This window comes from Pseudomonadota bacterium, assembly GCA_016711215.1.
In the GTDB taxonomy this organism is placed as follows: Bacteria; Myxococcota_A; Polyangia.
In genome coordinates, this window is record JADJTL010000001.1 from 430,001 (window position 1) to 487,671 (window position 57,671).

At 70.3% G+C, this 57,671-nt stretch carries 42 protein-coding genes and 2 rRNA genes (2 of these 44 running past the window's edge); 24 read left to right on the plus strand and 20 right to left on the minus strand.

What is annotated here, in order from left to right; translation table 11 throughout:
• The 4 genes from IPL40_01725 to IPL40_01740 all read left to right on the plus strand — a co-directional run.
• A 23S ribosomal RNA gene (locus IPL40_01725) occupies nt 1-1,124 on the plus strand; it begins 1,913 nt to the left of the window's first position.
• Between the two features lie 175 nt (nt 1,125-1,299).
• Nucleotides 1,300-1,417 (plus strand): 5S ribosomal RNA (rrf, locus tag IPL40_01730).
• Nucleotides 1,418-1,610: 193 nt separating this feature from the next.
• Complete coding sequence (locus IPL40_01735; protein ID MBK8479886.1) at nt 1,611-2,342, plus strand: acyltransferase; 732 nt, start codon at nt 1,611-1,613, stop codon at nt 2,340-2,342.
• A gap of 159 nt (nt 2,343-2,501) precedes the next feature.
• Nucleotides 2,502-4,280, plus strand: a complete 1,779-nt coding sequence (locus IPL40_01740; protein MBK8479887.1) for a DUF1565 domain-containing protein — start codon at nt 2,502-2,504, stop codon at nt 4,278-4,280.
• Here IPL40_01740 and IPL40_01745 read toward each other — a convergent pair.
• From IPL40_01745 to IPL40_01755, 3 genes are read right to left on the minus strand one after another with little or no spacing between them, the layout of a single operon-like run.
• Entirely contained in the window at nt 4,232-5,236 is a 1,005-nt protein-coding gene (locus tag IPL40_01745) for a glycosyltransferase (protein MBK8479888.1), read from the minus strand. The genes IPL40_01740 and IPL40_01745 overlap by 49 nt on opposite strands.
• A gap of 4 nt (nt 5,237-5,240) precedes the next feature.
• Entirely contained in the window at nt 5,241-6,482 is a 1,242-nt protein-coding gene (locus IPL40_01750; protein MBK8479889.1) for a glycosyltransferase, read from the minus strand.
• A 7-nt stretch (nt 6,483-6,489) separates the two neighbouring features.
• Nucleotides 6,490-7,641: a glycosyltransferase gene (locus IPL40_01755; GenBank protein ID MBK8479890.1), complete on the minus strand. Its 1,152-nt coding sequence runs from the start codon at nt 7,639-7,641 to the stop codon at nt 6,490-6,492.
• A gap of 144 nt (nt 7,642-7,785) precedes the next feature.
• Between IPL40_01755 and IPL40_01760 the strand changes: the two genes are divergently transcribed.
• Both IPL40_01760 and IPL40_01765 read left to right on the plus strand, forming a co-directional pair.
• Nucleotides 7,786-8,979 carry a glycosyltransferase family 4 protein gene (locus tag IPL40_01760; protein ID MBK8479891.1) on the plus strand — a complete coding sequence of 398 codons (1,194 nt, stop codon included), beginning with the start codon at nt 7,786-7,788 and terminating at the stop codon, nt 8,977-8,979.
• Entirely contained in the window at nt 8,972-10,114 is a 1,143-nt protein-coding gene (locus IPL40_01765) for a glycosyltransferase (protein ID MBK8479892.1), read from the plus strand. Before IPL40_01760 ends, IPL40_01765 begins: the two co-directional genes overlap by 8 nt.
• Nucleotides 10,115-10,123: 9 nt before the next feature.
• Here IPL40_01765 and IPL40_01770 read toward each other — a convergent pair whose 3' ends face one another.
• On the minus strand, nt 10,124-11,179 hold the full coding sequence (locus IPL40_01770; protein MBK8479893.1) for a hypothetical protein: 1,056 nt from the start codon (nt 11,177-11,179) through the stop codon (nt 10,124-10,126).
• A gap of 189 nt (nt 11,180-11,368) precedes the next feature.
• Between IPL40_01770 and IPL40_01775 the strand changes: the two genes are divergently transcribed.
• Nucleotides 11,369-12,010, plus strand: a complete 642-nt coding sequence (locus tag IPL40_01775) for a polysaccharide biosynthesis/export family protein (protein MBK8479894.1) — start codon at nt 11,369-11,371, stop codon at nt 12,008-12,010.
• A gap of 57 nt (nt 12,011-12,067) precedes the next feature.
• Here IPL40_01775 and IPL40_01780 read toward each other — a convergent pair whose 3' ends face one another.
• Nucleotides 12,068-13,663 (minus strand): acyl--CoA ligase, encoded by a 1,596-nt coding sequence (locus IPL40_01780; GenBank protein MBK8479895.1) that lies wholly within the window; start codon nt 13,661-13,663, stop codon nt 12,068-12,070.
• 45 nt (nt 13,664-13,708) lie between these two features.
• The gene (locus IPL40_01785; protein ID MBK8479896.1) at nt 13,709-13,963 is read right to left on the minus strand and encodes an acyl carrier protein; all 255 of its coding nucleotides are present in this window, start codon (nt 13,961-13,963) and stop codon (nt 13,709-13,711) included.
• 234 nt (nt 13,964-14,197) lie between these two features.
• Between IPL40_01785 and IPL40_01790 the strand changes: the two genes are divergently transcribed.
• Genes IPL40_01790 through IPL40_01800 form a run of 3 tightly spaced genes read left to right on the plus strand, consistent with a single transcriptional unit; the run spans nt 14,198 to nt 18,264 of the window.
• Entirely contained in the window at nt 14,198-15,235 is a 1,038-nt protein-coding gene (locus tag IPL40_01790) for a MoxR family ATPase (protein MBK8479897.1), read from the plus strand.
• Complete coding sequence (locus tag IPL40_01795) at nt 15,232-16,182, plus strand: DUF58 domain-containing protein (GenBank protein MBK8479898.1); 951 nt, start codon at nt 15,232-15,234, stop codon at nt 16,180-16,182. The genes IPL40_01790 and IPL40_01795 overlap by 4 nt, the downstream gene beginning before the upstream one ends.
• Before the next feature lie 18 nt (nt 16,183-16,200).
• On the plus strand, nt 16,201-18,264 hold the full coding sequence (locus tag IPL40_01800; protein ID MBK8479899.1) for a VWA domain-containing protein: 2,064 nt from the start codon (nt 16,201-16,203) through the stop codon (nt 18,262-18,264).
• Here the strand turns inward: IPL40_01800 and IPL40_01805 are convergent.
• Nucleotides 18,248-19,906: a hypothetical protein gene (locus IPL40_01805; GenBank protein MBK8479900.1), complete on the minus strand. Its 1,659-nt coding sequence runs from the start codon at nt 19,904-19,906 to the stop codon at nt 18,248-18,250. The genes IPL40_01800 and IPL40_01805 overlap by 17 nt on opposite strands.
• Nucleotides 19,903-22,899 carry a DUF4175 family protein gene (locus IPL40_01810; protein MBK8479901.1) on the minus strand — a complete coding sequence of 999 codons (2,997 nt, stop codon included), beginning with the start codon at nt 22,897-22,899 and terminating at the stop codon, nt 19,903-19,905. Before IPL40_01810 ends, IPL40_01805 begins: the two co-directional genes overlap by 4 nt.
• A gap of 181 nt (nt 22,900-23,080) precedes the next feature.
• Between IPL40_01810 and IPL40_01815 the strand changes: the two genes are divergently transcribed.
• From IPL40_01815 to IPL40_01830, 4 genes are all read left to right on the plus strand, one after another.
• Nucleotides 23,081-25,267 (plus strand): transglycosylase domain-containing protein, encoded by a 2,187-nt coding sequence (locus IPL40_01815; protein MBK8479902.1) that lies wholly within the window; start codon nt 23,081-23,083, stop codon nt 25,265-25,267.
• A gap of 80 nt (nt 25,268-25,347) precedes the next feature.
• Nucleotides 25,348-26,727, plus strand: a complete 1,380-nt coding sequence (locus tag IPL40_01820; protein MBK8479903.1) for a hypothetical protein — start codon at nt 25,348-25,350, stop codon at nt 26,725-26,727.
• Between the two features lie 13 nt (nt 26,728-26,740).
• Entirely contained in the window at nt 26,741-27,487 is a 747-nt protein-coding gene (locus IPL40_01825) for an RNA methyltransferase (protein MBK8479904.1), read from the plus strand.
• Complete coding sequence (locus IPL40_01830; protein ID MBK8479905.1) at nt 27,484-29,823, plus strand: PBP1A family penicillin-binding protein; 2,340 nt, start codon at nt 27,484-27,486, stop codon at nt 29,821-29,823. The genes IPL40_01825 and IPL40_01830 overlap by 4 nt, the downstream gene beginning before the upstream one ends.
• A 22-nt stretch (nt 29,824-29,845) precedes the next feature.
• Here the strand turns inward: IPL40_01830 and IPL40_01835 are convergent, their stop codons facing one another.
• The gene (locus IPL40_01835) at nt 29,846-30,661 is read right to left on the minus strand and encodes a symmetrical bis(5'-nucleosyl)-tetraphosphatase (GenBank protein MBK8479906.1); all 816 of its coding nucleotides are present in this window, start codon (nt 30,659-30,661) and stop codon (nt 29,846-29,848) included.
• Nucleotides 30,658-31,536 carry an RluA family pseudouridine synthase gene (locus IPL40_01840; protein ID MBK8479907.1) on the minus strand — a complete coding sequence of 293 codons (879 nt, stop codon included), beginning with the start codon at nt 31,534-31,536 and terminating at the stop codon, nt 30,658-30,660. The genes IPL40_01835 and IPL40_01840 overlap by 4 nt, the downstream gene beginning before the upstream one ends.
• Nucleotides 31,537-31,871: 335 nt before the next feature.
• Here IPL40_01840 and IPL40_01845 point away from each other — a divergent pair, with 335 nt between their 5' ends.
• Nucleotides 31,872-32,153, plus strand: a complete 282-nt coding sequence (locus IPL40_01845; GenBank protein ID MBK8479908.1) for a hypothetical protein — start codon at nt 31,872-31,874, stop codon at nt 32,151-32,153.
• A gap of 150 nt (nt 32,154-32,303) precedes the next feature.
• Nucleotides 32,304-33,041, plus strand: a complete 738-nt coding sequence (locus IPL40_01850; GenBank protein MBK8479909.1) for an SDR family oxidoreductase — start codon at nt 32,304-32,306, stop codon at nt 33,039-33,041.
• Between the two features lie 99 nt (nt 33,042-33,140).
• Here the strand turns inward: IPL40_01850 and IPL40_01855 are convergent, their stop codons facing one another.
• Complete coding sequence (locus IPL40_01855) at nt 33,141-34,511, minus strand: GTPase (protein MBK8479910.1); 1,371 nt, start codon at nt 34,509-34,511, stop codon at nt 33,141-33,143.
• 221 nt (nt 34,512-34,732) lie between these two features.
• Here IPL40_01855 and IPL40_01860 point away from each other — a divergent pair, with 221 nt between their 5' ends.
• Nucleotides 34,733-35,353: a hypothetical protein gene (locus IPL40_01860; protein ID MBK8479911.1), complete on the plus strand. Its 621-nt coding sequence runs from the start codon at nt 34,733-34,735 to the stop codon at nt 35,351-35,353.
• A gap of 33 nt (nt 35,354-35,386) precedes the next feature.
• Here the strand turns inward: IPL40_01860 and recA are convergent, their stop codons facing one another.
• A complete protein-coding gene (gene recA, locus IPL40_01865; protein ID MBK8479912.1) occupies nt 35,387-36,433 on the minus strand; it encodes a recombinase RecA in 1,047 nt (348 codons plus the stop codon).
• A gap of 59 nt (nt 36,434-36,492) precedes the next feature.
• Nucleotides 36,493-38,007, minus strand: a complete 1,515-nt coding sequence (locus IPL40_01870) for a YifB family Mg chelatase-like AAA ATPase (GenBank protein ID MBK8479913.1) — start codon at nt 38,005-38,007, stop codon at nt 36,493-36,495.
• Between the two features lie 199 nt (nt 38,008-38,206).
• Here IPL40_01870 and IPL40_01875 point away from each other — a divergent pair, with 199 nt between their 5' ends.
• On the plus strand, nt 38,207-39,394 hold the full coding sequence (locus IPL40_01875; protein ID MBK8479914.1) for a metallophosphoesterase: 1,188 nt from the start codon (nt 38,207-38,209) through the stop codon (nt 39,392-39,394).
• Here the strand turns inward: IPL40_01875 and IPL40_01880 are convergent.
• Entirely contained in the window at nt 39,384-41,753 is a 2,370-nt protein-coding gene (locus IPL40_01880) for a serine/threonine protein kinase (GenBank protein MBK8479915.1), read from the minus strand. The genes IPL40_01875 and IPL40_01880 overlap by 11 nt on opposite strands.
• 139 nt (nt 41,754-41,892) lie before the next feature.
• Here IPL40_01880 and IPL40_01885 point away from each other — a divergent pair, with 139 nt between their 5' ends.
• Both IPL40_01885 and IPL40_01890 read left to right on the plus strand, forming a co-directional pair.
• Nucleotides 41,893-42,861, plus strand: coding sequence for a tetratricopeptide repeat protein (locus tag IPL40_01885; protein ID MBK8479916.1), 969 nt, complete (start codon nt 41,893-41,895; stop codon nt 42,859-42,861).
• Nucleotides 42,833-43,669, plus strand: a complete 837-nt coding sequence (locus IPL40_01890; GenBank protein MBK8479917.1) for a hypothetical protein — start codon at nt 42,833-42,835, stop codon at nt 43,667-43,669. The genes IPL40_01885 and IPL40_01890 overlap by 29 nt, the downstream gene beginning before the upstream one ends.
• A 60-nt stretch (nt 43,670-43,729) precedes the next feature.
• Here the strand turns inward: IPL40_01890 and IPL40_01895 are convergent, their stop codons facing one another.
• Both IPL40_01895 and IPL40_01900 read right to left on the minus strand, forming a co-directional pair.
• Nucleotides 43,730-45,652: a TonB-dependent receptor gene (locus tag IPL40_01895; protein MBK8479918.1), complete on the minus strand. Its 1,923-nt coding sequence runs from the start codon at nt 45,650-45,652 to the stop codon at nt 43,730-43,732.
• A 160-nt stretch (nt 45,653-45,812) separates the two neighbouring features.
• Nucleotides 45,813-47,792: a TIGR04551 family protein gene (locus IPL40_01900; GenBank protein ID MBK8479919.1), complete on the minus strand. Its 1,980-nt coding sequence runs from the start codon at nt 47,790-47,792 to the stop codon at nt 45,813-45,815.
• Nucleotides 47,793-47,915: 123 nt separating this feature from the next.
• Here IPL40_01900 and IPL40_01905 point away from each other — a divergent pair, with 123 nt between their 5' ends.
• From IPL40_01905 to IPL40_01915, 3 genes are all read left to right on the plus strand, one after another.
• Nucleotides 47,916-49,109 carry a putative metal-binding motif-containing protein gene (locus IPL40_01905; GenBank protein MBK8479920.1) on the plus strand — a complete coding sequence of 398 codons (1,194 nt, stop codon included), beginning with the start codon at nt 47,916-47,918 and terminating at the stop codon, nt 49,107-49,109.
• Nucleotides 49,110-49,187: 78 nt separating this feature from the next.
• Nucleotides 49,188-50,054, plus strand: a complete 867-nt coding sequence (locus IPL40_01910; GenBank protein MBK8479921.1) for a site-specific DNA-methyltransferase — start codon at nt 49,188-49,190, stop codon at nt 50,052-50,054.
• A gap of 74 nt (nt 50,055-50,128) precedes the next feature.
• Nucleotides 50,129-51,415: a pyridoxal-dependent decarboxylase, exosortase A system-associated gene (locus IPL40_01915; GenBank protein ID MBK8479922.1), complete on the plus strand. Its 1,287-nt coding sequence runs from the start codon at nt 50,129-50,131 to the stop codon at nt 51,413-51,415.
• Between the two features lie 329 nt (nt 51,416-51,744).
• On the opposite strand, the gene IPL40_01920 is transcribed toward IPL40_01915, so the two are convergent.
• Nucleotides 51,745-52,137 carry a hypothetical protein gene (locus IPL40_01920; GenBank protein MBK8479923.1) on the minus strand — a complete coding sequence of 131 codons (393 nt, stop codon included), beginning with the start codon at nt 52,135-52,137 and terminating at the stop codon, nt 51,745-51,747.
• Nucleotides 52,138-52,490: 353 nt separating this feature from the next.
• A complete protein-coding gene (locus IPL40_01925; GenBank protein ID MBK8479924.1) occupies nt 52,491-53,990 on the minus strand; it encodes an oligosaccharide flippase family protein in 1,500 nt (499 codons plus the stop codon).
• 363 nt (nt 53,991-54,353) lie between these two features.
• Here IPL40_01925 and IPL40_01930 point away from each other — a divergent pair, with 363 nt between their 5' ends.
• Nucleotides 54,354-55,502, plus strand: a complete 1,149-nt coding sequence (locus tag IPL40_01930; GenBank protein MBK8479925.1) for a pyridoxal 5'-phosphate synthase — start codon at nt 54,354-54,356, stop codon at nt 55,500-55,502.
• Nucleotides 55,503-55,540: 38 nt separating this feature from the next.
• Here the strand turns inward: IPL40_01930 and IPL40_01935 are convergent, their stop codons facing one another.
• Both IPL40_01935 and IPL40_01940 read right to left on the minus strand, forming a co-directional pair.
• Nucleotides 55,541-57,169, minus strand: a complete 1,629-nt coding sequence (locus tag IPL40_01935) for a peptide chain release factor 3 (GenBank protein ID MBK8479926.1) — start codon at nt 57,167-57,169, stop codon at nt 55,541-55,543.
• A 193-nt stretch (nt 57,170-57,362) separates the two neighbouring features.
• Nucleotides 57,363-57,671, minus strand: the end of a protein-coding gene (locus tag IPL40_01940; GenBank protein MBK8479927.1) for a hypothetical protein. The gene runs 2,244 nt beyond the window's last position; only the last 309 of its 2,553 coding nucleotides appear in the window; the start codon falls outside the window, past its right edge; its stop codon occupies nt 57,363-57,365.

The window sequence follows — 57,671 nt, forward strand, 5'->3', positions numbered from 1 at the left end:
AACACAGGACTCTGCTAAGCCGCAAGGCGATGTATAGGGTCTGACGCCTGCCCGGTGCTGGAAGGTTAAGGGGAGCTGTTAGTTCCTTCGGGAACGAAGCTGCGAACCGAAGCCCCAGTAAACGGCGGCCGTAACTATAACGGTCCTAAGGTAGCGAAATTCCTTGTCGGGTAAGTTCCGACCTGCACGAATGGCGTAACGACTTCCCCGCTGTCTCAGCCAGAGACTCAGCGAAATTGACATGGGGGTGAAGATGCCCTCTACCCGCGGCAGGACGGAAAGACCCCGTGAACCTTTACTACAACTTGGCACTGATTTTCGGGTTAATCTGTGTAGGATAGGTGGGAGGCTTTGAGACCGGGACGCTAGTTTCGGTGGAGCCAACGTTGAAATACCACCCTGATTGATCTGGACATCTAACCCAGGCCCGTTATCCGGGTCGGGAACAATGCCTGGTGGGTAGTTTGACTGGGGCGGTCACCTCCGAAACAGTAACGGAGGTGCGCGAAGGTCCTCTCAGCCTGATTGGAAACCAGGCGCAGAGTGCAATGGCATAAGAGGGCTTGACTGCGAGACTTACTAGTCGAGCAGGTGGGAAACCAGGTCATAGTGATCCGGTGGTTCCGTATGGAAGGGCCATCGCTCAACGGATAAAAGGTACTCCGGGGATAACAGGCTGATCTCGCCCAAGAGTTCACATCGACGGCGAGGTTTGGCACCTCGATGTCGGCTCATCGCATCCTGGGGCTGAAGTAGGTCCCAAGGGTTTGGCTGTTCGCCAATTAAAGCGGTACGCGAGCTGGGTTCAGAACGTCGCAAGACAGTTCGGTCCCTATCTGCCGTGGGCGCAGGATTGTTGAGGAGATCTGTCCTTAGTACGAGAGGACCGGGATGGACCGACCTCTAGTGTTCCGGTTGTTCTGCCAAGAGCATTGCCGGGTAGCTATGTCGGGAAGGGATAACCGCTGAAAGCATCTAAGCGGGAAGCCCACTCCAAGATAAGCAATCCCTTGACCTTCGGGTCGCTAAAGGCCACTGGAAGACCACCAGTTTGATAGGCTGGGTGTGGAAGTGCAGTAATGCATGGAGCTAACCAGTACTAATCGGCCGTGAGGCTTGACCATTATCTCTTCATCGTAGGCAACGACACGTTGGCTACGGGATGGAGGTCAGACCCGTGCCCATTACTCGATTCGTGCCTGTTCGAAGGGTCACATGTCGCAGTCGATAGGGGCGCCCGCGCTGGGCGTCGCGAGACTGGGGGAGAGTGACCGATAGGAGTGCTTGGGCTTCAGGTTTTCCGGTGGCTTTAGCGGAGGGGTCACACCCGATTTCCATCTCGAACTCGGTAGTTAAGCCCTCCAGCGCCGATGGTACTGCACGGGCGACTGTGTGGGAGAGTAGGTCGCTGCCGGAGATTAATCGGGACCCCGATCCAGAAGTGGATCGGGGTCTTTTTTTTGGTCTATCGTCCGAGGTCGTCGCGATTCCGAGGGCTTGACAGGCGTGGGAGACGGACGGCATCGTTGACCTTGCTCACTGGGGTGGTTTGCGTGACGCGACGAGGCGGGCCGGCGCGTGAAGCCTAGACTGCCGGAGCAGAACGTACGATGAGCACGGGGTCGGAAGAGTCGACGCGGGTTGGAGCGGGCTGGCTGAAGGCGCTGCTGCGGCCTGTTGCGAAGGGCCTAATCTATCGCGCCCTGACGCCGGCGGGGCCGCTGCGCATCGCCTACAACGGCCTGTACCACGCTGGGTTCCTCGGTCGCGAGCTGCACGAGTGGGCACGGCGTTCGCTTTTGGCGACGCCGATGTTTCTCAGCCAGTGTGCGGCCTACGGCAGCGACATCGCCGTGGAGCGGATGCCCTACCTCAGCGGGCCCTGCCGGATTGAGCTCGGTAGTCGGATCCGCTTCGGGGGGCAGGTCGATATACTTGCGGCGCCGACCGGAGCGCCGCTGCTCAAGATCCACGACGGCGTCTATTTGGGGCACATTGTGAGCTTCGCCCTGGCGCGGCGGATCGAGATCGGGCGCTACGTGAGTATCGGCGGCCATTCGCATATCTCGGATACCGAGGGGCACGCGCAGTACAACCCCGGACGCCCGATCTGGGAGGTCGGTGCCGGCGATGAAGACGTCGCCGAGGTGGTGATCGAGGACAACGTTCAGATTGGACACGGCTGTCAGATCCTCAAGGGGGTGCGCATTGGCGCACGATCGGTGATCGGCGCTGGCAGCGTGGTGAGGACGAGTATTCCGCCCGATAGTGTCGTGATGGGAAACCCGGCGCGGGTGGTCAGGCGTCTGCAGCCGGCGCCGTCAGCGGGCGACTCCCCCTAGGTGTCCCGGTTCCAGCACTAGCGCCGGTCGCGGTCGCGCGCCATGCTCAGAGGGCGCGATCGCTGGGGCGTCCCCGGAGGCGGGACGGCCGGGGCTTCCGGGGCGGGGTTCGGTCAAGGGCCCGAGGCGCGGGGCAGACCGCCCCCAAGGCGGAGAATGATGCGAGGGCAATCCGGGTGGGCGTCATTGCCATTGGTGCTGGTGCTCGCGAGCCATGGGGCGGCGGCGCGGGCGGCGGAACGGGCGGCGCCGCGCGTGCTCTACGTCGATGACGACAACGGCACCGGCCAAGAGACCGGCACGGCGGCACGGCCCTACAGGCGGATTGGCGCGGCCGTCGCTGCGGCGACGACTGGCGATACGGTTCGGGTAGCTGCAGGCGTCTACAGGGAGAATGTCGCGGTCGCTGGGAAGGTGGTGTTGCTGCTCGGCGGCTTCGCCGGCGGCACCGCGGCCAGCTACAAGTCAGGGAGCGCCGGGGACTTCTCGGCGCGCAACGCCCAGGTCAACGTCACGCGCATCGACGGGTCGGGTGCGGCGAGGGCGGCGGTGACGCTCAGCGAGGCGGGGGCGAGCGTGCTCGAGGGGTTCGTGATCTCGGGCGGGCGCGGCTGGACCTCGGGGGAGTATTCCTACGGGGGAGGCGTCTACGTCGACGGCGGCGCGCCGACGCTGCGCGACAACCTCGTCGAGCGTAATGGGGCAAGAACCGCCGGCGGTGGCATCCATCTGACGAATACGCGCGCGGTCGTGTCGGATAACGTTGTTCGCAACAATCAGTCGGCCGAGACGGGCGGCGGCGTCTCGATCGATGGTGGCAACGTGACCCTGCGGGGCAACGTGATTCGCGAGAACGTGGGTCTGGGCGACCACGGTGGCGGGCTGATCGCCTCGGGCCCCAACCTCGAGATCATCGGCAACCACTTCCTCAAGAATGAGGTCGGGCGCAGCGCCGGTTACGGCTGGGGTGGGGGGGTGATCGTTCATTCCGCGGGGACGACGGCGCATCTCGCCGGCAACGTCGTCAGCGAGAACTACGCGCCATCCGCGGGCAGCGGCGAATTCATCGACGACGGGGCCGAGGCGCTGATCGAGAACGAGCTGATCTATCGCAACCGTTGCCCGACGGACGGTGGCGCGGCGATCTATGTCGATGGCCTGGACGAGGCGTCGAAGGGATCGCGCGTCACGATCGTCCACGTGACGGTCGCGGACCACCGCTGCAACCTCAAGCTCGGTGATGGCCTGTACGTCGAGCATCGCTCTAGCGTCGTCGTCCGCGACTCGATCTTCGCCGGCCAGGGAAAGGACTTCTTCGTCGACGCGTCGTCGACGCTGGAGATCAGCAGCACCCGGAGCTCTGCGCCGCAGAGGGGTAGCGGCAATACCAGCGCGGATTGCGCCTTCGCTGACGCCGCTGGCGGTGATTACCATCTGCGATCGAAGCGCGGACGCTGGCAGCAGGCAGCAGGCAAGGCCGGAGCCTGGGTGCGGGACGCGCAGCAGAGCGCGTGCATCGACGCCGCGGCGGCAGCCTCGCCCTTTGGGCGCGAGCCGGCGCCGAACGGCGGGCGCGCCAATCTGGGCGCGATGGGCAACACCGAGCAGGCGAGCCTGAGCGACGACGGCTCAACGGCCGACGCCGACGGCTCCGTGGGGGCGCTGCGCGACGGCGGCAGCGGGCCGGGCGGTTTATGGGGTGATGCCCGTGAGGATGCCCGTGTGACGCACGACGCCGGGGAAGCTCCCAGATCCGACGAGCCGAGGGCGTCGCGCCGAGGCTGCGCGATCGGCCCCGGCGGCGGCTCGGCTGGTGCTGGGGCCGGCGACGACGCGACGATCGATAGCGCGTGGATCGCGGTCGCAGGCTTGGCGCTGGCGGGACGACGTCAGCAGCGCCGCGGTCTGCAACCCACTCGCCCGAGCACCTCACGATAGATGCTCTCGGCCAGGCGCCGTTCGTCGCCGAGGGCCAGCGCATAGCGCTGACCGGCGGCGGCGATCGCCTCGCGGTAGGCGTCGTCGGTCGCGACCCGCACGATCGCTCGTCGCAGCGCTGTCGGGTCGACTGGTGGCACGATCACTGCCGTCTTTGCGTTGAGCAGGCCGCGGGTCGCGGGGCTCTCGGTGATCACCACACACTTCCCGAGCGCCATCGCCACGAGGTAGGTGCCGATCCCCGAGGGCGAGAGCATGCCGCGCTCGATCGGCAGCACGACCGCCCGGGCGTTGGCGATCCAGCGCAGCCATGAGGCCGAGCTCCCGTCATCGTGGATCGCCTCGACGTTCGCGGGAAGGCGCACCGAATCGGGCGCGAAGGTGGTGCCGTGGCGCAGCGCGGTGGGACCGAGGGGCGCCAGAATGACCGTGCGGAAGGGCAGGCCGTCGACCGCTTGGCAGAGCGTCGCGTAGTCGCGGTTCGATCGGCCGCAGGCGAGGAAGTAGCCCTCATCGCCCGTCGCTGTGCGGCGCAGGGCCTCGAGGTCGTTGACCTTGAAGGGCACGTAGCAGACGCGCTCCGGCGGGATGCCGAAGAGCGCGCAGAGCTCGGCGGTCTCCTTGAAGTAGAAGATGAAGAGATCGACCGCGGCGAGCAGGCTGCGAATCGCTGGATGGCGCAGCCGGGCCTTGAGGTTGAGGGGGCGTCGCAAGATCAGGTCCACGGCGACGAGGTAGGGGTTTACGCCCGGAAGGCTGCGCTTGGCGGCGGCGGCGAGCAGGAGCTGCCGCGGGGCGACATTGACGACGACCACGTCTGCCTGTCGCAGGGCGGCGAGATCACGGAGCAGCCCGCCGGGTCGACCGTCCGAGAGCGACTGCGTGACGATGGGCCGCCCCTGATCGAGCCTGCCGTGGAACCAGCTCGTGTTGCTCAGTAGGCGAAGCGCTGGCATCGCATCAACCCCGGGGCGCCGTCTCGACCGAGCGCTCGTTAGGGGGCTCGATGGGGGCGTCGATGGGGGCGTCGATGGGGGCGTCGATGGGTGGCGTTGTCGCACCGCGGTGTGTGGTCCAGTCGAGCTGACTCGTCAAGAAGCGCCAGAGTCCCGCGATGGCCGCGGCGTTGAGCACGACAAAGGTGTGGCAGAGGCGGGTGAGCCGTCCGCCGCTGGAGCGGCGCCACTGCGCCCACGTCGCCAGAGCGTAGATCGCGAGCTGCGCGAGCAGCGTCAGCGCATACCATGCGCGACCTCCGCCGCTCGAGCCGAGCATCGCCGTGTTGGTGAGCAGGAGCAGCAGCAGGGCGAAGGGGCAGACCAGGCGCAAGAGCTTGTGGGAGAGCAACTGAAAGAGCAGACGATTGCGTCGCGGGTTGAGCAGCCCCGGGAGCTGCCACAGCAACTGGTAGTTTCCGGCGAGCGTGCGCGCCTTGCGCGCGAACTCCCCGGCCAGGGGCGCCTCGTCATCGCTGACCTGGGCCGCTGGCTCGAGCACGACGCGATAGCCGCGAAGGGCGATCTGCAGCGGCGTGAAGACATCATCGAGCAGGCAGCTCGCGGGCAGTCGGCGAAAGAGCGCACGGCGGATGCCGTAGAAGGCCCCGGTGGCGCCGACCGTCGAGTCCACTGCGCTTTCCGCGCGCCGCAAGGCGCGTTCATAGCGCCAGTAGAGCCCCGGGCCCTGCGTGCTGGGCAGGGCGAGGTCGCCGCTGACCGCCCCGACGCGCGGATCGGCAAAAGCCAACAGGAGCGCACGCAGCGCGGGTGCGGCGAGGCGCTGGCGGACATCGCAGAAGACGACGATCTCGCCCCGCGCGCGGGCGACGCCCTGGTTGAGCGCCGACGGCTTTCCCTCCCGTGCGGCGAGCGCGGTCAGCAGCACACCGCGGTCAGCGTAAGCGGCGGCGATTGCGGCGGTCGCGTCAGTCGAGCCGTCGCTGACCACGATCAGCTCGCGCTTGTCGACCGGATAGTCGAGGGCCAGCAGGTTCTCGAGCTTGGTGGCGAGCTGGCGCTCTTCGTTATAGGCGGCGAGCACGATCGAGACCGAGGGCTGGTAGGGACCTCTGCGTGGCGGTCGTGGTCGCAGTCGCGCCCAAAGGAGCAGGAGCGCGGGGTAGCCAACGTAGGTGTAGCCGACCAGCAGCAGCGCTGCCCAGTAGACCAGACCGCAGACGATGAAGGGGAGGTCGGGAAACACCTGCCTGTCACACGCCCTCAGCGCCGAGCGACCGCCACAGGCGCTGATAGATCGCCAGCAGCTTGCCTGACTCCAGCTCCCAGTTGTAGCGCTCTTGGACGAAGCGCTGGCCATTGACGCCGAGACTGCAGGCCTCGACCGGATGCTCGGCGATCCAGGCCAAGGCCTCGGCGATGGCCTCGGGCCGCTGCGGATCGACGAAGAGCGCGCAGTCGACGCCCTCGACGTACGAGCGCCAGATCGGGAAGTCGCTGGCGACGACAGGTTTCGCGAAGAGCCCGGCCTCGAAGAACTTGTTGATGTTGACGCGCTCGTTGTCGCCCCAGGGAAGGAAGGTCGCGAGACAAGCGTCGGCCGCGAGGATGTGCGCGTAGGCCTGGGCCTGGCTCGGCAAGAAGCCGAGGTAGTCGACGTAGCGCCAGCCAGCGAGGGCCCGGGCGCGCGGGATCAGATCGTCGCTCGCCGCGCGGCCGATCAGCCAGAGGCGCGCGGCATGGCGCTGGTTCAAGCGCTCCATCGCCTCGACCATCTGAAACAGGCCGCGGTCCTCCTTGATCAAGCCGACGTAGCAGACCCGCAGGAACGCCTCCTTGGTGGCAGCCTCCGCCAGCCGCCGCGCCTCCGCGACCAAGGGTCCCGTCGTGATCGGGGGATTCTCGATCAGCGTGGTGCGTGGTCCGAAATGCACGACCTGGGCTGCCTGCGTCACGATGAAGTCATCGAAGACGCGGGCCGCGAGCCGCTCCAAGGCGTCCACCGCGAGCGCCAGCGGGCGGCGTGCAAGACGCGGCAGCCACTCCTTGTCGAGGAGCAGCAGCCGGTAGTTCTCGTGGGTATCGTAAACGACGCGCCGCCCCAGCAGCTTGAGCGCGAAGCCGATCGGTAGCGTGTCGGGGTTGTGCAGGTGGACGATCGGCGCGCCCGTTTGCAGCACGCGCCAGAGGATCCATGGCTGCAGGGGAAAGCGCTGCCAGCGATGGCGGTATTGGAGCGGCAGGACCTCCACGCCATCCTCGGTGAGAGCCTCGTCCGCGCGCGCGATGAGCTGCACGCGAAACCCAGCGCGTGCCAGCGACTTGGCCTCTTTGCGGAAGACGCGGATGTCATCGTAGGGATGAACGGGAGCGAGGACGCAGACGCTCTTCGGTGGATTGCGCACGCTGGCCTCCCGCCAGCAAGAGTATGCCTTGTGGCTGGCGGCGGCGACAAGGCGAGCCCCAAGCATCGAGGCCCAAGCGGCGAAGCTTCGCGCGGGCCTGGCCGTCGCCTACCTTCGCTGGCGAAATGCGCCTATGCTGGCCGCGTGAGCGATTGCAGCCTCAGCGTGGCTCAGGTGCTTTGTTCCGCCTCGTTCGCGGGGGCCGAGGCCGTCGCGTGCTCGTTGGCGCGGGCGCTGCGCGGGCGCGTCGGGCGATCGCTGATCTACCTGATCTTGGAGCTGCGGGCGGGGGCCGCCGCTTGTGCGGCGCTCGAGGCCCGGGTGCGCGGCTTCGGCGTCGAAGTGCGTTGCTTCACGACCGCAAGCCGGTGGTCCTGGCGCCTGTTGCGCCAGCTCGCCGCGGCGCTCGCCGCCGATCGCATCGATGTGGTGCACAGCCATTCCTACAAGGCTGCGGTCTTGATGCCCCTCTTGCGCTCGGTGCAGCGCGACCGGCCGCGGGCGCTCGTCTTTACGCTCCACGGCGTCGATCTCCCGCCCTCCGTAGGGCGCCTCTTCGTCGGTAGCCTGACCGCGGGCGGAGCGTTGTTCGCCGATAGGGTGCTCGCTTGCAGCCGCCCGCTCGAACGAAGTTACCGGCGCTGGCCCCTGCTCCAGGGCAAGACGCTGCTCGTGCCCAACGGGCTGCGCCCCGAGTGGCCGATGCCGCTGGAAACGCTGAGCCGCAACCGAGCGGCCTGGCGCGCAGCGCTGGCCGCCCGCTTTGGTCTCGACGAGCGCGCCTGCTGGATCGCGATCGTCGGTCGCTTGGTGGCCGTCAAGAACCACGCTTTGCTGCTACGGGCGCTGGCTGCGCTCGAGGGGCGCCTCGATTGGGCGACGCCGGTGGCGCTGCTCGTGGTGGGGGCTGGCCCGCTGCGTGACGAGCTTGCCGCGGAGGCGCGTCGCCTCGGGATCGATCGCCGGGTGGCCTTCAGCGGTCAAGTCGACGAGATGGAGGCGGTCTACGGCGGCAGCGACGTGCTGGCGCTGGTCTCACGCGATGAAGGGACCCCGATGGCGATCGCGGAGGCGATGGCCTTCGCGCGTCCGGTGGTGGCGACGCGCGTGGGTGGGATCGTCGACCAGGTGGTGGACGGCGAGACGGCGCTGCTGGTGGATGGCGGTGACGCTGCCGGCCTGACGACGCAGCTCGAGCGACTGGTGAGGGATGCGGACCTGCGCGCCCGGCTGGGGCAGGCGGGGTGGCGGCGAGCAATCGCGGCCTTCTCGGCCGCGCATTGGGCGGAGCGGCATCTGAGCGTCTACCGTTCAGCGCTGGGGATCGCCGATGCTTGAAGGCGATCCCGCCGCGAGCGGTGGGCTGGGCGGCTCCGCGACGTCGGCCGGGGCGCAGTCCATCGTTCATGTGCTCCAGTGGCTCGAGCTCGGTGGCGGTGAGTCTGTGGCGCTCGACCTCGCCCGCTGCCAGCGGGCGAGCGGCCATCGCGTCGGCGTGGTCGCGTTCGCCGGCGGGCCCTTGGCGAGCGAGTTCGAGCGGAGCGCGATCGAGCTCCAGCTGTTCGACAAGCGCCGGGGCTTCGATCCGCGCCTGCTGCTGCGGCTGGGCGCCTTCTTCGCCGGCGCGCGGCCGGACGTCGTCCACACGCATGACCCGCAGTCGCTGATCTACGCGGCGCCGGCGGCGCGCTGCGCGGGGGCGCGGGTGATCCATACCAAGCATGGCGATACGGTGGAGAGCTTGCGGCGGCTTGCCTTGCAGCGGCTGGCCGCGAACGCGCTCCATCGCTTCGTCGCGGTCTCGGCAAGCACGGCCGCCACCGCCCGCCGCCGCCACGAGGTCGCGCCCGAGAAGCTGCTCGTCGTCCCCAATGGCATCGACACCCGGCGCTATGGTCCGGCCAAGGTGGACCGCGCGAGCGCGCGGCGTGAGCTCGGCCTCCCGGCCGAGGGCTGCCTGGTTGTGGCCGTGGGCCGCCTCGAGCCCGAGAAGGATCCCGAGCTGCTCTTGCGCGCGGCGGCGCCGCTGCTCGGAGCCCGCTTGCGCTTGGTGTGGATCGGCGGGGGAGCGCTGGAGCAGCCGCTGCGGACGTTGGCCGCCGCGCTCTCGCCTGAGGGGCGGCTGCAGCTCGTGGGATGGCGGCGCGACGTGGCGCTTTGGTTGGCGGCGGGGGATATCTTCGCGCTCTCGTCGCGTACGGAAGGGCTGCCGCTGGCGCTGCTCGAGGCCATGGCGACTGGCCTTCCGGTGGTGGCGACCCGCGTGGGGGGCGTGGCGTCGGCGGTGGAGGCCGGGCGGACCGGGCTGCTCGTCAGCGCCGGTGATGAGCTCGGGCTGCGGCGCGCGCTGGCGCAGCTCGTCGATGATCCCGAGGCTGCACGAGGGATGGGCGCGGCCGGGCGCGCGACCGTCGTGGCGCGGTACTCGCTCGCCGCGATGGCCGAGGCCTACGCGGCGGTCTATCGCGCCTGAGCGCTGGGGTCAGCGCCCGGGGAGGCGCTCGCTGAGCGTGCCGAGCTCATCGGCGGCGAAGCTCGGCACGTGACCGAGCGGCTCGAGCCCCAGGCGGCGGATATCTTCCTCGCCGTAGACGCGAGCATCGAAGGCGGCCACGGCCAGGCCGACCACCGGCAGCAAGAAGAGGAAGCAGAAGACGCCGATCAGCGCCAGGCGGGCATTTCGTGGCAGCTCGTCCTCCGCGCTGCGACTCCAGTCGACCAGATCGAAGTGCAGCAGCATCCCGCGCCGCTCGAGGCGCGTGCGCAGGTCGCCGACGCTAGAATCATCACGCAGCCGTTCGAGACGCATGTCCGCGCGGGCGATCGCCTGGTCGAGCTGCGCCAGGGCGATGCGCCGCGCTCCGCTGCCTGCACTGTCGCCTTGTGTCAGCTCGTACTGGACGGCCGCGCGTTGGTGGCGCAAGGCGTCGAGCTTGGCCGCCGCGCGCCGCTCGGCCAGGGCCGAGGTGCGGTCGAGCTGCTCTGCAATCTCGGCGCGAGCCTGCGCCTCGTGGGCGACGATGATCGTGCCGAGCGCGCGCACGACCTTTTCGGCCTGACCAATATCGAAGTAGCTGAAGGTGATGCGGAGGCGGGCCGAGCGCGGGGCGCTGGTGTCGAGGTCCTCCTTGAGGAAGTAATTCTGAAAGACCTCGACGACGAGCTCGTCGCGCAGCGCGTCGACGGCGCGGTGCACGCTGAGCTGCTGCAGCTCCGGAAAGAGCCCGAACTGCTCGACGACCTGTCGGCAGCGGCCTCGGGTGAAGATGCCGTCGCTCACGTAGTCGCGCAGGCGCCGCTTGGTGACCGGGCGTGCTTCGCCCTCGGGTCCCTGCGTATGCTCGATGACGCGGTAGGTCAGGCTCGCCTGGTAGCGGCCGCGCTCGAGAGCCTGGCGGACGACGGCACCGCCGGTCGCGCCAATCGAGAGCAGCACGATCGTCCAGGGGCGCAGGACCGCCCTGCGGCGCAGGCGCCGCAGCTCGAAGCCGAGGGCGCGGAGGCCGCGTTCCTGGTCGCGCCAGCTCGCCGCGTTCATCGATCGTGCCTCCGAGGCGGATGTCCAGCAGCGCGCAGCCCCGGGTCGCAGCTTGACAAAGCCCGTTGGCGCCGGCATCGTTTCACGGTCAGTCTGGGGCTCTATCCTAGGGTAAGGCAAGGTGTTTTCCGTTGTGGCTGACCGCGGCGGCGCTTGCCTCGCGGGTCTGGCGCAGGACGGGGAGATCACGTGACCGAGCTAGCGATCCTGAAAACGGTGCAGCGCCCCAGGCGCGGCAGGCCAGTGCCCTTCTGGGCGGCGCTTGTCTGCGTGTGCCTTGGTCTGGGCTGTTCGACGCCGCAGCGCCGCTACAACTACCAGCGCGAGCCCGATCCTCGGCGAGGCGAGTTCGTGCTCGGTCCGGCGGACGAGCTGCGCATTACTGTCTGGCGCAATCCGGAGCTCTCCAGCGACGCGACTGTGCGGCCCGACGGCACCGTGACGATGCCGCTGATCGGGGACATGCCGGCGGCGGGCTTGACGGCTCGCGCGCTGCGCCAGGAAATCGCCCAGCGCCTGCGGGCCTACGTCAAGGACGGTGCGGTGGTGTCGGTGGCGCTGATGCGCGTCAACAGCTATCGCTTTACCGTGGCGGGCAAGGTGAGTCGCGTCGGCATGTACTCCGCCCGGCATTACGTCACGGCGTCGGAGGCGATCGCGATGGCGGGCGGGCCGACGCGCTTCGCTGCGGCGGAGCAAACGCTGATCTTGCGCCGCGACGACCATGGGCATGTCCGCCGCGTCCCCGTCGATTACCCGGCGATCGCCGCGGGCCGCGCCCCCTTGCAGGATCTGGTGATCCTGCCCGGCGACACGCTCTACGTGCCCTAGCAGCGACCTGCGCTCCGCCTGGCGGCCTCGGCCGAGCAGAGCACCCCGCGCTGAGGTTCAGCCTGAGCTGTCGTCGCCGCTCCGATGGTCGCGGGCCCAGGCGACGAGGTTCGTCTTGCTGATCTTGTTCGAGGCCGTCTTCGGCAGCGACGACAGGAACGTGACGTACTTCGGCACCATGAAGGGCTCGACGCGCTGGGCGCAGTGCCGAATGACCTGCTGCGGGGTGTAGGCGGTCTCCTTGGCCAGCACCAGGTAGGCCTGAATCGCCTGGCCGTAGACCTCGTCGGGCACTCCGATGGCTGCGGCCTCGCGCACGCCGGGCAGCGCATAGAGCACATGCTCGACTTCCTGCGGGCTGACCTTCTCGCCGCGGCATTTGATCATGTCATCGCGCCGACCGACGAAATAGAGGTATCCGGCCTGATCCATCCGGAAGTAGTCGCCCGTGTAGAGGTGCATTTCGCCGGGGATGTCGCCGGGCTTGAGCCGCTCGGCGCTGGCGGCTGGCTTTTCCCAGTAGCCGCGCATCACCTGGGGGCCACGGACGACCAGCTCGCCCACCGTTCCGGGCGGCAGGCGCTGGCCGGCGTCGTCGACGATCATCACCTCCATGTTGGGCATCGCCTGGCCGACCGATGCGCGCCGTGCGTCGAGCTGCTCCGGGGGTAAATAGGCCACGCGTTTGCACTCTGTGAGGCCGTACATCGAGAAGATCCGAGCGTTAGGGCAAAGGCGCTGCAGTAGCTCGACGTGGGTCGGCGAGAGGGCGGCGGCGGTATTGGTGGCGTAGCGCACGCCCGGCAGCGTCAGCCCCGCCTCGATCATCGGTCGGAGCAGAGAGACGATGGTTGGCACCACCGGCAAGCCGGTCACGCCCTGCGCTTCGATGCGCTGCAGCACTTGGGCCGGGTAGTTGAAAGAACGTTCCAGCACGAGGGTGCCGGCAAACTGCGCCACCATCAGCCATTGGTAGAGCCCATAGTCGAAGGACATCGGCAGCACGTTGATCACCACATCCTCGGCGACGTTACCGAGATAGGTGGTGATCGACTCGGTCGCCGAGACCATATTGTGATGGGTCAGCATCACGCCCTTCGGGTCGCCCGTGGTGCCCGAGGTGTAGATGATCGCGGCCAGATCGTAGGGGATCGTGGGACAGGGGGGCGGGCAGGTCTCGGCCGCCGCCAGGACCGCGCTGAAGCGGTGTAGTGCGGTCGTCGCAGCCCCATCAGCGGCTGGGCCCGCAGGCAGGGGCTTGGCGTCGTCCTGGACGATCAAGGCGTGGCGTAGGTGGGCGGCCTCGGCGAAGGCCGGCGTGTAGCTGCGCGCGAGCAGCGCGTCTGCGATGATCGCCGTTGCCCGGCTGTCGTTGAGCAGATAGGCGAGCTTGTCGCGCTTGGTCTGAGGGTTGACGGGGGAGAAGACAGCGCCGGCCTTGAGGATACCGAAGACCGCCAGACAGCTCTCGACGGAGTTGTCGAGGTAGACCAGCACACGATCGCCGCGTGCCACGCCGACGCGATGCAATGCTTGTGCGAGTCGTGTGCTCTGCTCGTCGATCGCCGCCCAGCTCAGCCGCCGCTCGCCGCAGATCAACGCGGTCTTCTCTGGGGCGAGGCGTGCCGCACGCTCCAGGTACTCGTGCAGCAGGGTGACCTGGCCGACCCTCACTGGCCGCCCCTCATTGGTCGACCCTCACTGGCCGCCCAGCTTGCGTTCGACGTAGGCCACGAGCCGGTCGATGGTGTCGAAGTTCTCGGGCAGCGCCTCCTCGTTCTCGACCTGCAGCGCGAAGCGCTCTTCGAGGAAGAGGATCAGCTCCATCATGCGCGCGGAGTCGACGATCTGGGCGCGCTCGAGGGAGGTGTCATCCGCGAGTTGCTCCGGCGCGGCGCCGTCGAGGAACTGCTCGATGACGAAGCTGCGGAGGGTTTGACGCACATCATTCATTGGGGCACATCGCCAGGGTGAACAGGCCGCAACGAGCGGCGCTGAGTGGCGGCAGTATCGAGGCAAAGAGGGCCGTATTTCAACCGCTGGCTGCGCGGGTGGCGCCCGTCCCCGCCCGCGGCCACGGGCTGGCGAGCGGGCGCAAAGGTCCGCTGCTCCGGCAGTCTCGGCTGGTGTATGGTGCGCACGCAGCGACGGGGGTGGCGCGCGATGCAGGGGACGACGCGAGCGACGATGCAGCAAGCGACGCAGGCAGCGAGGGAGAGCGAGGCCGAGACGGAGCCGCAGGAAGCCGATCTGCGCGCGGTGGCGGAGGTCGCCGAGGCGCGCGCTCAGATCATGGGCGAGCTGGATCGGCGCATCGTCGGCCAGCGCGAGGTCATCGACCAGCTCCTGATCGCGCTCCTGGCCCGCGGTCACTGCCTCCTCGTGGGCGTCCCAGGGTTGGCCAAGACCCTGCTGATTTCGAGCCTCGCCGAGCTCCTCAACCTGAGCTTCTCACGCATCCAGTTCACGCCAGACCTGATGCCCTCCGATATCACGGGCACCGACGTATTGCAGGAGGACCAGCGTAGCGGCGAGCGGTCGTTTCGCTTCATCCGTGGTCCGGTGTTCGCCAACCTGGTGCTTGCCGATGAGATCAACCGCACGCCGCCCAAGACCCAGGCCGCGCTGCTGCAGGCGATGCAGGAGTACCGCGTGAGCGCGGGTGGCGCGACGCATGAGCTGGCGCTGCCCTTCCTCGTGCTGGCGACACAGAACCCGATCGAGCACGAGGGGACCTATCCCTTGCCGGAGGCGCAGCTCGACCGCTTCATGTTCCAGCTCGACCTGACCTATCCCAACGAGGACGAGGAGGTGATGATTGTCGGGCGCACCACCAGCGCGCACCATGCGCCGCTGGCCAAGGTCCTCAGCCCCGAGCACCTCCGCGCGCTGCAGGAGCTCGTCCTGCGCGTGCCGGCGGCGGATCACGTGCTGCGCTACGCCGTGCGCCTCTGCCGCGCGACGCGGCCGACGGCGGATGCCGCCTCGTCGCTGGTGCGTGAATACCTGGCGTGGGGTGCCGGGCCGCGCGCCGCGCAGCACCTGGTGCTCGCGGCCAAGGCGAAGGCCTTGCTCGACGGGCGCTACGCCGTACGCACCTCAGATGTCCAGGGCTTGAGTCGGCCGGCGCTGCAGCATCGGCTGGTGCGAAACTTCCACGCCGAGGCCGACGGCGTCAGCACGGCGCAGATCATCGACGACCTGCTGCGCCGCGTGCCCGAATGACCTCCGCGCCGGGCGGCGCTGCGGCGACGCCTGCGGCGACGCCTGCGGCAGAGGTCGCCGCAGCGGCCCTCGATCGCCAGCTCGACGCCGCTACCTTGGCGCGGCTGGCCAGCCTGCGGCTGCGCGTGCGACGCGTGGTGGACGGCGCGCTCGCGGGCCTCCACCGGTCGCGCCATCACGGCGCCAGCGTCGAGTTCGCCGAGCATAAGGAGTACGCCCCCGGGGACGATCTGCGACGCCTCGACTGGAAGGCGCTCGGTAAGTTCGATCGTTATTACGTGCGGGAGTATGAGGACGAGACCGAGCTGCGCGCCTACTTGCTCGTCGATTGCAGCGGTTCGATGGGCTACGGCCAGCCGCTGACCAAGCTGCAGTACGCGGCCGTGCTTGCCGGCGCGCTGGCGTACTTGCTCAGTCGGCAGCGCGACAGCCCGGCGCTCGTGGCCTTCGCCGACGATGTGGTCAGCTATGTGCCGCCGCGGGGGCGGGCGACGCAGCTCGCCGTGCTGCTGCGCACGCTGGAAGCGCTGCGTCCGGCTGGGGCCACCGACGTCGGACGTGCGATCGAACGCCTGGTCGAGCTCTGCGGGCGGCGGGCCGTGGTCACGGTGATCTCCGACATGTTCGACCCCAGCGGTCGGGGGCTGCCCTTGCTCCAGCGCCTGCGTGCGCGTGGGCACCAGGTCGTGCTCTTTCATCTGCTGCACGAGGACGAGCTGACGCTGCCTTTCTCACAGCTGACCTGCTTCGAGTCGATGGAGGAGACGCGGCACGTGCTCGTCGACCCAGCGGGCGTGCGCCAGGCCTATCTTCGAGAGCTTGAGCGCTTCTGCGAGCAGGTGCGCGGCGCTTGCCGCGAGGCTCAGGTGGCCTACCGGCGTGTCAGCACGGCCGACCGGCTCGATCGCGTGCTGGCGGAAGTGTTGCGCGGCCGGCTGGCCGCCTGAACGGGGAGCAGGCGACCGATGAGCTGGTTGGCCCCGGCGCTGCTCTTCGGCACCGCGATGGCGGCGGTCCCTTTGATCGTGCACCTCGTTGGTCGGCATCGGGCTGTGCGCTTGCCCTTCGCCGCCCTCGATTTCCTGCTGCGCGCAAACAAGCGCCTGGCGCGGCGACTACGCTTCAGACAGCGCCTGCTGCTCTTGCTTCGTACGGCGCTGGTGGTCGCGCTCGCCCTGATGATGGCCAAGCCGGTGTGGAACCTGCTGTCGAGCGCGCCCGTGCCGCAGCTCGGCCAGCAGAGCGTCGTCTTGATCATCGATGACACGCCGAGCATGCGGCGCGTCACGAGCGGCGGCACGCTGCTGCAACGCGCCAAGGATCGGGCGCGGCAGTTGCTTCGGACCATCCCCGCGGGGAGCGAGGTCGCGCTGCTCTCAGTCAGCGATCCGAGCGGTCCGCTGGCCGTCCTCTCGCGTGACCGCCGGCGCGCCTGGAGCGCTCTTGGGCGGCTGGAGGCCGGCTACGTCCATGCCACCTTGGGGCCGGCGCTGGAGCAGGCGCTCCGCCTGCTCCAGGAGGAGACGCCGGTGGCCGGGCTGGTGCTGGTGCTCTCGGACCTCGCCGCGCATGGTTTGCCGGCGGCGCTGCCGGCCTGGCCTGCCGCGGTGGCGTTGCAGCCGATCGACGTCGCGGCGGGGCTGCCGCGCGAGAACCGTGCCGTCGTCGAGCTCAGCGCCGCGCCCTCGGGTGCGCCCGGACGCCGTTCGATGCGGCTCTCCGCGCGCATCTGCAACTTCGGAGCGCTGCCGACGAGCACGCCCGTCTTTCTCTCGATCGATGGCCGCCGCCTGGCCCAAGCAGCGCTCGCGCTGGCCGCGGGTGGCTGCGCGTACCAGCACTTCCAGCACAGCTTCAGCGAGGGAGGCGCGCACGAGGTGGCTGTCGCTTTGGCGCCGGACGCGCTGCCCTTCGACGACGTGCGCTATTTGCTGGCGGAGGTGGCGAGCGAGGTGCGGATGCTCCTCGTCAACGGGGATCCGTCGCCGGTTCGGCAGCGCGACGAGCTCTTCTATCTGACCACCGCCCTGGGCGCCGAGGGCGGTGACCGGCAGCGGATCGTGACGCATGCGGTGCGCGCGGACGACTTCGACCGGCGTCAGCTCGCGGCCTTTGACGCGGTGGCCCTCTGCAACGTGCGCGCGCTCCCGGCGGAGCAGGTCGGCGGGCTGCAGCGCTACGTTGCCGAGGGAGGAGGGCTCTTGATCGCCGTCGGGGACGGCGTCGAGGCTGAGCGCTACAACGCGATCTTCGGTGCGTTGTTGCCCCAGCCCCTGCGAGCCGTGATCAGCGCGAGCGGCGAGCGCGCGAGCGAGCTGAGACTGGGCGCGCTGGACGCCGACCACCCCTTGGTGGCCTCGCTCGCGCGCGAGGCAGGGGGCCCCGGCCTGGCGCGTGTGCGGGTGCAGCGCGCCTTTCGTTTGGAGCCGATCACGCGCGCGGGTCGCCGCGCGATCCTGCGCTATGACGATGGCTCGCCGGCGTTGGTCGAGGCGCAGGTCGGAGCCGGTCGCGTGCTGCTCTGGACCACGACGATCGATCGCGATTGGACCGATCTGCCGATCCGGCCGGGCTTTCTACCGCTGATGCAGCAGCTCGCCCGCTACCTCGGCCGGGCCCCGCTGGCGGGAGCGCGGCGCGAGGTCGTCGTGGGCATGCGTCGCGAGGTGAAGCTCGGGCCGGGGAGCACCGAGCTACGGCTGCTGGTGGCGCCCGAAGGCGTGACGCGGCGTTGGGGTAGCGCCAAGCTGCGCCGGCGCCAGCCGATCGAGCTGCTGGCGGATCTGCCCGGGTTCTATCGGCTGAGCGCCGTGGTCGGCGACGAGGTGCGAGCGCTGAAGCAAGAGACCTTCGTTGCCAACGTCGACCTGGCCGAGTCGCAACTCCGGGCGGGCACGCTGCTGGCGCGCAGCGCCGCAGGGGGCGCGGGCATGCGACGCACGCGGCAACAGCTCGAGCTCTGGCCCGCCCTGGGGTTGCTCGTGCTGCTGCTCTTGCTGGTGGAGTCGTGGCTCACGCGCCGGGGCTGAGCGTTCGCGGGACGATGGCGCTACCCGAGGGCGCTAGCTGGCTGCGCTGCTGACAGAAACGTGCGTGACGCTCGCGCTGGGCGCCGCTGGGCAGCGCCTTCGCCAGGCTGCAGTGGAGCTCGGGCGCGAAGGGGTTGATGCGCAGCGCGATCTCGAGGTGCGCGGCGGCGTCTTGTCGTTTTCCGAGACGCAGGTAGGCCACCCCCATCGTGGTTTGGGGGCCGGCGAGCTCCGGATAATACGCCAGCAGCGGGACGAGAACGTCGACCGCCCGCTCGGGGGCGTCCGTCTCGAGATAGGTGCGGGCGAGGGCGTTGGCGACCAAGGGATCGCGTCCGCCGAGCAGCCCGAGGGCCTTGCGGTACTCAACGAGCGCAGCGGGGCGCAGGCCGCGCTGGCGCAGCATATCGGCGAGGCGAAAGAAGTCCTGGGCGCGACGTGCGCGCAAGGCACGAATCTGCGCCTCGTGGCTGGGTGCGGGGCCAAAGCTGAGCGCGGCCGGCACCAGCCCTGGGTATCGGCGCAGACCCAGGCGCCTGAGGTAGTGACGCCAGGCCCGGTCGAAGCCGCGGCGGTCGAGGCCAGCCACCCGCCCGATGGCCTCCCAGGCCTCCGCGCCCTCGGCGATCGCCTCGACCAGGCGGCGCGGCGCGGCAGCGCCCTCGCGAGCGACGAGGAAGCTCATCGCCGTCTGCACCTGCGCGAAGGCCAGCGCCGTGGCTTGTTGGCTTGGAAGCTTGGCCATCGACGGGTGCATCTGGTTCCAGCCGAGCAGCGCTCGTTGGGTTAGCGCCTGCCCGAGCAGATGCTCCTGGCTCGCCGACAAGGGCGGCGGGGTGGCGCCGTCGCTGCGCCAGCGCGTCTCGAAGAGCTTCGCCAGCCCCTCCTGCAGCCAGATCGGCACCTGATTGCGCGCCATGCGGCTCAGCACCAGGTGAACGTACTCGTGGGCCAGCGTGTCGCGCCAGGGGTAGCCGCGTGGCATGGCCGCCGGGCTGACGATCATCAGCCGGTTGTATTTGCAGATGGCGATCGTGCCCGAGCGGCGAATCTCGTCGACGGTCAGCGGTGAGGCGCGGGCGAGGTCTTCCGGGGCGGCGTAGAACTCGACGACGATCGGCTCCCGGGGCGCGTAGCCGAGATCGCGCTCAAGTCGATCGCGCAGCGCTTCGAGCGTCTCGCCGGCGAAGGGGGCGAGCAGCTCGTCTCGACCAGGGGACGAGCGGATTAGAAAGTGCCCTGCCGCGCTCGGCTGGGCGACGAAGGTGCCCACGAGCGCCGCCGTGGAGCGGGCAACGAGGGCCAGCTCGCGCAGCGACGCCGGGAGCCTCTGCCGCGGGTCGGCCGCCAGCGCGCGGTCGAAGAGACGCACGGCTGCCTGATGATCGCCGCGATAGAAACGGACACTGGCGGCGGCGGCGAGCACCTCGGGAAGCTGCCCCGCGCTCGTTAGCAAGGGGGCGAGGGCGGCTTCGGCGCGATCAACCTGCCACTCGGCCAGCAGCCGCTCGATCTCGAGGGCGCGGCGCGCCAGGGTGCCGCTGACCACGCCGGCGCTCGCTGAGGGGTCGAAGACGGCGGCCTGGAGCAGCAGCGCCAGCGCAGCGATCCAGCGCAAAGCGGCATGGGGGCGGCGGTTCATCGGATCAGCTCACGGTAGTACTGTTTGACCTGTTGGCTGTAGCTGTTGGGTGCCGGTTCCTGCATCGCCTCGAGCAACTCGCGCCGAAAGGCCGGCGGCGGCGCGAAGGCCTCGGCCCCGGGTATCGCCACGCGTTCGCGCTCGTCGCCGGCGCTTGGGGCTTCGCCGGGCCGACGTGCCTCCTCCAGCAGCTGCCGCAGCTCGGCGAGCTGCTGCAGGGCTCCCTGTTGCGCGCCATGCGCGCGTTGCGGCTCGAGCTTGCCGAGCTGGGTGGTGGCGTCGCGCATCAGGCGCTGAGCCGCTCCGAGGAGCTCGCGCCCGCGCCCACTCAGCAGATCGCCGGCGACCTCCGCCGCCCCTGGGCGCTCGAGGCCGCTCGCCGCCTTGGCGAGGCCGCGCTGTTGCTGCGCCAGCGCGCGCAGGCGTCGGCGCTCCGGCTCCTGGAGCAGCGTAGCTGGCCGCGGTAGCGCTTGCTCGAGGTCCTGGGCGATTTGTTGGGCAAGGTCGAGCGCGCGCTCGACCTGCGCGACCGTGTGATCCTGTGGGTCGCGCCAGCCAGGGACCTCGTCGCCCAGCGCATCCTCGCGGAGGTCGGTGCCGATCTGCTCCAGGCCAGCCGCCAGCCGTTCGGCGAGTTGAGCCGCCTGGTCGAGGTCGCGCGCAGCGAGGCGCTCGCGCAGCCAGTCCGCCCAGCGCAGCGTGCGATCGAGCTCTTCGCGATGGAAGGACGAGAGGCGTTGCGGCGTGGCGCTGCGCAGGTGGCGGCGCAGCTGTTCGGCGCGGACCTGCTGGCGCGTGATCAGCGCTGCTGCCTGATCCCCCAGGCTCTGGGCCCCGCGCTGGCGGTAGCTGAGCACGATCGACTTGGTGGCGCCGGCGAGTCTTTCCTGCTGCAGGCGAAGCTCGTGAAGCTGACCGAGCGTCGCGTGCCACGCCTGCTCACGTTCGTCGAGGCGAGCGGCGCGGAGCTGCTCGACATCACCGTCGAGCAGGCGCTGGAGCTGCTCGAGCTTGCCCTCGAGCGCGGTCATCTGCGCGTCGAGCCCAGCGAGCTGCCGCGCCTCGAAGAGCCGCCGGAGCTGCTCGACGTCGCGCACGACGGCGAGCCGTTCGACGGCCGCGGCGTTGAGATACTCGTCGGGCAGCCTCGCCCGCAGCCGGTTCGTCGTTCGTAGGAGCTGCGCCGCTCGTCGCTCGAGGCGTTTGAACTCGCGAAGCATCCGGTCGCGCAGGGCAGCGCTTGGTGCGACGCGCCACCGAGCGATCAGCGCGGCCAGTCGGGCGCGGTCCGCCTGGAGCTCGCGTGCGGCCAGGCCGAGCGCCTGCAGCTCCTGCTCGTCGAGCAGATCGGCGAGGAGCAGGCTATCGCGCTCGAGCGCGGCGATGCTGCGGCGGTGGTGGGCTTGCAGCGTCGGACCGCCACGGGTCGGCGCCGAGCGCAGCAGAGCATCCCAGCGCGCCACCATCGCGGCGACGCTGCGGAGTACGGCGGCCGAGACGAGGCTGTCGCGCCCCATCTGCTGGTACAGCGCGCGCAACGCGGTCGTCCAAAGCCTTTGCTCCCGATCCAGGGACTCGACCTTCAGCAATGCAGGGGGGGCGCCACGGGTCGTCGCCTGCCCGCGCTGCGGGCGAGCCTGGGCGCCGCTCTCGGCAGACGTCAGCCGTGCGGCGAGACCGACCAGGGCCTGTTCGAGGAGCTGGCGCTGCTGCGCGAGGGTTTGCCCGTGCTGCTGCTCGCGGTCGAAGATCGTCAGCCGCAGGACGCTCGACCGCGTCGTCTTCGGACCGTGTACTGGGTCATTGTCCGTGGCCTCAAGCCAGAAGCGCAGCTCCGTGGCGCTGGCCACGTCGAGATCGCCGAGGTCCCAGCTGTGCGTTCCTGCGGTGTTACGGACCGGCGCAGTGGCGCCTCGGTGCAGCCAGAGCGGGCGCGAGGCCGGCGCTTGGCTGCCGACGCGGTAGACGAGGCGCACCTTGGTCAGGCCCCAGTCGTCCTCGGCGCTATAGCCGAGCTCAAGCTGCTGACGTGCGCTGACGGCCATGGCCTCGGGTGGGCCGCGGAGCGCGACCTTGGGGCTGAGGTCGGGCTCGATCTCGATACGGCGCTCGACCGGGTCGCGTAGGGCGTGCGTGCCGTTGGCCCGCAGCTCGAAGTGGTAACGGGCCGCGTCGCGGACCGTGATGACGCCGGCCAGCGCGCCGTGGGCGCCGAGGCTCAGCGGTCGCCGCAGCGGCCGCGCGCCGTCGCCGCTCGTGACCACCAACGCCGCGTCGATGGTCGGGATGCCGCTCTTGGCGCTGACGAGGACCCGCGTGCCGGGGGGCGCCGTGATGTCTCCCGTGGTGTCGGGCACGCGCACGCTCTCACGCCTCATGTAGGTCGGGTATCGGTACTCGAGCACCACCCCGCCGACCACGGGCTGTCGCGCCAGGCGAGGTACCGCCCGCACGGCGTCGACCAGTTGGTGCGCGGCCGTCGCCCAATAGCCGGGCTGCCAGGCGAGCGCCGTCGCCCAGGTCACGACCGCGAGGCCCCCGAGCACGGCCGCCTGCTGCCAGCGTTGGGGCCGCGCGAGCGCGCCCGCTGGGAGCTGGCGCAGCGCCGCCCAGGTCTGTCGCAGGAGGGCCGCGACGAGGGCTGGCGAGCCGCTCGCGGGCCCGGCGACCGAGAGCTGGATCGTGGAAAGCAGGTCGCTTCGTAGCGCCGCGTGCTCAGGGCCGAGCAGGGCGACGAGGCGCGTCGGATCCCGCCAGCGGCGGCGCACACGCCACCAGCACCAGACCAGGCTGAGGAGCCATCCGGCGGCGGACAGGAGGGCTACCAGTCGTGGGCCGCGCGCGTCGTTCGCGAGGGACGTGGCGGCCAGCAGCGGCAGGGCAGCGAGCGCCGCTGCAGCGGCAAAGAGCGCGAGCAAGGCCGCCGTCTCGGCGCGTCGTACGCGCCGGCGCAGGCGCGCGACGAAATGGTCGATGTCGCTCCTTGGGTCCACGATTCTTCCGCCGCGAATATAGCATCCGAGCGCGTCGCTCGGGCGCCCCCCACTGCCGTGCTATGAATCGCCCGTGCTCCAAGGACCTCGTGCGGCAGGGAGGGCGCTGGCCCGGCGCGTTGGGCTCGGGGGCCGCCCTGGCCCGGCGCGCCGACCGGCCTGGCGGCGTCCACTTCTTGTCGTGGGCGCACTGGGGCTGCTGCTGGCCTTCGGTTCCAGTCTGCCGGCCGTCGGCCGCTGGTACCTGCGCAGGCGCCTCCTGGTGCGTGTGGCGGCGCGGCTCGGGCGCACGGTGGAGGTCGGCGCGATCCGACTGCGTCTTGGAAGGGGATCGGGTCGCGTGCGCCTCGAGCACGTGGTCGTGCGGGGACCCCACGACCCCCCGGCAGGCGCGCTGATGGACGCTGAGGCCGTCGAGCTCGACGTCCCCTGGCGGGCGCTCCTGACGCGCCAGTGGAGGGGGACGCGGCTCACGCTGCAGCGTCCCCGGTGGCGCGTGTGGCGGCGTGCGGGGGGGGCCGATAACGTCTCCGACCTGCGCGCGCGTTGGCGCCGCGCAGCCTCGTCAGCGCCGGGGGCGGCTCGATCTGTGACGGCGCGCGGCGCTGCCGCGATCGAGGTCCACGACGGTCGACTCCAAATCGATGATCAACGACTGGGTTTCAGGCTGCGCGTCGATCGCGTCGAAGCCCATCTGCGGTCGACCGGCGCGCTGTCGGCCCAAGGTGAGCATGCCGAGCTGCGTCTTCGCGGCTGGCCTGGTCGTCTGCTGCTTGGGCGGGTGTCGGCCGAGCGTGCTGCGGGCGAGAAGCTGGCCGCGCTGCCCCGGCTGCGCGTGGCGGGGGGAGAGGCCGAGATCATCGCGCGGCTCGGGCTCTCGGGGATCTCCGGCACGATCGCGCCGCGCGCGGGCGGTGAGGCCCTCGACCTCGCCCTGAGCGGTAGCTATGGCGGCGCCTCTGCCATCCTCTGGCGCGCGACCGGGAGCTACGCATGGCGTCGACGAAGCGGCGAGCTCTTGCTCGAGGCGGCCCGCTTCGAGCTGGGGCGCATTCGCGAGGTCCTGCGAGCGACCCCGGTCATCCTGCCCGAGCGGACGAGGGTCGATGGGCGCCTGCTCCTGCGTTTTCGCGACGGGGCATTGGCCTTTGCCGGGCGGATGGCGGTCGAAGGTCTGAACCTCTTCCACCCCGGACTTGCCCGGGTGCCGGTGCTTGGCCTGAGCCTGCGCCTCGCGCTGGCGGGAACCTACGCGGCCGGGCAGCTCGATCTGAGCAAACTCGAGCTCGAGTCGCGCGGGGTCGCGCTCTCGCTCAGCGGCACGCTCGACCGTTCGGCCCCCAAGCCCGTTCTCGACGCGCGGCTCGTGCTGCCGGGGCTGCCGTGTCAGGCCGTGCTCGACGCCCTGCCAGCGGCGCTGACGCCGCGTCTGCAGGGCTTTCGACTCGGAGGCAGCCTGGCGGTCGACCTCTCCGCGCATATCGACTTCGCTCGGCTGGCCGAGCTGAAGCTCAGCGGTCGCCTGGGTCTGGACGCCTGCGAGGTGCTCGATGCCCCGGCGAGCGTGCGTGCGGACCGCTTTGAAGCCGACTTCGAACACCTGGTGGAGGTGCGACCCGACGAGTGGTTGACGCTGCCAGTGGGTCCGGACAACCCCGACTTCGTGCCCTATCGCGCTGTCTCGCCGCACCTCGTCAACGCCTTGCTGACGACCGAGGATGCGGCCTTCTTCCGTCACCGCGGCTTCATTCCCTCGCAGTTCGAGCGCGCGCTGGCCCGCAATCTCGAGCAAGGGTCGTTTCGGGTCGGCGCCTCGACAATCACGATGCAAACGGTGAAGAACCTGCTCCTCAGCCCAGAGAAGACGCTCGCGCGTAAGCTGCAAGAGGTCTTCCTGGTCTGGTACCTGGAGCAGCAGCTGAGCAAAGAGCGCTTGATGGAGATCTATCTCAATGTGATCGAGCTTGGTCCGGGGATCTACGGCATCGGAGCCGCGTCTCGGCACTTCTTCGGCAAGAGCCCGGCGCAGCTCACGCCGCTCGAGGCCGCGTTCTTCGCCTCGATTCTGCCGGCACCACGGCGGCGCTATGTCCAGTGGTGTCGGGGCGCGCTCGATGCTCGCTGGGACCGCTACGTCCGTCGGGTGCTCCGCCGCGTCTGCGCCAAGGGCCTCGTCGACGCGCCTGCCTGCGAGGCCTCCGCCGAGCAGTCGATCACCTTCGCGCGCGACCTGAGCCAGCCCACCCCGGCCGAATGCGAGCAGCAAATCGACGAGGGGCAGCGGAACTGGGAGGAAACGCGCCGGCGGCGCCTGGTCGAGGCGATTCGCCAGGCGGCGCCGGAAAAGCTTCCACTTTACGCGCCCTGAGCTCGATTCGCTCGCCGTTGGCAGGCCGGGCCACGCGCTATACATTGCTTCGCGAGGGGACGCGTAGGATATTGGCCTACATGTCCCAGGCGTCCCAGGCGTCCCAGGTTCGGCCCTCACGTTCCCCCCTCGTCACGCCCGTGCTCGTGGCGCTGGCGTTGCTGGCGCCGGAGCCGCCGGCCCTCGGCGCGGATGGCGCGTTGACCACCGCCGGTGACGCGGGGCTGGGTGCGGTCGGTGACGCCGTCGCCTCGACCCTCAGCGCCGGGCTCGACCTGCGGGGGCCGAGCTACTCGCTCGCGGTCTTCGGACGCGTGCGCCTCGTCCTCGACCAGAGCCGCGACGAGCCGAGTGGCGTGCGGCGCCGCGACTACGACGAGCTGGCCGACTATGTGCATTTGCTGCGGCAGCTGCGCTACCAGGGGCGCGCGGACGGCGTCGGCTTTCGCCTCGCGGCTGGCGAGTTGGTCGGTGCGACGCTCGGGCACGGCACGCTGCTCCGCGACTACAGCAACGTCGCCGACCCCGATCACATGCACACCGGCGTGCGGGCAGAGATCGATGCGGAGCCTCTGGCGCTCGAGCTGGTGATCGACAATGTGTTGGCCCCCGCGGTGCTCGCCGGGCGCTTGGCTTGGCGTCCGCTGGCGAGGGCGCCGGCCTTGGCCGTGGGCGCCTCCGTGGCCTTTGACCCGCGCGCGCCGCGCCGGGTGCTGCTGGGCGCCGATGGCGCGCGTCTCTACGATCGCGCCTTCCACCCGCGCGCCGACACCGCGCTCTTGCCCCTCAGCGGCGTCGACGTCGAGTATTCGTTTGGCGACGGGCGCCACTTTCGCATCGTGCCCTACGCGGATGGCAATACGTCGTGGCGCGGCGTGGGTGGCCACTTTGGCGCCCTGGGCGAGCTTGCCCTCGGTGCTAGCGGCCTGCTCTTACGCGCGCTCGGCGAGTACGCTGTGGTCGCCGGCGGCTACGCGCCCGCGCTGCTCGACACCTTCTACGATGTCACGCGCTACCAGTCCGGGCTGGCCTTCAGCCGGGCCTCCCGAGCGACGGCGGCGCAGCGGGCGCCGGTGCTCGAGTCGCTGGCGGCGCACGCCTACGCGGGCGGCGGCTTCAGCGTGGAGGGTGGTGTCGAGGTGGGCGAGCGCCTGTTGCTGCAGGTGGGCTATCGCGACCATCCGGGTCCCGATCGTCGGCGCCTCTGGCTGCGGCTGGTGGCCAATCCCCTGCCGCCGCTGACGGTCGGCGCGCTGGTGCTGCTACGCGGCTTCGGCCGCGCCGAGGGAGCAGCGGCCTCGCCCAGCGTTGCCGTCTTGAGCGAGGTGCGCTACCAGCTCGGGCGGCACTTCTACGCCCTGGGGCAATACACGCGCACCTGGGCGGTCGAAGCGAGCAGCGGCCTCTTCCTGCCGCTGCAGGGCTTCAATTTCGCGATCGGCACGCAGTGGGCGAGCTAGCGGGAACCCACGGATGCCCCTTCGTCACCCACCCACCGGTAGCGCGCCGCCGGCGCCGCACCCCGCGCTCGAGCCTGCCGCGATTATCCGCGCACTCGGGCCGGTGCTGGCTCCGCGTCGCCGCCAACGCATCGATCGGGTCGTCGCGCACCGCCTCTGGGGCGTCACGGTCGTGCTGGAGGCGCCGCACGATCCGCATAACGCTGCGGCCGTGCTCCGGAGCTGCGAGGCGCTCGGCTTGCTCGACGTGCATATTGTCCCAGCGGCCGGCGGCTTCACCTTCTCCCGGCGGGTGACCCAGCACGCCGACAAGTGGCTCAACATCTACCTGCATCGCAGTGTCGAAGGCTGCCTCGACTGGCTAACGGCAGCGGGGTTTATCTGTTGCGCGGCCTGTCCGCCGCCCCTTGGCGCCTCCGCGCCGACGAGCGCGTGGTCCCCGCCGGCCGGGCGCCCCCTGGCGTTGGTCTTTGGCAACGAACATGCGGGTCTCAGCGCTTCCGCGGCCGCAGCCTGCGCGCGCCGCGTGCACCTGCCGATGCACGGCTTTGGCGAGAGCCTCAACCTCTCGGTGGCGGCGGCCCTCGCCGTGGCTGCAGCGGTCGAAGCGCGCAGGCGGTGGATCGGTGCCCCCGGCGACTTGCCGGCCTCCGCGCGCGCGCGCTTGCGCGCCGCCTACTACGTGCGGGCCACGACCCATGGCGTGTCGCGGCTGCTTGCGTTGCTGGAGCCGAGTCCCCGGCATAAGGTTCCGACGTGAGTCCGCCGCCCCGTCGCCGCCGCAGCTCCGCGCCCCCGCCGGCCAGCGGTCGTCCCAGGGCGACAGCGCGTCGTTCGGTCGCCCTGCGGGCGATCCTTTGGCTGCTCGGCCTCGGCGCTCTCGCCGCCCTGCTCGGCGGCCTGGCGCTGGTCGGCGCCCTGCTCTATTACGGCGCCGATCCCCGGCTGCCACGCATTAGCTCGTTGCGCGACTATCGGCCGCGCCTGCTGACCACGATCGTCGATCGCCATGGCGCGCTGCTCGGCGAGTTGGGTCAGGAACGGCGCACCGTCGTGCCCCTCGAGCGCATGCCGCCCCTGCTCGTGAAGGCCGTCGTCGCCGCTGAAGACGCCGCCTTCTTTCAGCATCGCGGACTGGACTACCTCGGAATGCTGCGGGCGCTGGGCGCCAATCTCCGCGCCGGCCATTTCGTCCAGGGCGGCAGCACGATCACGCAGCAGGTGGTCAAGACCTTCTTCCTCACGCCAGAGCGCACCATCCGCCGCAAGATCCAGGAGGTGCTGCTGGCCCAACGGCTGGAGCAGGAGCTGGGCAAGCCGGAGATCCTGGCGCTCTACCTCAACCAGATCTACTTCGGTCACGGACGCTACGGCGTTCAGGAGGCGAGCAGCTTCTTCTTCGGCAAGGAGGTCGCCCAGCTCGGCCTGGCGGAGTGCGCGTTGCTCGCCGGCCTGCCACAGGCACCGCAGCGGCTCTCCCCGCTGCGCCATCCCCAGCGTGCGAAGCGACGCCAAACCTATGTGCTGCGCCGGATGGCTGAGCTGGGCTTCATTTCGCCGCAGGTCGCGCAGCGCCTGGTGGCCGAGCCGATCCGCGTCGTGCGACGCAAGCGGCCCTATCTCGGGATCGCGCCGGAAATGATGGACCTCGTGCGGCAGCGCTTGCTGGAGGCCTTTCCGGCCGAGCGCTTCGACTCACTCGGTCTCCGCGTGCAGACGACGATCGATGGTGCGCTGCAAACGAGCGCCCGCGAGGCTCTCCGCTGGGGGCTAGAGGCGCTCGATGCGCGCCACCGTTGGCATGAGGCGAAACGCGCCTTTAGCGCGGCGCAGCAGCGACGCTGGCGGCGGCGCGTCGGGCGTCAGCCGGCAGCGGGCACGCCGGGAGCCGAGGTCGAGGGGCTGGTGCTGGCGGTCAACGATCGGCAACGGGTGCTGAAGGTCGATCTCGGCGCGCGGAGCGCCGAGATCAGCGTCGAGGATCCACGTTACGATGCCGCCGGTGCGCCGCTCTCGGGGCGCTTCGTCCCCGGCGCGCTCGTGCGCCTGCGGGTCGCCGACGCGGAGCAGCTCGTCTTCGACCCGGGGCCACAGGGGGCCCTGGTAGCGCTCGACCCTCGCAGTGGCGATGTGCTCGCCTTGGTCGGCGGCTATGACAACCAGCCGGGCGACTTCAACCGCGCGATTGCGGCGCTCCGGCAGCCGGGCAGCGCGTTCAAGCCCTTCGTCTATGCAGCGGCCATCGAATCCGGGCGCTTCACGGCCGCCTCGCTGCTCGAGGACGCGCCGGCGGTGTATGGGAGCTGGGCGCCGCGCAACTTCGAGGACGCCTACCTCGGGCCGGTGCGACTGCGTTACGCCCTGGCGCATTCGCTCAATAGTGTCGCCGTGCGCCTGCTCGACGAGGTCGGGGTGGCGCCGGTGCGCGAACTCGCCCGCCGCCTCGGGATCAGCTCGGCCCTCGGTGGCGATCTCAGCCTGGCCCTTGGCAGCTACGGCGTACGCCCGCTCGAGCTCGCCACGGCCTACGCGGCGTTTGCGAACGGTGGGCGGCGCATCGAGCCGCGGATGATCAGCCGGCTGGGCGCGAGCGCGATCGCTCCCGCCGAGGCGCAGCCCGTGCTGCGTCCGGAGGTGGCGTACGTCGTGCAGAACCTGATGCAGTCGGTCGTCAAAGAGGGCACGGCGACGGGCGCCTTAGCGCTGGGCCGCCCGGTGGCGGGCAAGACCGGCACGACGAATGACCATAAGGACGCCTGGTTCGTCGGCTTCACGCCGCAGCTCCTGGTCGCCGTCTGGGTCGGCTTCGATAACCCCCGGCCCTTGGGACGGGGCGAGACGGGCGGTCGCGCCGCGCTGCCGATCTGGTTGCGGGTCATGCGTGAGGCGCTGCGCCTGCAGCCGCGGCTGCCCTTTCCGCAGCCGCCGGGGGTGGTGCAGCAGCGGATCGATCCGCAGACCGGGTTGCTGGCGGGGCCGGACGCGGTCGATGCGCTCGACGAGGTCTTCGTTCAGGGCACCGAGCCGCAGGAAATGGCGCCGCCCGCCGAAGAGGTCGATCCTGGCACCGTGATGATGGACGGTTCCACCCCCTGATTCAGCGTCCTGGCGCCCGTGTTCAGGGCGCCGCCTCGCGCGCGGGCTCGGCGAAGACAGCCCCGTCCTCGAGTCGCAGCGCGGTCAGCGCGCCACCCCAGACGCAGCCGGTGTCGAGGGCCTCGAAGCCCGGCGCGCTGTAGCGTCCAAGGGCAGCCCAATGACCAAAGAGCACCGTCACGCGCGCGTCCCGCCAGCGCGAAAACCAGGGCACCAGACCCGGTGGCGCCTGGGCGGGCGGGCCGGTGTAGGCGTAGGCGGGCTCGCCGTCGGGCCGCAGCATGCGTAGGCGCGTCAGCAGGTGCAGCGTCAAGGCCTGTCGCCGCAGCGGGGGGCGGCCCGCGTTTGAGCCGCGTCCGATCGCCGCCGCGCCCTCACTCCACTGCTCGAGCAGCCGCCGGGCGTCGGGCCCGCGCAGGGCGCTCTCCGCGGCGCGCGCCTCCTCCTCGGCTTGCGCGAGGGTCCATTGTGGCGGAAGGCCGGCGTGGAGCAGGAGCCAGCCGCCCTCGCGATGAAGCAGCGGGCGCTGGCCTAGCCAGGTCACGAGCGAATCGCGATCATGGGCGGTGAGCAGCGCGTCCAGCGTGTCACGCTTGCGCTTGCCGGTCACCCCGGCCGCGCGCGCCAAGAGGTGCAGGTCGTGGTTGCCCAGCACGCAGACCAGGCCATCGCCCTGGGCCTGGGCCCAGCGCAGGACCTCGAGCGAGCGCGGTCCGCGGTTAACCAGGTCGCCCGCCAGCCATAGCCGATCGCGCTCGCGGCGATAGTCGATGCGGACGAGCAGCGCTTGCAGCGTGTCGTAGCAGCCCTGAAGGTCACCGATCGCGTAGGTGCTCATGCTTGGCGTCTGCTGGCGGGGAGCGGAGCCTCGTGAGGCAGCGCCCAGAGCTGGCGCAGCGCCGCGGGCAGCGCGCTATGCAGCTCAATCCAATGACCGCCGCGCGGATGCTGCAGGCCGAGCGCGTGGGCGTGGAGCGCGACGCGCTCGGCCTCGCTTCCACCGTAGCGTGTGTCGCCGAGCAGCGGGAACCCCTCGGCAGCGAGGTGCGCGCGGATCTGGTGCGGTCGCCCCGTGCGCAGCGTGACCGCGAGCAGCGCGAGCTCGCCGTGCTGCGCTAGGCGCTGCAGCCGCGTCTGCGCGGGCTTGGCCGGCGGCTGGGTGCCGAGCTGGGCGTGGCCACGGACGAAGAGCAGGGGCCGCTCGACCGTGCGCTCCTGCCAATCCGGGCGCCCCCTGACCAGCGCCAGGTACCGGCGCTCCAGCGTATGCGTGCGCACCTGGGCTGAGAGCGCTGCGCGGGTGACTTGGCGTCGGCTGACCAGGAGCAGGCCGGAGACCTCACGGTCGAGTCGGTGCAGCAAGCGGGCGTCCGCGCCCCAGCGCGACCGCACCTCGTCGGCGACAGACGCCTCGCCGCCGCGGCGCGTGGCGATCGCGGGCAGCCCCGCGGGCTTGACCAGGACCACCAGATCCTCGTCGAGGAAGGCCAACGCACAGGGCTGCGCCTCCGCTGGCGGTGCCGCGTCCGGGCTGGCGAAGACGGTCAGCTTCTGCGCCGGGCGCAGGCGCTGGTTGACGTCGCGCTGGCGACGGCCGTCGACGTAGACCGATCCAGCCACGATGTGGGCCACCGCGCGCTCGCGCGACCAGCGCAGGCGCGCGCTGATCAGCTGCGGCAGCGTCCAGCGCACCTCGTCGGGGAGCACCGTCAACACATGCTTGACGCCCACAGGACTGCCCCCCAATCGCTTGCCCCGATGGTTGATTGTCCGGGCGCAGCGTGCTTGATCATGGTCGGCGCGCCGCAGTGCTCACCGCGCTCCCCGGTCTAGACGGAAAGCCAGCCGAGACGCAAGGCTCCCCCGGGGACGGGACGCGCGGGCCAGCGCCCTTCATTTTTTGTTTGGTGCGGCGCTGGAGACGTAGTATGAGGGCGGCGTCGCATTCCGGGGGGGGGCCCCCGAGGACTTAACTAAGCAAGGATGTCGACCGCGTGGCCCGAACGGCGGGCCCCTTTGGCCGACGCAAAGACAGAGGAGACGGGAAAATGAAGATCAAGCATCTGGTAATGGGTCTGCTGATGGGCGCCGCGCTGAGCTTTGGCACCGCCTGCAGCGACGACGACGACACCGTAAAGGACGGCGCAGTCTCCAAGAAGGACGGCGCGGTCAGCAAGGTCGACGGCGCTGCCGCCAAGAAGGACGGCGCAGTCGTCGCCAAGGATGGCGCGGTCATCAAGGTCGACGGCGCTGCCGCGATGGACGGCGCTGCCGCGATGGACGGCGCTGCCGCGATGGACGGCGCTGCCGCGATGGACGGCGGGCAGTAGGCCTTTAGCACCCACGCGGTGCCGAGCGCCGGTCATGGGCCCGGCACCGCGGCTCGCTCCCCAGCGAGCCCTCCCTCAGTGACCTCTTCCGCGATATTCTCCGCGACTGGCTGCGGCGCGATTCTTGCGTCGGGCTGCGTGACCAGCTAAATGGCGAGCGACCGCGTTGCATTGGTGACGGGCGGTTCGCGCGGCATTGGGCGCGCGGCTGCGGAGCTCCTGCTCGCAGAGGGTTGGTCCGTCGCGGTCGCACACCGGCCTGGCCTCGCCGCTGAGGCGTCGGCGCAGGCGCCGCTCTCATCCTCCAGCGACCGCTGGCAGGCCTATGGCTGCCAACTCGCCGATCCCGAGGCAGCCGCGACCTTGGTCCAGGCGGTCGCCGGGCGTTGGAAGCGTATCGACGCGCTGATCCACTGTGCAGGCAGCTTCCAGCGGGTCCCCTTGCTCGAGCAGAGTGCGGCCGATTGGCGGCGAGCCTTCGACGACAACCTACACGGGTTGTTTCACGTCAGTCGCGCCGTGGCGCCCTTGATGCGCCAGCGACGCTGGGGTCGCATCATCACCTTCGCCTCGGTCAATGCCGACCAGGCCGTCGGGCAAACCCACGTCACGGCGCATGCGATCGCCAAGCTCGGGGTGTTGGTGCTGACACGCTCGCTGGCCCGGGTGCTGGGCTCGGAGGGGATCACCGTGAACGCGATCTCGCCCGGCTTCATCGCCTCCGGTGGGCTTTTGGCAGAGGATCTCGAGGCGATGGCGCCGCAGATTCCGGCCGGGCGCTTCGGCCGGCTGGAGGACATCACTGCTGTCGTGCGCTTCCTACTCTCGGAGGAGGCGAGCTACGTCAACGGAGCCAACCTCCAGGTCAGCGGTGGCTGGGGACTGTAGCGCTCTGGTGATGGATCGGTGGCTGCCGGGCGGCCCTGATCACGTTCAGCTGCGCAGGCGGCGCCTGGGAGCGGGGAGGGGCTTCTGGCGCGTGGAAGGTCAGTCCCCCTTCTCCCCAGGCGACCTACCAGGCGACCTGGTGGGTGGCCCGGAGAAGCTGCGCTCGAGGCAGCTCGCGAGGGTGGGTGTACCGGCGTCCAACCACTCGTAGCGCACCTGGACGACTGGCTTGTTCAGCGGCGCGAGGCGCGCCAGGTCGATGGGGGTCGCCGAGAGCACGAGGTCGGCCTCGGCGGCGTTGATCGTCGCGGCCAAGGCCGCGACCTGCTCTGGCGAGTAGCCCATGGCGGGCAGCGCGAGGCCAAGGTGCGGGTACGCTCGGTAGACCTCGCGCACCGACCCGACCGCGATCGGTCGTGGGTCCACCTGCTCCGCAGCGCCATAGCGCTCCGCCGCGACGGTGGCAGCGCCGAAGGGCATCGAGCCGTGCGTCAGCGTCGGGCCATCTTCCACCACGAGCACGCGCTGGCCGGCCAAGGTCGGCCGCGGCGGGTCGAGCGTCAGCGCGCTGTCGGCGCGCACGACGATGGCCCGCGCGTTGACCCGCGCGACGTTGGCGGCTACCGCCTCGATCTCCGCCGGCGAGGCGACGGAGATCTTGCCGATCACCACGATGTCGGCCGCGCGCAGGTTGACCTCGCCGGGATGTGAGTCGAGCTCCTGCCCGGCGCGCAGCGGGTCCGCGAGCGTGATCCAGAGATCGGGTCGCACGAAGGGCGTGTCGTTATTGCCCCCGTCCCAAACCAGGAGGTCGCACTCCTGCTGGGCCCGCTCGACGATCGCCGCATAGTCGATGCCAGCGAAGACGACCGTCTGACGCTCGAGGTGGGGTTCGTACTCCTCACGCTCCTCGATCGTGCAGCCGTGGTGGTCGAGGTCTTCGTAGCTGGCGAAGCGCTGCACGGCGCGCCGCGCGGAGAGCTCGCCGTAGGGCATTGGGTGGCGCAAGACCACCGGGTGGTAGCCGCGGCGGCGCAGCGTCTCGACGACGTAGCGCGCGGTCTGGCTCTTTCCGCAGCCGGTGCGCACGGCGCAGACGGCGACGACGGGCACGCGGGCGGGCAGCATCGTCGATGCGGCGCTGAGCAGGCGAAACTCGGCCCCCGCCGCCAACACCTCGGCGGCGAGGTGCATCACCTGGCGGTGGGCGACGTCCGAGTAGGAGAAGACGACGACGTCGACCCCGAGGCGAGCAATCAAGGTCGCGAGCTCATCTTCGGGGAAGATCGGGATCCCCGCTGGGTAGCCGGCGCCGGCAAGCTCGGCCGGATAGCGTCGGTCGGCGATGCCGGGGATCTGCGCCGCCGTGAAGGCCACGACCTGATAGCGTGGGTTGTCGCGAAAGCAGGTATTGAAGTTGTGGAAGTCGCGCCCAGCGGCGCCGAGAAGCAACACACGATCGGCCGGCATCTTAACCTCCTGAGGCTGGCGGGATGCGCCGCCGGGCTCGGCCGCCCCTCCGCCGGGCGGTCCAGCCCCTTGGAGAAGTGTAGCGCAGCCGGCAAACTTTGCGCTCGGGTTGCCGGCGACCGGCCCCGGGAATCTGCCAGACTGGTGGAGTGCCCCTTTTGCGGGCTGAGCGCCCTGCGATATAATTCCCCCACGATGCGCGCGCCCGAGGAGACCGGCCGATGAGTGAGCAACGCTTCGAGGCGGGGCACGTCTCCTTCCTCGAGATCCTCACGGCGCTCCACCGCACCGCGGGCGCCGAGTTCGTCACCGGCGCGCTGATCAAGAGCGGCATCAGCGCGGCCCGCAATGCGGCCGAGCGTGAGTTCGCGACGATCGAGGAGTTCATCGAATCGATCGACAAGCTCGACAACCCGATTGCCCAGCTCGAGGGCGCGGCGCGCCATTACGGCAACGGGCTCTTTGGCCTGCCCGAGTGTCCCTTCGCCGCGGCGATCGAGGCGCAGGGCACGGCCGAGACCGCGCTCTCGGACCCCTACCGGGACATCACCGCTGAGATGAACAAGCCGACCGCGCTCAGTGACCAAATTCGTGTCGGTCGCGGCGCCGTCGTCAGCCCCTTCTGTGCCCTGCATCAGCCGCTGCGCAGCGCCTTGGGCGAGCGCATTCGGGTGGCGGGGCGCGCGCTGAATATCTATCAGCTCGCTTGCCGCACGGCCGACGGAAAGAGCGGGCTCGCCGAGCACTGGATTCAACATACGGGCTTCGACCGACGCCTGATCGAGCAGGTGCTGCTCGAGAACATGTGCTGCTACTGCATCCGCTTCGAGCGCGACAACTGAGGGCTTCCGCGCGCAGCCACGGCCCCTCCGCGCTCAGGCGGCGGTGCGCTGAGGCTCGGCGGGGGTCAGACAGCGCGCCGCGATCTGGGCCCGCGCCTCGGGATGCTCAGCGAGCCATTGGCAGGCGGCGGGGCGGCCCTGGCCGAGCTGCTGATCGTTCCAGGCGAACCACGAGCCCGACTTCTTCACCACGCCTTGCTCGGTGGCGAAATCGAGCAGCTCGCCGTCGCGGTTGATCCCGCGCCCGTAGAGGATCTCGAATTCGGCGGAGCGGAAGGGCGGCGCGACCTTATTCTTCACCACCTTGACCTGGGTGCGACTGCCGACGACCTGCTCGCCCTCCTTGAGCTGCCCGATGCGGCGCACCTCGATCCTGACGCTGGCGTAGAACTTCAGCGCCGTGCCGCCGGTGGTCGTCTGATTGCTGCCGTAGGTCACGCCGATCTTTTGCCGCGTCTGGTTGATGAAGAGGATCGCCGTGCCCTGGCGATAGGTGGCGCCGGTCAGCTTGCGCATCGCCTGGCTCATCAGCCGCGCCTGCAGTCCGACGTGCGCGTCACCCATCTCCCCCTCGAGCTCGGCGCGCGGGACCAGCGCCGCCACCGAGTCGACGACGATCAGGTCGACCGCCGCGCTGCGCACCAGGTGGTCGGCGATCTCCAGCGCTTGCTCGCCGCAGTCGGGCTGGGCGATCAGCAGCTCGTCGATGCGGACGCCGAGCGCGGCGGCGTAGGCCGGGTCGAGCGCATGTTCGGCGTCGATGAAGGCGCAGAGGCGCCCCTTGCGCTGGACCTCGGCGATCGCGTGCAGCGCCACCGTGGTCTTGCCCGACGACTCCGGGCCGTAGACCTCAATCAGGCGGCCGCGTGGCAACCCGCCGACGCCGAGCGCGCGGTCGAGCTGCAGCGAGCCGCTCGAGAAGACCTCGATCGGCGCTGGCTTGGTGCCACTGCCGAGGGCCATGATCGCACCCGCGCCAAACTGCTTCTCGATCGCGGCGACGGTCTGCGCGATGGCCTTCAATCGGGCGGCCACCTTGCTGACGACGGTCTCCTTGCTGACGACGCTGTCTCTGTTCATCGCTTGCTCCTTCGTTGAAAATCAGGTTCTCAGCGGACTGAGGCCATGAATGAGGTGGTTCATCCGACCCAGCGTTCTTGCTGCAGCGCCAGCGCCAGCGCGACATGCCCGTCACTCACCTGATCGATGGCCTCGAGATCAGCGAGGGTGCGCGCGACGCGGCAGCAGCGGTGGACGGCCCGCGCGCTCAGGCTGTGGCGCTGGGCATGCTCTTCGATTAGTCGGCGCGAGAGGGGGGAGAGCGGGACGTGCCGCTGCAGCGCGCGTGCGCTGAGCTGGGCGTTGCAGTGGATGGCGCTGCGGACGTAGCGCTGCCGCTGGCGCTCGCGGGCCGCGGCGACCCGGAGGGCGACGGAAGCGGAGGGCTCGTTGTCGCCGGGACTGAGCACCTGCGCCGTCGGCACCGGCGCGACTCGCACGAAGATGTCGAAGCGATCGAGGAGCGGACCTGAGATGCGGTTGGCGTAGCGCTGGGCCTCGCGTTCGCCACAGGTGCAGCAGCGGCTCTCGGAGCCGCGGTAGCCGCAGGGGCAGGGGTTCATCGCCGCGACGAGCATGAAGCGCGCCGGAAAGGTCAGCGCCAGACGAGCCCGGACGATGGTGACGTGGCCGCCTTCGAGCGGCTGACGCAGCGCCTCGAGCGTCGACCGCTGAAACTCGGGAAGCTCGTCGAGGAAGAGCACGCCGTTATGCGCCAGGCTGACCTCGCCCGGGCGCGGATGCGACCCACCGCCGATCAGCCCGGCGCTGCTGCAGGTATGGTGAGGCGCGCGGAAGGGTCGCCGACGAATCAGCCCGACGTCCTTGAGGTGGCCGGCGACGCTATGCACGCGCGTCGTCTCAATCGCCTCGTCGGCGGACATCGAGGGGAGCACGCCCGCGATCCGGCGCGCGATCATCGTCTTCCCCGCACCGGGCGGTCCGATCAGGAGGAGGTTGTGGCCACCCGCAGCCGCGACCTCGGCGGCGCGCCGTGCCGCCGGTTGACCGCAGACCTCGGCGAAGTCCGGCTCGTTGGACCGGGGCAGCTCGTCGAGCGGCGGCGGCGGTGTGGCGACCGCGGCCAACGCGCCGCTGAGCAGCGCCACCGCCTCGCTGAGGGAGTCGGCCCCGAGCACCCTGAGCCCCGGCACGAGCGCTGCCTCCGCCGCGTTTGCCCGCGGCAGCAGCAGCGCCGCAAAGCCCCAGCGCCGCGCGCCCTCGGCCACGGTCAGAGCGCCGCGAATCGGGCGTAGGCGGCCGTCCAGCGCCAGCTCACCGGCGAGCAGCGTTGCGGCTGGGTCGAAGGAGGTCAGCCCGCGCGCCAGCAGCCCGCCCAGCGCGATCGGCAGATCGAAGCTCGAACCGTCCTTGCGCAGCTCCGCTGGTGCGAGGTTCACCGTCAGGCGGACGCTGCCGAGGTCGAAGCCGCTATGCGCCAGGGCCGTGCGGATGCGTACGGCGCCCTCGCGCACCGCATTGTCGGGAAGACCCACGAGGTGAAAGCCGGGCAGGCCGCGCCCGGCGTCGACCTCGACCTCGACCGGTAGGGCCTCGACGCCGACCACGGCCGCCGTATGGAGTCTACAGAGCATGGACGAGCGTTAAGCACGCGACGCGCCAGCTCGGCGCCACGGGCATTCAAGGGCTTAGGCCGCGCTCGACCGTCGCGGTGCGAAATCCGGTCCGGGCGATCCGTATTCCGGCCGCGGCACGTGCTTGCGCAGGCGCGGCTGGCGCGGCATACCGGGGCGGCGCACTCGGATCGGCTGCGCTGCTGGAGGTGGAGAGCGCTTGAAATTACGTCTGCTGATCTTCGCGGTCTCGGTGATCGGCGTCGCCGTCGGGCTGCACGCTTATCTCTGGCGCCGCCTGGTGCGCGATACTGCCCTGCCGCCGCCTTGGCGGCTGGCCGCGCTTGGACTGCTGGTCTTTCTGGTGCTCGCGTTGGTCGCGGCGATTGTTTTGCGGCGCGTGTTGGCGCCGGAGCTGATGCGCTGGATCGCGCAGCCGGTCTACCTTTGGCTCGGGTTGTTGCTGCTCTTGCTGACAGCGCTGGTCGCCGGCGATGCGCTCAGCGTGCTGGCCTGGCTGACGCGGCGCTTGAGCGGGCAGGGTGGGCCGGTCGACCCGCAGCGCCGCGTTGCGCTCTCACGCCTGCTTGGCGGCGCTGCAGTGGCCTGGGCCGGCGGCGCTGGCATCTTCGGCGCGCGAGCCGCGCGCGATGGGGCGCGTCTCGTCACCCGGCGTGTCGAGGTGCCGCTCGCTGGGCTCCCGGCGGCCCTCGACGGCTTTCGCATCGTGCTCTTGACCGACCTGCATATTGGCTGGTCGCTGCGCCGCGCCTGGCTCGAAGAGGTGGTCGCGCGCGTCAACGCGCTGGCCCCGGACCTGATCGCGATCACGGGTGATCTCGTCGATGGCAGCGTGCAAGAGCTGCGCGATGAGGTCGCGCCCTTGGCCACGCTGCGCGCGGCGCATGGCAGCTTCTTCTGCACCGGCAACCATGAGTACTACTCGGGAGCCGTGGCCTGGTGCGCGGCCATCGAGGCGCTTGGGGTGCGGGTGTTGCGCAACGAGCGCGTCGCGATCGGCGCCGGCGCGGAGGGCTTCGACCTGGCGGGGATCGACGACTACAGCTCGGCGGGCATGGCGCCGGGCCACGGCCCCGACCTGCCGCGCGCCCTCGACGGGCGCGACCCGCAGCGCGCGCTGGTGCTGCTGGCTCACCAACCGCGGGCGATCTTCGAGGCGGCGCGCCTGGGCGTCGGCCTGCAGCTCTCGGGACATACCCACGGCGGTCAGATCTGGCCGATGACCTACCTCGTCCGGTTGCAGCAGCCCTACGTCCAGGGTCTGGTGCGGCACGAGGGTAGCTGGCTCTATATCAGCCAGGGTACAGGTTACTGGGGGCCGCCGATGCGCCTCGGAACGATCGCCGAGATCACGGAGCTCACCCTGCGCGCGGGGATCACTGACTAGGCGGAGCGCTCGGCTCACTGGACCTGTCACTGGTCTTGTCACTGGTCTTGTCACCGGTCTTGTCACCGGTCTTGTCGCTCGACTGGGGCTGAGCGATCTGATCGGTGATCTTCGTCTTCGTGCCCGGCCGTGCGTTGATGCGATAGACCGCGTGAAAGCCGAATTGCTGGTTCTTCAGCTCGATGACGTGGCGCCCCGCTTCGATCGTCACCTGCAGCGGCGTATGTCCGACGCTCTTGTCGTCGACGAAGACCTCGGCCCAGCCGGGGCGGACGTCCGAGGCCAGGATCGCGTCGGCTCCCTCCGCCTTGCCGACTGAGACCTTCCCTTTGCCACGCGATCCGCGCTTGGCGCTCTCCGCTGAGCCGGGCTGCGGCTCGGTGGCCGCCCGCGCTGGGTGCTCACCGCCCGTGCCCTTACCCGCGGAGGCTTTGCCGCTGGCGCTAGAGCCGGCCGCGACGCTGCTGTCCCGGGCCGCCGCCTTGCCCGCGGAGGAGCGCGTGCCCGGCGCCTCTGGCATCAACACCGCCTCGAGCAGCAGCCGCGGCTGCTGCGGCGTGAGCACCGCGCGTTGGACCCAGAGGCTATAGCCAGCGCCGCCGCGCACCGTCACCAGCAGCTCGCGGCCGAGCGGGAGGCCCGAGATGCTGCATGGCGTGCGGGCGCAGCGCTGGGCGCCATCGACGAAGACCGCGGCCTCCGGCTTCGACCAGACATCGAGCCCGCCGGCGCTCGGTTGCTGAAGCGATCCCTGGGCCAGGCCGCTGCCCGCGAGGAGGCGATCCTCTCGGCGCAGAAAGACCATCAGCACCGCCGCGACGGCGATGACGACCAGCAAGAGCGTCACGGCGACCCACGGTGCCGGATTGACGCCGCGCTCGGCGCTGTGGCGCGGCTGCGGCCGTTCGAGCGCGGTGCGCTCCTCGCGACGCGGCGGCGGCCCGATCCTCGGCCGTTCGGCCGCGCCGCCGCGGCCCGGGCCTGCGCCACGGAGCTGCGAGCTCGACGGCGGGCCGACGCCCGTCGTCACGTGCTCCTCGAAGGCCTCACCAGGCCCTGGGGCGGGACGCAGCGCGCTGAGGCCGCTCGCCGGGTTACCGCTGTCGGGGCTAGCCTTGGCTGGTTGGCGCTCGCGCAGGCGCTCCTCGAGCCCGACCACGGGACGGCGCAGCTCGGAGCCGAGGTAGACGATCGAGGGGTCGGTCGATGGGGCCGGTCGTGGCTCCTCCGACTGAATGGGAATCTCGGTGTCGCGATCCTCCGAGAGCGAGCTGAGCGAGCGTAGGGCCGAGATGTTGCGATGTCCGGGCGAGGTGGCTGACTGCCCCGTGGCCACCCTCTCGGTACCCCGCGCGACGCTCTGAAGGCTGACGGGAGCGGCGCTGGCGCTCGGGGCGCCCCCCTCCTTGGCCGCCTCTTCGGTCAAGGTCAGCGGTGGTACGAGGGCGCTGACGTAGTCCCCGAGCTCCTTCGGAAAGGCGATCAAATCGTGGTCGCGGCCGAAATTGAGCAGATCGTCGCGCAACCCGGCGCAGTCCTGATAGCGGTCGCCTGGCGCGTTCGCCAGCGCGCACATGACGATCTTCTCGAGCTCCGCTGGATAGTCCGGACGCAGCTCGCTGGGGGGCGGGATGATGCCCTCGGCCACCTGCCGCATGTTGACCTGGCCGCTGCGGGTGACGCGCGGCAAGCGGCCGGTGGTGAGCTGGTAGAGCACGACTCCGAGCGAGAACACGTCCGAGCGCTTATCGACCTCGTCGCCCGTGTACTGCTCGGGCGACATGTAATGGACTTTGCCCTTGACGACGCCGACCTCGGTCACCTGGACCTTGCCGACGGCCTTCGCGATCCCGAAGTCGGTGACCTTGACGGCACCCTCGCGGCTGCAAAGGATGTTGTGCGGGCTGACGTCGCGATGGACGAGGCTCAGCGGCCGCCCGTCGAGCCCCGCCTGGCGATGGGCGTAATCGAGGCCCTGCGCCGCCTCGGAGACGACTCGCAACACCAGCCGCATCGGCACGCGACTCTTGCGGCGGCGCTCGATGCGGGCCAGCGTGGCGAGGTCGCAGCCGTCCACGTACTCCATCGCGATGAAGTACTGGTCCTCCTCCTGCCCCAGCTCGTAGATCTGAACGATGTTCGGATGCGAGAGCTGCGCGGCGATGCGCGCCTCGTCGAGCAGCATCTCGGCTACGCTGCTCATGCTGGAGAACTGCGGCAGCAGCCGCTTGACCACCGCGAGCCGACGAAAACCCGCCACGCCTTCTTGGCGCGCGAGGAAGACCTCGGCCATTCCCCCGGTGCCGAGGCGGCGCAGCGTCTTATATATTGCGGGCGAGCCGCGACGATCGGTGAGCACAGATTCAGCCACTGCCCGAGAGTGTACTGAGCACCTGCGGCCTCAGCAACGGCCAGCCGCCCGATTTGGACGAGAAATCCCCCCGCGTGCCCGCCGCCGCTTGACCGGCTTTGGACTGGCGACTACATTGCGCAGCGTGGTGCGTCATCTCGCTCGAGCCGCCGGCGTCCTGCTGGCGGCCCTCGTGTTACTTCAGCCCGCTTTGACCCACGCCGCGCCGGACGACCCCGAGGCGATGTTGCGCGAGGCCGAGCGCTTCTACGAAAACCTCGAGTACGAGTCCGCGCTTCGCGTCTTGATCACCGTGCAGCAGCTCAAGGAGCTGACGCCGATTCAGCGCGCGCGGGCTTACCTCTATATGGGCGTGGCGTTTACCGCGCTGGGGCGCGCCGAGAACGCCGTTCAGGCCTTCGTCGAGGTGCTGAAGATCCGCTCGGACTTCCGCCTGCCCGACGGCGTTTCCCCGAGCATTCGCGCGATGTTTTCGCAGGCGCTCAAGCGGCAGGGGATCCCGGATCCGAGCGCTGCGGCGGGGGCGGCTGGGGCCCCAGCCGGCGCGGAGGCGGGTGGCGGCGGTGGTGAGGGCACGGGCCAACCCGTGGCGGGCTCGGCGGTGGAGATCGTCGCCAAGTCGCCGCGCAGGGTGACGGCCGGTCGGCCAGTCACGATCGCCCTCGCGATCGACGATCCGCGCCAGCAATTGCGCGAGGTCGTCGTTCGCTGGCGACGCTATAAGGGCCCCGATTACTCGACGATCCATCTGCGCGCGCGCCCCGGTCAGGAACGCCTGGAGGCGACGATTCCGGCCCAGGACCTCGGCACGGAGGCCGGTCGGATCCTCTACTATGTCGAGGCGCGCGACGCCGATGGGAATGTGCTCGCGCGTGACGGCGACGACGAGCAGCCGCGTGGCGTCGATGTCGGCGCTAGCGGTGGCCCTGCGGCTGCCGCGGGCAGCGCCCGCACGAGCCGGCGCTGGCTCTGGTGGGCGGCGGGAGCGGGGGGTGTGGTGGCGCTGGCCGGGGGCGTGATTGCGGCGGTCGTGCTGGCGGGCGGCGGCGGAGGAGGACCGGGAGCGAATGCGGACGTCACGCTCACGATACAGTGACGAGCAGGCTGCGCGGGCGGGCGGGCCTGCGCTTCGTCAGGCGGCAGGCCGGGCGCCGCTCGGCGCGATCGCGGCGCTGCTGCTGGCCACCGCCTGTGGCGCCGGCACGCCCGCGCCGATCGCGCGCCTCGAGGCTGCGATCCTCGTCGATCGTACGGTCTTTCGCTTTGTGCGGCTCTTCAACGTGGCCGCCCTGCAGGCGGGCACGACCACGGGCGCGGCCGTCGCCTGTGCCGAGTTTCCAAGCCAATACCGGCTCGGCGATGCGCGCCTGCGGCTGGCGGGGCCCAAGGCGCGCCTGCAGGTCGAGTGGCAGGGGCAGGAGCAGGAGGGGAGCGCGGGTCTTCGGGTCACCGCAGGGCAAGCGCTGGTCTTCGTGATCGAGGCCCTCGCGCCCTATACGCAGGGCGCCACGACGACCACGCATGTGGTGGGCCGCGGTTGCGTGGCGCATGACGGCTTCGCGGCGGGCAGCGCCAGCAACACGCTCGCCGTCGATGTGCGGGCGAGCACGGGCGCACCCTGCCAGCAACCGACTGACTGCGAGCGCACCCTCGATCGCTGCGTCTTGCAGCAACCCGACTTCCCCAGCGGCTACTGCACGCGGAGCTGCGTCGGCGACCAGGACTGCATGCCTGGCTCGGTCTGTTCGCGCGGAGGTGGGTTTTGCGCGCGCGTATGCGGCGCGGCGGGAAGCGTCTCGGACTGCGAGGGCGGCCAGGAGTGCTTGCCTCGGCTGACGGTGGGTGGCAGTTGCGCCACCCTTTGCGGGCCGCCGAGCTGGGATCCTGCCGGCGCCTGCAGCTAAGCCAACGCTGCGCTGCGAACCGGCGCACGCGCGCCGCGGCCCGTGGTGGTCAAGATGGGTTCAACGCTCCCAGGCCAACGCCAAGAAGACGCGTGCGGGCGGCAGCGGGAAGCCGACGCTGTCGACGGCGTCGCGCTTGTCGAGGAGATTGCGGCCCTCGAGGCTCAGCGTGAAGCCGCGCAGGGTGTAGCGCGCGCTCGCGGCCGCCAACACGCGACCCTCCTCGCGCGCGTTGCCGAAGCGATCGAGCCCGATTCCGCTTTGCACCGCGAGCGAGCTCGCCAGGCGGAGTGGCCCCAGCCACTGCGGCGAGCCTGATAGGCCGCTGAACGCCCAGCTCAGCTCGAGGCTACCCTGGTGCCGGGGATGGGCCGGCAGGGCCAGGCCGGTCTGAGCCAGGCGGGTCTGCAGCAGGCAGTAGGTGGCGCCGACGCGCAGTCCCGCCGGCAGCGTCGCCTGCAGGCTGAGCTCGGCGCCCGTGGTGTCGGCTCCGCTGAAGTTGTCGGGCCGAATCAGAAAGCTGCTGACCGGCGCGACGAGAATCACGTTGTCGATCCACCGGCGGAATACCCCGAGCTCGAGCGCGATGCGCGGGAGCGGCGCCCAGCTCAGCGCCGCGTCGAAGGCCAGCGCATCCTCCGGCTGGAGGTCCGGGTTGGGGCCGAAGCCGTCGACGCGCAGAAACTGCTCTTGGTAGGAGGGGAAGCGCAGGCTGCGGCCGAAGCTCGCGCGCAGCTGCAGGCTGCTCAGGCGGTCGTCGGTCGCCTGTAGCTCCGCGTGCCGGTCGACCCAGGGCTGCAGGAGCAGCCCGAGCGCCGGCACCCAGCGCCCGCCGAAATCGCTGCTGCGGGTCCAGCGCAGCGTTGGCGTCAGCACGAGCTGGCGACCGAGCGGTGAGAGCTCCGCAGCCAGCCAGCCCTCGGTAGAGAGGCGTTCGCGCGCGCCGGCATCGGCGCCGAAGAAGAGGTCGGAGCGGAGCTCGACCCCCGGTCGCAGGCGCAGCCAGGGCCGCAGCGGCAGCGTGGCCTCCGCGATCCCTCCGAGGCCGGCGCTATTGCTCTCGCTCTCCACCGGCGGCGGCGCGGGCTCGCTGAAGCGAAAGTGACCGAAGCGCTGAAAGAGCCGCAGGTCGAGCCGTCCGCCCCGCGCGCCGAGCAGCGCGTGTCGGCTGACGTGAAGGGCCAGCAGCGCACGGAGATTCGTTTGGCGCGCGCGCTCACTCGGTCGTTGCATCATCCCCGGCGCGCCGCGCCAGGCGCCCCCAAGGGAGGCGAGCAGACCCACGCGCCAGGGGGCCGCGCTGGCGTTGTCGAGGCGCAGCAGCAGCTCGCCGAGCTGGCCGTCGTTGTTGCGCCGGCGCGTCGTCTGTCGGTTGTGGTCGATGAAGGGGAAGTCGCCGGCGCTGCGCCGATAGGCGGCGCTCAGCGCCAGGCGCGCCCGGCCGATCCTGGCGCGCTGGCCGGCGTGCGCGGTCAGTGTCTGCCACGATCCATAGCTGGCGCCGAGGCGCGTGCGCGGCCCGCGCGCAGCCGTCGCCGAGTGCAAGAGCACCGCTCCGCCCACCGCCCCGGCGCCGAAGCGACTCGAGCCGCCCGAGCGGTAGACCTCGACGGACGCGAGCTGAAGTGGATCGAAGAGCGAGAGGTCGATCGTCGGCTGCCCGGGGTCCGTCAGGCGAACGCCGTCGAGAAACACCGCGACCTGATGGGGCTCGACGCCGCGCAGCGTGACGAGCTTCGCTTGCCCGCTGCCGTAGTCGCGCACCTGGAGGCTCGGCACCCCGCGCAGGTGGTCGGCGAGCTCGGTGCCCGGCGCGGCCTCGGCCGTGTCGACGCGGCTGACGAGGGCCGTCGGATCAGCCTCGCCGGCGTCGTTGGCCTCGCCGTGCACGACCGTCTCAAAGCGCGTGGGCGCGGCCTCGGCGGCGTTCCCGAGCGTTATCAGCAGGCCGATCGCGGCCACGATCGATCGTCGCCGCGGCATCAGGTCCTCGAGGGCCGCGCCGGCCCGCGTTCAGCGACGCCGAACGTGGCGATCACCGCCTGGCGTTCAAGATCTGACGTCCGACGCGCGGTGCTCGATCGGCGGCGGGCGTTGCGTCTGGTTCAGCGGCGTCGTCCAGGACGGCGGCCCATCAGGAACTTCAAAACTTGATGACCATGCGCGCCCGCAGCGTCTGCGCCAGACCGGCGTCCTTGGCGTCGCTGAGGTAGATGCTCGCCGGGCGGTCGAGCGCACTGAAGGGGATCAAGAGCCCGTACTGCACCCCGGCGCTGAAGCCATCGTCGACGTTCTGGTAGTAGAGGTCGAGGTCCATCTCAAGCCCCAGACTGCGCGCGTTGCCCGGGTAGGCCGTCGGGTTGTTGGCGAAGCTGTAGATCAGGTCGAGGCGACTGCCCAAGGCCCCGAGGAAGTCGAACTGGAGCGAGGGCTTGAGATAGGTCGCGTTGGCGACGGTGCCGAGGATCTCGCGAAAGAGGATCAGGTCGACGAGGAAATCCGGATTGAAGCGCAGCTCATTGAGCGAAGCGTCGCGCAGGTTGGGGTCGATGACGCGCTGGCGGCGCCGATTGAGGTCGAAGAGCTCGCTGTCGTCGCCGGAGGCGCTGCCGAGCTCGAAGTCGAGCTTCAGCTTCTCGCCGAAGAAGAGGTAGCGCGAGCGGGCGACCAAGCCGTACTGCACGAGGCGGCGCGAGCTGATCGTGTTCGGATCGTCGGAGACGTTCTCGATCTTTCCACCGACGAAGATGGCCTCGGCCTCGAGCCGCAGCTTGCGCCAGGCCAGGCGGGCCCAGCCGTCGGCCGTCCAGGACCAGGCGTGGCGTTCCACGAGCTGAGCGCCGAGCTGGTCCTGGGTGCGGTCGAGCGTGCCCGTGCCGCTGTTGTCGGTCGATTGCGCGAGGTAGTCGAAGGCCTGCTGGCGCCAGAGCAGGTAGGCGCCGTAGTCGAGCACGGGCTGACCGCGCGTCAGGCGGTCGGTCCGCTCGGCTTCGTCGGTGCTGCGCGTGATCATCAGGGCGAGCTGATCGACGTCGTCGAGCTGTTCGAGGTCGATCACCGAGCCGTTGCCCCAGCGCCCCGCATAGGCCGGCCGGCCGGCCAACACTGTCGCCGAGCTCGGCCCGCTGGCGGCGAAGTCGTAGGCCAGACCGATGCGATGTCCAGCGATCGGCGCGGTGACGAAGGCGATGCGGTCGAGGTTGTTGCCGACGTTGCAGTCCCAGCACTGACCGTCGTTCTGCATCATGCCAAGGCCCCAATGCCAGGGCATGCGGCCGAAACGCAGTTGGCCGAGAGGCGTGTCGACCTCGCCCCAGGCACGCTTGACGACGATCGCCGCCGTCGCGCTGTTCTGTCCCGCGACCGGTGCGGCCTGGGAGTCGGCCATGAAGGCCAGCGGCGCCGCGGGGGCATAGCCGGTCGCGCTGAGGTTGTCGGGCGTGCTGCCGAGCGAGAGATTGTCGAGGATGTCGACCTGCGTGAAGACGCGCACGCTCTCGGAGACGTTCAGTCGCGGATCGAGGCGCAGGCGCAGATTGGCGCCGGTGAGGGTCCGCTGGGGGCAATCGCTCGCCGGGAGGTCGCGCGTGTCGCCCGTGCCGACGACCGTCCTGGTCCGCCGGAGCGCGCAGCGATTGGTCTCCGACCGCTCCGCGAGCGGCATCCAATAAGGCGCGTAGGTCGCCGCGGGGGTGCCGACGCGGATGTCACCTTGGCTGAGGTTGAGGTTATGGCGCAGGTCGGCGCGCACGCGGAAGTAGCCATCGAGCTCGAAGAACTCGATGCGCTTCTTGACGACGTTGGGCCAGGCAGGCAGCGGAGGCAACTCCTCCTCCGCTGTTTCCTCCGCGGGCGCGGCCTCGGCCGGACCATCCTTGGTTTCGGCCTTGGGATCGGGCGCACCCATGCCGCCGCGCGGTTGCGGCATCATCCCCTGGGTCGCCGCACCCGGTATCCAACAAACCGTGCCGAGCAGCACGGCGAGCCCGCCGAGCAGTAGCCGCATCGAACCCTCCAGCGTCGCCACCGATCGCCCTCGCGCCGCCCGCGGGGAAGCATCCTCGCCGAGCGCCTCGAAGTCTGGGGCGGCGGCACTATAGCCACCGCGCGGAGATAGGGTCAACGACGGGCGCGGGCCGGTGAATTGCGTTGCCAGGGCGACGCAATGCGATGATCGTTTGGGTTAGGAGCCGCGGTCGCCGCGCGCTCGGCGACCTGCCCCGGCGCCCCGAGAGCGGAGATAGGCATGCGTGGAAAGCTGACCGCCGACTCGTCGCCCGCGCGCCTGGCCGCCGCCTGGCGCCGCGCGCTGGTGGGCGTGGCGTTAGCGCTCGGCGCCTGCGGGGGAGAGACGGGGCTGCTCTTCGCGATCACCGGCGACCCGATGCAGACGCTGGAGGTTGGCGTCGGCGTCGAGCGCAACGGGCTCTATGTGCGCGACAGCCTCGTCTCCGGGCTGCGCGTCGAGGTCTCTGGCCGCTCGCTGCAGGCGCGCCCCTACGAGCTGCTGCTGCGCCCGCCTGCGGGGGTCGAGGCGCCGCCGCCCGTGCGTGTGCTCGTGCTCGGCTGGCGCGCCGCCACCGCCGGCGGCGAGGTGCTGGCGAGCTTCGGGTTCTCCGAGCCGCAGCGCTTCGTGCGCGGGGCTGTCCTGCGTCGCGCCTTGCGCCTGCAGGGGACGCCCGCGCAGCTCCAGAGCAGCGCCGGCTGCCAGATCGCGGTGATCGGCGCGCGCCGACTGGCCTTGGCCCCGTCCGACAATCTGGACTGTGATGGCGTGCGCCGTGGCGACACGCCGCCCGACTGCAACGATGGCGACCAGCGGGTCTACCCTGGGGCCCCAGAGCTCTGCGACGGCCGCGACACGGATTGCGATGGCCAGCCCGGACCGGCGCGCGTGCCCTGCTTCGCGCGCGGCGACGCGGGTGCAGAGACCGAGTGCCGAGCGGGAACACGGAGCTGCGAAGGCGCCGAGGGCGAAGCGCCGGCGGGGCCCTGCGTCGCGGACGGGACGAGCCCGCTGGTCGCGCAGCAATACTGCGATGCGTCCGAGCAATGCGGAATCACGGCCGAAGCGCAGGCCTGTATTGAGCAGCGTGTTCATCCCACGCGCCTGACTTGCACAGTGCAGGTTACGGATACGGGCGTGGCCTGCCCGGGCGCGGCCCACGCGTTGATCGCTCCCGAGGGCGCGATGGGCTGCGAGTGGCGCATCGTCGATGCGGGCGCCTTCGGCGTGGGGTTGGAGAGCCCGGGAACGACGAGCGTGGCGCAGTGCAGCACGGCGCTGGTCGTGCCCGGGAACCTGACCCTGCCGGAGAGCGGCCGGGTGATCGTGGAGCTGCACGCCGAGGCTCAGGCGGGTCAGGTGCTCGAGCTGAGCCTGGCCACGCAGATGGTGGCCCTCTGTGAGAGCGCGCCGCTGGTCTGCGTCACGCCCTAGCGCAGCCCCCGCCGCGTCGGCGCGTCGGCTCCGACCGGGAAGTTGCCCCGCCGCTTTTGGGTATCCTAATGTAGGTGCATGTACATTCTCAGAGCACCTCGCAGCGTCGAGCGTCAGCCCCACTTTCAGAGCGAAACCGGCGATTTTACGCTCTTTCATGGTGATTGCCGTGAGGTGCTCAGTGAGCTGCCGGCGGGCAGCGTCGATCTGATCTTCGCCGACCCGCCCTATTTTCTCAGCAACGGTGGCGTGACCTGCCAATCGGGCAAGATGGTCAGCGTGGACAAGGGCGCCTGGGACGTCTCGCGCGGCATCGAGGAGAACCACGCCTTCAATCGTGAATGGCTGGCGGCCTGCCAGCGCGTCCTCTCACCCAACGGCACGATCTTCGTCTCCGGCACCCGTCACGTCATCTTCAGCGTCGGCTTCGCGCTGCAGCAGCTCGGCTTCAAGGTGCTCAACGACATCGTCTGGTACAAGGTCACACCGCCGCCCAACCTGAGCTGCCGCTACTTCACGCACGCGACTGAGACGATCCTTTGGGCCGCGCGCGACAGCCGCAGCCGCCACCACTTCGCCTATCAGCGGATGAAGCAGGACAACGGCGGCAAGCAGATGCAGAGCTTGTGGTCGATCCTGCCGCCGCTCAAGGCCGAGAAGCGCTTTGGCAAGCATCCGACGCAGAAGCCGCTCTCGCTGCTCGAGCGCATCGTGCTCGCCGCCAGCGATTCCGGCCAGCTGGTCGTCGATCCCTTCTCGGGCAGCGGCACCACCGGGGTTGCCGCTGCGCGCCTCGGCCGGCGCTACCTTGGCGTCGATCTCGAGCCCGAGTACCTCGAGCTGGCCCGCAGCCGCTACGCCGACCTCGCCGGCGAGCGTGCGACGCCCGCAGCGGGCGCGCCTGCCACCGAGCGCCGCGGCCCCGCCCGCGTGCTCCCACGCTGAGCGAGCGCGGGGCCCCCGTGCGCGCGCGCGACAGGCCCCTTACGACCTCGGCGACGCCGCCCTATAGTGTGCCGATGACGCTGGACCGTGAAGCTCAGGCAGCATCGCAGGCGTCGGCCGGCCCGGTGTGGGAGGGCGCGCAGCTGGCCGCATTGGCCGCCCGCCACGGCACGCCCCTCTTCCTCTATGACCTGGATGCAGCGCTGGCGCAGCTCGCGCGTCTGGTGGCAGGCCTTCCGCCGGCGGCCGCCGTGTTCTATGCGATGAAGGCCAATGCCAACGCGCGCGTGCTCGAGCTGCTTCGCGCTCGCGTGGGGGGCCTCGATGTTTCCTCGATCGGCGAGGTGCGCCTGGCGTGCGCGGTCGGCTATGCACCGGCGGCGATGAGCTTCGCGGGTCCGGGCAAGACCGACGAGGCGCTGCGCGAGGCCCTGGAGCTGGGCGTCGGGCTGATCAGCGTCGAGTCGCCGGGCGAGCTTCAGCGCCTGAGCGCCGTGGCCCGGCAGCTCGGTCGCCGCGCGGCGATCACCTTGCGGATCAACCCGGCGCAGATCCCGAACGCCTTCATGATGAAGATGGGCGGGCAGGCCTCGCAGTTCGGCATCGCCGAGGAGGAGCTGGAGGGGCCTCTGCGTGCGGCCCTGGCCGACCCTGCGCTCGAGCTGCACGGGCTGCACGTCTATGCCGGCACGCAATGCCTCGACGCCGCGGCGATCCTGGAGAACGCGCGCGCGACGCTGACGCTGGCGGCGCGCGTCGCGGGCGAGCACGATTTCGCGCCGCGCGTCCTCAACCTCGGCGGCGGCTTCGGCATCCCCTATTTCGCGGGGCAGCAGCCGCTGGAGGTCGAGACGCTGGCGCCCCAGCTCGGCGAGCTGCTGACCCGCGCGCAGGCCGCTGAGCGGCGCTTCGCCGCCACGCGCTTCGTGCTCGAGCTGGGCCGCTTTCTGATCGGCCCCTACGGCGTGTATGTGGCCCGCGTGGTCGAGGTCAAGACCACGCGCGGCAAGCGCTTCGCGATCCTCGACGGCGGGATGAACCACTGCTTCGCGGCCACCGGCAATTTTGGCCAGCTCGTGAAGAAGAACTACGCCGTCTCGAACCTGACGCATCCTGAGGCCGCGCCCCAGCGCCAGGAGCTGGTCGGCCCGCTCTGCACCCCGCTCGACTCGCTGGCCCGCGCGATCGAGCTGCCGCGAGCCGAGCCGGGCGATCTCTTGGCCTTTCACGCCTGCGGCGCCTACACCTTCTCGGCCAGCCCGCTGCTCTTCCTCGGGCACGACACGCCGGTGGAGTTGGTGCAGCACGGCGGCGTGGTGGCGATCGGCCGCCGGCGGCTGGCGGCGACGCACTTCGCCTGACGCGGGCCGCCCCGGGCCAGCCTAGGGCCTCGCCGGTTGAGGCCTGCCGCGGCCTCGCAGCGCGCCCCTCAGAAGCGTACGGAGGTTCCGAAGAGGAGGAAGTCCTTGCCGAGGTCCTCAAACCCGCAGCCGTCGAAGGGGCACACCTTCCGCCAATGGACGCGCTCGCCGAGCACGCGTCCGTAGCTGGCGAAGAGCGAAAGATCGGCCAGGCGACCATCCCAGCCCGCGCTGAGCTGCGGGTTGAGCGTCAGCCCAAACCCTGTCGATGGACGCGCTGAGCGCGCGGCCGGTGAGGGACACGTAGAAACCGCTGGGGCTGATGCGGGTCAGGACGGCATAGACGCCCGGCTGAAGGCCGAGCTCGGCACCCACCCGTAGAACCAGGGGCTCGTGCTCGGTAGCTCCAGGTAGAGGTCGAGAGTCGTGAGCAGGAAGAGCAGCGGCACCTTGAGCTGAATCGCGTAGCCGAGGTTGTTCGCGTGGCGCGTTCCTAGTTGAAGATCGACCTCGGCATTGAGCCATGCGCCGACTGGGATGGAGTCGTCGGGACGTTGGTCATCCGTGCGGCTGGCGCCACCGCCGCCGACGGTGAGGTCGAGGTCGAAGCCAGGTTCGATGCGAGCATTCCTACGGGCGACGTGCGGCAGGCAGCCACTGACGAAGAGCGTGCTCGGCAGCACGAGCGTTTGAAGGGCGCGAGCGGGCGTTTTGTTCTGCATCAATTGGCTCCCTGACTGCTACGTAACACGCTGGCGATCTGAAGGTGCTCAGCAAGGTTCGCGCCGCGCCTCCTCAGCCGACAGAACGCCCAGGAACCGGCGTGCACGGCTTTTCGGCGCCAGCGCCTGTGGTGTTCGCGCCACAGATTAGGCGCGGCCACCACAGCTGGAGGGACCGACCGGCGGGCCTTTGGCGTCGGGGCGCCGCCGGCGCGACCGCGCGCGCCGCCTCGCTCGGCTAGCCTGATCCGACGCAGCGAATCGACGCTCGCTTGGGTCGTCCGCGTCGACTCACGAAGTTCATCGCTCCACCTCCCTGGCAAACGCAGGTCGTATTGACCCTGCCAGGCCCCCTATCGGGGCCCTGGCCCATCCCCACCCGTCGGGCTAGGCACGTCGCGCCGCAGCGCGCCGACGACCACGCCCAGCAGCTCGCGCGAGCTCCGCGGGGCCAGCAGCAGCGCCGCGGCGGGGTAGACGAGGGCGCCCAGGCTGACCTCGGCGGCGAGCGCGGTGTAGCAGTTGTCGAGGTCCGCGGGGACGAGCACGAACTGGCGCAGGGCAAGCACGGCGCCGGCCATCAGGGCGGCGGCCGGTAGCCCGGTCAGCGTCGCGGCGAGGAGCCGCCGCAGCGCAATCCCCTCGCGCTCCTTGATCACGTAGAGGCCGCCGAGGCTCTGTAGCGCGAAGGCGGGGGCGACCGCGGCGCAGGCCCAGAGCGGCCCGAGGGGCGCGAGGAGCGCGATCGACCCGAAGACGGCGGCGACCTTGGCGAGCTGCAGCAGCGCGATCGCTCGCGTCTGCCCGCAGGACTGGAGGTAGGCCTCTACCGTCCAGCTCACCGGTCTTGCCAGCGAGAGCGCGGCCAGGAGCGCGAGCATCGGCGCGGCGGCGCCCCAGCGCGCGTCGAAGCAGCTGTGGATCACCGTGGGGGCGACGACCGCGAGCCCGAGGGCGAGCGGGCACATCAGCAGCATCAGCAGCCGCAGCGCGCGCAGCAGGGCGGCCGGGCGTTGTTCGCGCTCGATGCGCGCAAAGGACGGAAGCAGCACGTCGCCGATGCTCTCGCCGATATAGGTCGCCGGCATGTCGGCGAGGTTGTAGGCCAGGTTGTAGTGGCCGACGACCGTGGCGCCGAAGAAGCGCGAGAAGAGCAGATTGTCCCAACGGCGCGAGGCGTGGTTGGCCAGATGGCCGAGCGCCAGCGGCAGCCCGAAGGCAAGGAGCCCGCGCACCTGCTGCCGCTCGAGCGGGTGCGGCTCGACCCACTCGCGCCAATGCGTCAGCACCGTGAAGAGCAGCAGCAGCAGCCCCCATTGGGCGATGTTGGCGTAGACGATCGCGTAGCCGCCAAAGCCGGCGACGGCGAGCACGATGACCGACGAAGCGAAGACCACGTCGCCAGCGGCGCGGCTGAGCCCGACGGCGCCGAAGCGCATGTCGCGGTGCAGGATGGTCTCAGGACCAGCGGAGACGCGATCGAAGAACGAGGAGAGCGTCAGGCCGAGCAGGAAGTCTGCCGCGAGCGGCGCGTGCAGCAGCAGCGCCAGCGGTCGGCGCAGCAGCAAGACGGCGCCCAGCGCGATCACGCCAGCGACGAGGTGCAGCAGCGTCGCGTGGAAGGCGGTGGCACGCCCGGCCTCCGGCTTGGCCACCAGATACTGGTAAAGCCCGCCGCGCGTCAGCTCATCGGCGCTAACCGCCAGCACCGAGGCCACCGAAACGGCGCCGTACTGCAGCGGACTGATATACCGCGTGATGACGAAGGTGCTGACGAGCCCGGCGCCTCGGCCGACGAGCCCGCAAAGCACCGTCCAGAGGGCGCTACGGGCCGTCTTCTGCGCGAGCGACACGGGGGCCACGATAGGCAGCGGGCGGGCAGGGGGTCAAGCCGGGCGCAAGCACGGCGGGAGACCGGCGCGCCGCCGGGCCGCAGGGCGCAAATGAAGGGCACGAACCGTTTCCATGGAGCATCGGCGAAGGCCATTGACGAGGTGAAGGCCGTCGAGCGACTGTCCTGCGGTCGAAGGTGGGCGATCGCGGTTTTCTCGAGGGGGATGTCGATGCGGCGGGTGAGGGTTGTGGGTCGGGGCCGGGGGGGATCGCTAGCGGCAGCCTTGCTGGTGTCGTTCTTGGTGGTGTCCTCCGTCGCTTGGGGCGTGCGAGGGGGAGACGACGAGGGTCGATCGCTTCAGAGGGGTTCGGAAGGAGGTCGCGTGGCGATCGCGAACATGCGCGAGAGCTATCACGCTGGGCAGCTCCCGTGGGCAGCCGTGCGTGGCAGACATCCGCTGGTCGTCTTCGCCGACTCGATCAGTCAGGCGGATAGCCTGCACGCGCGGGTTGAAGGCGCGCATCCCTCGCTGCTGGCTCCTGCAAAGCGCTTGATCCTCGGTACGGTTGACCAGGCCACGGGTCGGCCCGCTGCCACGCCGGTGAGGATCGCGTCCTGTAGCGCGGCCGAGATCGTGGTGGGGGTCGACGCAACTAGTCCCGCGCTGCGACACCTCGAGGTGAATCCGCTCGCGGCGCTGCTCTTCCACTCGCAAGGGACCCAGCGTCAGCTCCGCGTCGAGGGCAAGGCCCGCGTCGCAAAGACCGAAGGGTCGGAGGCCGGCGCGCCGGAACGCGGGCAAAAGCTCACGCTGCCGGGGGACACACAAGGACGCGCAGCTCGCTGGTCGGCCGAGGAGGTCGAAGCAAGCCTGTTCGAGGTGGCCAAGGCCTACCGCGAGGCCAAGGTGCCGGGGCTCGCGGCGCTCGACCCCAATGCGATGTGCGTGGTTACAGCGCGCCAGCGGGAGCCGGGCGGGCTCTTCAGGCCTTCGGCCCGCATGGTGCTGCTGAAGGGCTGCGAGGAGGCGGGCCCCGTCTTCTACACGAACTTCCGCAGCCCCAAGGGTAGGGACCTCGAGGCAAACCCGCAAGCCGCCTTCGCGCTGGACTGGCCGACGCTCGGGCTGCGGCTCGACGTGGCCGGCCCCGTGCAAAAGGTCAGCGACGGGACGGCCGACGCCTACTGGCGCACGCGGCCCTATGCGTCGCAGCTCGGATCGGCGGCCTCGCGGCAGAGCGAGCCCTTGAGCTGGAGGGGCGACTTGATCGCCAGAGCGCTGCTCTACGGGCTGCTTCACGGGCCTTGGCCGCCTCGGCCGAAGCATTGGGGAGGCTTGCTGATGGATCCCGACCGCGTGCAGTGGAAGCGAACGCAGGACGACCCCAGCGACGGTGCGCAGGTCCGGGTGGTGATTGATCCGACGCAGGTCGAGGCCTGGCAGGGTCGTGACAGCCGCTTGCACGATCGTTGGCTGTGGCTGCGGGACGACGACGGGAGTTGGTCGCGGCCCGAGCGGCTCTCCCCCTGATCGCGGCCGCCTCGCGGTGCCCAGCTCGCGCGGAGGCCTCAGCCTGCGGCGCGGCCCCCCGCGCGTGACGAGCGGCCAGGCTGGACGGCGGCGATGAACTTCACCGTCGGGTGCTCCTCCTGGGCCCGGCGCAGCGCCCAGTCGCTCTCGAAGAGCACCAGCGGGCGGCCTTCGACGTCGAGCACGCAGGTGCTGGAGCCGGGGCGCTCGAAGCGATCGAGGGTCACGTCGCCCTCGATCCAGCGCGCGTGCTGGTAGGGTAGCTTCTCGAAGCGCGCCGCCGCCCCGTACTCGTTTTCCAGGCGGTACTGCGTGACCTCGAACTGCAGCACGCCGACGGCTCCCAGCAAGGGCTCGCGCTCCAGGCGCCAGCGGTCGAAGAAGAGCTGGACCGCGCCCTCCTCGGCGAGCTGATCGAGGCCCTTCTTGAGCTGCTTGCGCTTCATCGGATCGGCCTCGCGCACGCGCACGAAGTGCTCGGGCGAGAAGCGCGGGATGCCCTCGAACTCGTGGCCCTGGCCCTCGCAAAGGCTGTCGCCGATGCGCAGCAGGCCGGGATCCCATAGCCCCATCACATCGCCGGAGAAGGCCTCCTCGACCTGCACCCGCTCCTGCGCCATGAACTGAAACGACTTGGTCAGCGCGAGCGTCTTGCCGGTGCGCGCGTGCAGCACGGGCATCTCGCGCCGGTAGACCCCCGAGCAGATGCGCGCGAAGGCGATGCGGTCACGGTGGCGCGGATCCATGTTCGCCTGGATCTTGAACACGAAGGCCGAGAAGGCCGGCGCGTCGGGCTCGAGGCGTCCGGCGCTGGTCTGCCTGGCGCGCGGCGGCGGCGCCAGGTCGACGAAGGCCTGCAGAAAGGGCTCGACGCCGAAGTTGGTCATCGCGCTGGTGAAGAATACCGGCGTGAGCTGGCCGGCGAGGAATTGCTCGCGGTCCCAGGGCGGGCTCGCGCCGTCGAGCAGCGCGAGCTCCTCCAGCAGCCGCGCGTGCGCGTTCTCGCCGAGCAGGCCTCGCAGCTCGGGCACATCGACCTCCGCAAGCTTCATCGGCGCCGGTCGTGCGCCGCCACCCTGCGCGCGCTCGAAGCGCAGCAGCTGCCGGGCGACGCGATCGTAGACGCCCTGAAACGAGGCGCCCGAGCCGATCGGCCAGTTCTGCGGCTGGCAGGGGATCTCGAGCACACGTTCGATCTCGTCCAGCAGATCGAGGGGCTCGCGGCCGTTGCGATCCATCTTGTTGATCACCGTGACGATCGGGATCTCGCGCAATCGACAGACGCGGAAGAGCTTGATCGTCTGCGGCTCCACGCCCTTGACGCTGTCGATCAGCATCACGGCGCAATCGGCGGCCGCGAGCGTGCGGTAGGTATCCTCGGAGAAGTCGTTATGGCCCGGCGTGTCGAGCAGGTTGAGGCGCCGCCCCTGGTACTCGAACTGCAAGACGCTGGTGGAGACCGAGATCCCGCGCTGGCGTTCGAGCTCCATCCAGTCGCTCGTCGTTTGCCGCCCGCCGCCGCGTTGCTTGACCGACCCCGCGAGGTGAATCGCCCCCCCGTAGAGCAGCAGCTTCTCGGTCAGCGTCGTCTTTCCCGCATCCGGATGCGAGATGATCGCAAAGGTGCGGCGGCGCGCGATCTCCGCCCGGGCCCGCTCGAAGTCCATCCCACTCACCTTGATCCCCTCTGCCCGCGGTGCGCGCCCTGGCGCGGCGCGGCAAGGCCCTCGACTCTCGCGCGCCGGAGGGTAAACGTTCATGAGCCGATGCAACAGCCCCCGCGCAACAGCCCCCGCGCAAACCCCTGCAGCGCAAAGCCCGCCCAGCGCGCGCGGCGTGGCGCAGCGCGACGGGGGCCGGCTAGCGGCAGCGGCCGCTGGTCGGCGGCTTGACCACCACGAGGCCCCGGGGCGCGAGGGCCGGCACCGTGAGCGCCATGAGGCCGTCCCCGAGGTCGACGCTGGAGAAGCCGTCTCGCGGGGCGCCCGCCGGCAGCAGCAGCTCGACGCTGGCGGGAGGATCGCCAAAGAACTGGTGCAGCGACAGCCGCAGGGTCAGGGGCTTCGGCGCGGCATCGTCCCACTCGACGAGGTGAATCACGATCGCGGCCCTGGCATCCTGCGGCTTGCCGCGCACCAGCGCCGCCACCTTGCCGGATCCACCGACGAC

Bases quoted from the DNA above. Each gene is read 5' to 3' on its own strand.
- IPL40_01850 (MBK8479909.1), top strand. From the start codon at position 32,304: ATGGCGAGCGACCGCGTTGCATTGGTGACGGGCGGTTCGCGCGGCATT.
- IPL40_01935 (MBK8479926.1), bottom strand. From the start codon at position 57,169: ATGGACTTCGAGCGGGCCCGGGCGGAGATCGCGCGCCGCCGCACCTTT.
- IPL40_01795 (MBK8479898.1), top strand. From the start codon at position 15,232: ATGACCTCCGCGCCGGGCGGCGCTGCGGCGACGCCTGCGGCGACGCCT.
- IPL40_01895 (MBK8479918.1), bottom strand. From the start codon at position 45,652: ATGCCGCGGCGACGATCGATCGTGGCCGCGATCGGCCTGCTGATAACG.
- IPL40_01845 (MBK8479908.1), top strand. From the start codon at position 31,872: ATGAAGATCAAGCATCTGGTAATGGGTCTGCTGATGGGCGCCGCGCTG.
- IPL40_01740 (MBK8479887.1), top strand. From the start codon at position 2,502: ATGCGAGGGCAATCCGGGTGGGCGTCATTGCCATTGGTGCTGGTGCTC.
- IPL40_01745 (MBK8479888.1), bottom strand. From the start codon at position 5,236: ATGCCAGCGCTTCGCCTACTGAGCAACACGAGCTGGTTCCACGGCAGG.
- recA (MBK8479912.1), bottom strand. From the start codon at position 36,433: ATGAACAGAGACAGCGTCGTCAGCAAGGAGACCGTCGTCAGCAAGGTG.
- IPL40_01915 (MBK8479922.1), top strand. From the start codon at position 50,129: ATGACGCTGGACCGTGAAGCTCAGGCAGCATCGCAGGCGTCGGCCGGC.
- IPL40_01770 (MBK8479893.1), bottom strand. From the start codon at position 11,179: ATGAACGCGGCGAGCTGGCGCGACCAGGAACGCGGCCTCCGCGCCCTC.
- IPL40_01765 (MBK8479892.1), top strand. From the start codon at position 8,972: ATGCTTGAAGGCGATCCCGCCGCGAGCGGTGGGCTGGGCGGCTCCGCG.
- IPL40_01860 (MBK8479911.1), top strand. From the start codon at position 34,733: ATGAGTGAGCAACGCTTCGAGGCGGGGCACGTCTCCTTCCTCGAGATC.
- IPL40_01920 (MBK8479923.1), bottom strand. From the start codon at position 52,137: ATGCAGAACAAAACGCCCGCTCGCGCCCTTCAAACGCTCGTGCTGCCG.
- IPL40_01835 (MBK8479906.1), bottom strand. From the start codon at position 30,661: ATGAGCACCTACGCGATCGGTGACCTTCAGGGCTGCTACGACACGCTG.
- IPL40_01735 (MBK8479886.1), top strand. From the start codon at position 1,611: ATGAGCACGGGGTCGGAAGAGTCGACGCGGGTTGGAGCGGGCTGGCTG.
- IPL40_01825 (MBK8479904.1), top strand. From the start codon at position 26,741: ATGCCCCTTCGTCACCCACCCACCGGTAGCGCGCCGCCGGCGCCGCAC.
- IPL40_01890 (MBK8479917.1), top strand. From the start codon at position 42,833: ATGCGGACGTCACGCTCACGATACAGTGACGAGCAGGCTGCGCGGGCG.
- IPL40_01785 (MBK8479896.1), bottom strand. From the start codon at position 13,963: ATGAATGATGTGCGTCAAACCCTCCGCAGCTTCGTCATCGAGCAGTTC.
- IPL40_01910 (MBK8479921.1), top strand. From the start codon at position 49,188: ATGTACATTCTCAGAGCACCTCGCAGCGTCGAGCGTCAGCCCCACTTT.
- IPL40_01805 (MBK8479900.1), bottom strand. From the start codon at position 19,906: ATGAACCGCCGCCCCCATGCCGCTTTGCGCTGGATCGCTGCGCTGGCG.
- IPL40_01855 (MBK8479910.1), bottom strand. From the start codon at position 34,511: ATGCCGGCCGATCGTGTGTTGCTTCTCGGCGCCGCTGGGCGCGACTTC.
- IPL40_01870 (MBK8479913.1), bottom strand. From the start codon at position 38,007: ATGCTCTGTAGACTCCATACGGCGGCCGTGGTCGGCGTCGAGGCCCTA.
- IPL40_01800 (MBK8479899.1), top strand. From the start codon at position 16,201: ATGAGCTGGTTGGCCCCGGCGCTGCTCTTCGGCACCGCGATGGCGGCG.
- IPL40_01790 (MBK8479897.1), top strand. From the start codon at position 14,198: ATGCAGCAAGCGACGCAGGCAGCGAGGGAGAGCGAGGCCGAGACGGAG.
- IPL40_01905 (MBK8479920.1), top strand. From the start codon at position 47,916: ATGCGTGGAAAGCTGACCGCCGACTCGTCGCCCGCGCGCCTGGCCGCC.
- IPL40_01820 (MBK8479903.1), top strand. From the start codon at position 25,348: ATGTCCCAGGCGTCCCAGGCGTCCCAGGTTCGGCCCTCACGTTCCCCC.